A 48604-nucleotide genomic window follows, 5' to 3' on the forward strand; every position below is an offset into this window, starting at 1 on the left:
CTTTACCGGCGAATGGAAGTACACCTTCAATATATTATTCTCCTCCCTAATGTACTGCCTGACGGGGATAGACCAGCGGCGAAACATATTGTCCGCTTTCAGTATACATTCATCATTCAAATAAACGTCAGCGTAAGTATCCAGCCCCTCGAACACAAGCTCCATATTCTCTTTCCGCATCATGCCGGCAGCAAGGGTAAAGCAAGTTTCATAAACCCAGTCTTCCTTGTCAATCCATTGTAATCCCCGTTCGTTCAACCGGAAAAACGGGTCTTCAATAATCTTGTTCTGCAGTAAGTCCGTGTGGACTACTCCCGGAACTGTAGCCGGATACCAATTGGTCAGTCTCGCCTGCCGGAATTTCCAGCCTTCATGAAGGTTCTTTACCGCTGTTTTTAGTTTCATACGAGTGTGTTTCATAGTTTTCTTTGACTACTCTAAATTACGGATAGACAAAAATACGACATTCAAAGGATACTTTATAATATCTTCTTAACGAAACATGATACAATCCCGTACACACCTACCGGGTCAGCGTCGCTGCACATCTGCTGCAGTGTGACTGCAAACGTGTTGCAGCGCTACTGCATATATGCTGCAGTGACACTGCATATGTGTTGCAGCGCCACTGCAAAGCTGAATGCAGTAGCACTGCAAAAAGCATGCACTTGCTTTGCAGTGGCAATGCATTATCCCATCGCCTTATTATGAAAGGAGATGTCATCCAGCTTCATTATCTATAATTAATTTACAAAGACATAGTTTCCAAGTCTTTCAAAGCAAACGGAGTACAAGCAAAAAAGGTCTACAAATCATAGATTTGTAGACCTTTACCCGCTAGTTTTCCATCTTATTCAGAACTGTTGCGGAGAGAGGGGGATTCGAACCCCCGATACCCTTTAGGGGTATACACGCTTTCCAGGCGTGCCTCTTCAACCACTCGAGCACCTCTCCTTGTTCGGGGCGCAAAAGTAAGGGAAGTTTTTGGAATTACCAAATGTTCGGGCAAAATATTAAAAGTCCGTTCAAGCAACCAATGCCGGAACGGACTTTCAACACTCAATAAAACATACTTATCATTACCGTGATCTGACTTCCCGTCTCATAAATATGACATACGAAAGAGCAAAACAGATGACAGTAGCTGCAATCAGTCCGGTGAGCTGCGGCCACACCACCAAAAGACTCTGTCCCAATGGCAGCGGACTGGGAATGGCCCCCTGAACCTGCTCCATAGTAAGCGGTCCCAAACTTCTGACGGAAGGCATCAGCAGCGTTGTGGTCGCCTCATTGAACAGTTCGCTAGGTGCCAGACGCATCAGACCGAGAATAAATTTCTGGTAACTGACTATCTGATAAGGAGATGCCAGCTGCGAAGGGCTCAATGCCTTGGCAACCAGATTGACAATCATCGTATAGAACACGCTGAAAAACAACCATACCGCCACCGAAGCCAATGCCGAGGTGGCCGCCTGACGGAAGCAAAGCGAAAACAGAATGGCCAGATTCAGCCAGAATGCCACATAGAACACACTGATTATGAGAAAGAATACAATCCTCCAAAATTCTTCTGCTGTGGGAGGAATGCCTATCGCTATCAACCCGCAGCCCATTACGAGGAATCCCAGTACAAACAGCATGATACCTATCACAATCAATGCAGCCACGAACTTGGCATTGATAATGCAATCACGATGAACAGGCTGTGACAGCATACGGCTCAACGTCCCCTTGTTCTGTTCCGAATTTATAGCATCGAATCCCAGCGCAATCCCCAACAACGGCCCCAGAAAGTTGATAAACTGCACAAAAGAAGGCAATGTGCCATCCGAGGCTGTGAATAACTTCAAGAAAAGGAACGAACCGTCCGGGTCATTGGGCTTGATGGCGGCACCTATGTTGGTAAGCGAGGTATAGAGTGAGCCCATGCACGTAAGCAAAATGATTCCCATCAAGATAATGAACCGCCAACTTTTCACATGGTCGGATATTTCCTTGTTAACGACTACCCAAAAAGGATAATTGACTTTATTCATGCCTTTCTCCTCCTTCCTCCATATAATGGCTATAAATATCAGATAATTCTTGATGCTTGTCCTTCAAATCAGACATATCAATCAAGGTGACCAGCTTCCCACTGTTGAACAGTCCCACGCGGTCGCAAACTTTCTGCACCTGGTCCAGGTGGTGGGAAGAGAACAAGACGGTCAGTCCCTCCTTCCGGCTCAACTGCCTAATGAGCTCGATGAACTCCTGAACACCGGCAGGGTCTATTCCCGAAGTAGGTTCATCCAGGATTATAATTTCCGGATTTTTGATAAGCACGTCCGCCAGTCCCAATCGCTGGCGCATACCGCGCGAATATTTCCCGGTCTTCTTTTTCATCTGTCCGGCAAGCCCCACATGCTCCATCAGCTCCAGCGCCTTGACTTTCGCTTCGGCATCCGAAATGCCATTGAGACGCGCAGTATATATAAGGTTTTCCGGACCGGTCATGTCATCATAAAACCCCACATCTTCGGGCAGATAGCCTATCTTCCGCTTTACCTCGATAGGATGCCTGGTAGAGTCGATACCGCAAATCTCCACAGAGCCGGAAGTGGGTTCCGTCAGTCCCAGCATCATCAGGATGGTAGTTGACTTGCCGGCGCCGTTTGGCCCCAATAATCCGAAAATCTCCCCTTTACGGATAGTCAAGCAAATGCGGTCTACGGCAGTGAAGCGCCCATACTGCTTGGTCAAGTCTGTCAATGCAATCACTCGCTCGTCCATGCTCACCTCCTTCCATATTTACGGAACAGATAGCATACGGCACCTATGGCAACGATTATTATCAAAACGCCCACCCATCCCCATATCATCGGGGTTTTCACGGCAATGCGGAATTGGGCGTCTGTATTCACTTCAGGAGTTTTGGCCGTCATGGTAGCCACATAATCTCCGGGCAATGCCTTTTTGGATGCTTTCATGGTAGCTACGACATTGGCCGTTTCCCCCGCCTTCAGCATATCAATCTTCGAAGGCTCAAAAGACACTTCCCAGTCCACGGGCTTATTGGCAGAAAGCTGGATATCTTTCAACAATGAAGAGCCGGTATTCCGGACCACCAACTCGATACGCTTCACATCTCCCGCTGTGATTTCGGTACTCAACAATCCTCTGGGCGTGGACAATTCCATCTCGTAGGAACCCGTGACAACAACTTCCAGCTCCAAGTCGGCAGAAGTCGTACCGGTAGCCGCACGTACCGGAATCTTGTAATTGCCGGCTTCCACATTGGCGGGAGGGACAATCTCTATACTCACATTCTGGCTGCTGTTCGCTTCCACCTGGGCAGAAGTGGCCTGCTTATAGTTGGGCTTGAACACGACACTCCAGCCTCTGGGGGCATTGGCCATCAGCGCATACAGCTGCTGGTCGGCCGTCTGGTTTTTCAAAGTGGCATTGAAGGTAAAGGTGGACTTGGAATTGCCCTGCATATTGGGCTGGTCGGTAGTGAACTCGGTCTGGTAAGTTCCTTTCTGGGCCACGACCACCTCCAGCGGCAGTTTGGTTTCTCCGGCAAATACTGTGAAATGATAACTTCCTTTATTTACTTTTAGAGGAACTTCCACTTTCAAATTGAACGTTTTCTTTTCCTGGGGCAGTACAGAAAGCTGGCTGAGGGTCCAGCCGCCTGACTTGATTTCATGCTTCCAACTGCCCGGCAATCCGCTGACCGAGAGATTTGCATTTGTAACCCCGTCCGTGTTGTTAATCAAATCAATGCTGTAATCAATGGACGCTCCGGGCGTCACGGAAATTTTTGTGTAAGGAGTGTACAGAATTATGCTTCCAGATTCATCGGCATGTACACTTAAGGGAAAGGCTCCCAACAAAATAACTAACAATAAAATACAATTTGTTCTCATAGTCATAAAAAAGTTCTTATGGTTATTTAATTATGAATATTTTCCCAATTTGTGCGTTGCAAAAATAAAAGATAGCTATATTAGTAGCTGTTAAAAGAAACAAAAGAATATAATTGCGGACACAATATACCCTGCGATGACCTGCTTTTCTTATCTTTGCGATTCCTATTGATACAAACGAATACCATACCGACATGAGAATCCCTGAAATACGCTTACAGAACCAGCAACTGTCCACTCCACTCTTCGGCCACCCGAAAGAGCTGGTCTCCTGGATGGGCGCCATGCAGGCACAAGACTATACAATGGTGAAATGGGCCGTAGGTATGCGGCTGAAGTCACCGGGAATTCAAGCCGTGGAAAAAGCCCTGCATCAAGGGGAAATACTGAGAACCCACATAATGCGTCCCACATGGCACCTGGTAGCAGCAGAAGACATTCGTTGGATGCTGAAACTCTCTGCACAACGCATCAAATCCGCCAATGATTCTTATGCAAAAGGACATGGTCTGGAAATCACGGAACAGCAATATGACAGAAGCCATACCGTACTCGGGAATATCCTCAGCGGGAAGCGAAGCCTGACGAAACAAGAGATTGCGGAACATTTTGAACGTTCGGGACTGCTTGCAGACAACTACCACATGACCCGCTTTATGTCGCGTGCCGAAGTCGAAGGTATTGTGTGTAGCGGAGAATGCCGTGGACGACAACACACCTATGCCCTTCTGGACGAAAGAGTTCCACCTACCCCCGAACTGACGAAAGAAGAAGCGCTGGCCCGTCTGGCTACAGCCTATTTCCGCAGCCATGCCCCCGCTACCCTGCAAGACTTCTCCTGGTGGTCCGGTTTGCCTTTAACGGAAGCAAGGCAATCTATTTCTCTGATAGAACCGGAACTGATGTCCGAACAATGGAACAGCCAGACATGGTACATCCATGACTCCTGCCGGACATCTGGAAAGGCGACCGGCAACCTGCACCTTCTTCCCTCCTACGACGAATACCTGATAGGATACAAGGACCGGACGGACGTCCTACCCAAAGAGGACTATTCCAAAGCTTTCACCAACAACGGATTGTTCTTTCCGGTACTTCTCTATAAGGGGCATGTAGTAGGAAATTGGAACAAGGCGTCCAAGAAAAAAGAAATCTTCCCGGAGCATTCGCTTTTCCGGAAAGACATCTGCCTGAAAGAGGAGTTGCTGAACCAGGCTAAAGAAAAGTACGTCCGGTTCCTAACACATTAAAGGCGGTCATCGAAGATGTTCATTGAAGAATCTCTCTATTTTGCCGAATGGAATTACCTCTATATTGTCATACAAGTCTACATGGTTTGCACCGGGAATAATCAGCAGTTCCTTATTATCACCCTGCAACTTTTTAAAAGCATCTTCACTGAAATAACGTGAATGGACCTTCCACCGTGCAGCATCAACACTGCACTACGGATTTCATCACTATATGAAAGGATAGGCATATTGATGAACGAAAGCGGTGAAGTCTTGTTCCATCCGTGATTCGAGTTGAGTGACCGCTTATGATAGCCGCGCGGTGTTTTATAATAGGCATGGTAGTCCTTCACAAATTGTGGAGCATCGGCAGGCAACGGGTCTACTACACCTCCTCCAAGAGCAAATGTACCGTTTCTATAATCCTCCGTACGCTGAGCATTAAGCTGGCGCCGCAATTCATGCCGTGCATCGGCATTCATAGAATCGAAATAACCGTTAGCATTGACCCGGCTCATGTCGTACATGGTTGCCGTAACTGTAGCCTTGATGCGAGTATCGATAGCCGCTGCATTAAGCGCCATGCCTCCCCATCCACAAATACCGAGAATGCCGATACGCTCTGCATCTACATCGTCACGGGTGGAAAGATAATCGACCGCTGCACTGAAATCTTCCGTATTGATGTCCGGCGAAGCCACATAACGGGGCTGGCCGCTACTTTCTCCCGTATAGGATGGATCGAAAGCAATCGTCAGGAATCCACGTTCTGCCAATGTCTGCGCATACAAGCCCGAAGCTTGTTCCTTCACGGCACCAAATGGGCCACTGATGGCAATGGCAGGCAATTTACCCGTCACATTCTTGGGTACATACAAATCGGCGGCAAGTGTAATGCCGTAACGGTTGTGGAAAGTTATCTTTTTATGGTCTACTTTATCACTCTGTGGGAATGTCTTGTCCCACTCTTGAGTCAGATTCAAATTCTCTTCCATAAATTTATTATCATTATTAGGATTATTTTCTGTTGCAGACAAATGTCCTGCAGCACAAAGGTTAATAACCATCGCCGCACATATGTTTTTTACCATGTTCTTCATCTCTACTTCTTTAAGTTTCGGTTGGAAATTCATTTCTTAATCCATTGCTTGACAGTTTCCCGGCTCGCTCCATTCAGCAGCCTGCCTTTTCCCCAGTTTATGCCGGGGTAATTCGTCTGCAATTCCTTTTCTGCATTAGAAATACTGCTGCTTCCCGAAGTGGCGAATGGAATAACCGTTTTACCTACAAAATCACCGCTTTCTATAAATGTATTGATGATTCTTGGAGCCAAATTCCACCAAATAGGAAAACCTATATAAATGGTATCATACTCCGCGAGACTTCCCAATTTAGAATACAATGCAGGACGTGATTTGGAATCCGACATCTCCACACTGCTGCGCGAAGCTTTGTCGTGCCAGTCCAAATCAGCAGCCGTGTACTTTTTCGCAGGCTGTATTTCGTAGAGGGTCCCATCAACAGCTTCTGCCACCAACTTGGCAGCCCTTGCCGTTGTTCCCGTTGCCGAGAAATAAGCTACCAGTGTCTTACCACCTTTTTTCTGTGCGTTAACAGTAATAGACAACAGCATAACTGCCATCATAAACAACACCAATCTTTTCATACGATATATTATTTAGTTGAAACATATAAATCCAATTGTTATAGCGATACAAAAGTAGCGGGTATTATTTATTATATAGGTATCCAAATTACTGATTATATAACCCGAATTACTGATAGATGTCCGAGAAGAGAAATAAAAAATCCCGTAAAATCAAGGTTTTACGGGATTTGTCATACTTTGAATCCTTTTTGTCTTTGGAGCTCAGCGGAGAGACAGGCTCTCGAACTTATACTTTCAGAAAATATCATAGAATTACAATTTACTGATAATCAAATATTAATCAAGATACAGAGTAAAACTAAATCTTTCTAAATGTCTTTTGCTATCTCAATTATTGGGTGTATATTTGGGTGTAGAATTTCAAACGCACCCAATTATGAATATCAAACGTAACATCATTTTTGCATTGGAGAGCCGGAAAAAGAACGGTGTGCCAATCGTAGAGAACGTACCTATCCGTATGCGTGTCATCTTTGCCAGCCAACGCATCGAGTTTACAACGGGCTACCGGATTGACGTATCCAAATGGGATGCAGACAAGCAGCGGGTAAAGAATGGATGTACCAACAAGCTAAAGCAAAGTGCAGCCGAAATCAATACGGACTTGCTGAAATACTATGCTGAAATCCAGAATATTTTCAAGGAGTTCGAGGTACAGGAGGTCATGCCAACGACCCAACAGTTGAAAGAAGCTTTCAACATGAGAATGAAAACCAGCGAAGAACAGCCGGAAGAAGCCCCTGTCAGCTTTTGGGAGGTGTTCGATGAGTTTGTAAAAGAGTGCGGTAACCAGAATAACTGGACGGCATCCACCTATGAAAAATTTGCAGCAGTGAGGAACCACCTCAAAGAGTTCAAGGAGGATGCAACATTTAACTATTTCGACGAGTTTGGATTGAACGAATACGTCAATTTCCTGCGTGATACCAAGGATATGAGAAACAGCACCATCGGCAAGCAAATGGGATTCCTCAAATGGTTCCTGCGCTGGAGCTTCAAGAAAGGACATCATCAGAACATTGTATACGATACATTCAAACCGAAACTGAAAACCACCTCGAAAAAAGTGATCTTCTTGACTTGGGATGAACTGAACAAATTGAAAGATTATCATATACCGCATGACAAACAATATTTGGAACGTATCAGGGATGTCTTTCTGTTCTGTTGTTTCACGAGTTTACGATATTCGGATGTCCGTAACTTGAAAAGAAGCGATATTAAACCCGACCACATTGAAGTTACCACAGTCAAGACTGCGGACAGCCTGATAATCGAACTGAACGACCACAGCAAAGCCATTCTTGAAAAATACAAGGATGTTCATTTCGAGAATCACATGGCATTGCCCGTCATCAGCAATCAGAAGATGAACGATTATTTGAAGGAACTGGGCGAGCTGGCGGAAATCAACGAACCTGTACGGGAAACCTACTACAAAGGAAATGAGCGCATAGATGAAATCACGCCCAAATACGCATTGTTAAGCACCCATGCCGGAAGAAGAACATTCATCTGCAATGCGTTGGCTCTCGGAATCCCTGCACAGGTGGTTATGAAATGGACGGGACACAGTGACTACAAAGCCATGAAACCCTATATTGACATAGCGGATGACATTAGGGCAAATGCAATGAACAAGTTCAATCAACTATAAAAGTATCAATTAGTTTCATAGATTACCACCTTTGAATTATATTTGTATTCTGAAAATATCATAAGATGAACAACAACGGACATAACATAGAAAAGACGAACTTTGACGCATTTATAAATGCTGTCGGTTCGGAAATACAACAGGCACAAGTACGGCTGATTACCGCAGCCAATGCGCAAATGTTGTTCCATTACTGGAAAATGGGTAACTATATTCTCTATCATCAGCAACTGCACGGATGGGGAAGCAAAACCATCAAACAGTTGGCAAAGGCTATCCGGTTCAATTATCCCGAAAAGAAGGGCTATTCGGAACGCAACCTTACCTATATGTGTCAGTTTGCAAAAGCATATCCTTTGAGGGCATTGCAAAGTTTCATAGAAACGGATGCAAAGTTGATAGCTCCAAGTGTGGAGAAAATAGCAAACGAAGTACGCTACTTAAACGATGCGCAATTTACGCAAGAGCCTCTTGCGCAAATCCAATCCACTGATAACAATGAAATTATAATCACGCAAGAACCTCTTGCGCAAATTCATAATGTTGCCAGAACCGTATCTGATATTTACCGGATGGAAATTAAGGATATAGAAAGCGTATTCATGGCATCACCTGTTGCAAGAACCAATTGGGCAAGCCATGTGATAATGCTTAACAATTCAATTCCATTAGGTGTAAGCTATTGGTACATGAAGCAGTCTGTGGAAATGGGCTGGAGCAGCAATGCTCTTAAAATACAAATTGAAACCAACCTGTACAGCAGACAAATCAGCAATAATAAGGTAAACAATTTCACAGCCACGCTTCCTGCACCGCAAAGCGACCTCGCCAATTACCTGTTGAAAGACCCGTACATCTTTGATTTGGCTGGAACTAAAGAGAAAGCAGACGAAAGGGACATAGAAGAACAGTTGGTTAAGCACGTTACCCGTTACTTGCTGGAAATGGGCAATGGCTTTGCTTTCGTTGCACGACAGAAGCATTTCCAAGTCGGAAACAGCGATTTCTATGCAGACCTGATATTATATTCTATTCCACTGCACGCATATATCGTGGTAGAATTAAAGGCTACCCCATTCAAACCGGAGTATGCAGGGCAACTGAACTTCTACATCAATGTGGTGGATGATAAACTGAGGGGAGAGAATGACAACAAGACTATCGGGTTGTTGCTGTGCAAGGGAAAAGACGAAGTTGTAGCACAATACGCATTGACAGGCTATGACCAGCCGATAGGCATCAGCGATTACCAACTGAGCAAGGCTATACCTGAAAACTTAAAATCGGCTCTGCCAAGTATAGAAGAAGTGGAAGAAGAACTGGCTTCCTTTCTTGATAAAGACAAAAATCCATAAACCCAAGATATATGGCAGGAGAAATACTGATTATGATTCCCCAATACGGTGAACTCAACCGAATATACAGTGACTTTATTGTAAGCCATACTTTTTCTTTTGACAAGCAGAAATTCATCACGAACTTCTACAAGCAATACAATGACACAAAAGTTTTTGAAGCCGCTATCCTTGAATTGGTACTTGACAAGCAGAAAGAACAGTACACTCTGATTCTCGACAGTCTAAGAGCCGAGATAGAGAAAAACATGATGCTTTACGAAAAATATCCATTGCTTGATGATGAGATAATTTCTCGTGTGTGCTACCATTTCGCTGATAGATATAATATTGATATAGAGGAACAACTGGAGGTTACACAAAGACTAAACAAGCCTTTGAACGAGGCATATAACAGATATGATTCTATTGGTTACAGGGAACATACGGCAGAAGAAGAAAAGCAAGCCGAAAAGGAATATGAACGCTGCAAGGCTGAATATGAGAAAGAAAAAGAAGAACTGAACAGGCTTTATGAATTGCAAAAGCAAGCAAGAAAAGAGGCTTTCCAATATATAGAGAACTGCTGCGGAGATATTTATAAATTGAGTTTCCATTTTATGGAAATATTAGCAAAATATATTCCCGTAGCTAAAGATAAACCGGAAGAGCTAACCAAGCCAAGCGAACCCGATATGCAAGAAGAAGCGCCCAAAGAGGAACAATACGAATATTTCGACATGGAGTTGCTTTCGCTCGTTTACACGACCTGCGTAGGAGAACAATTCGAGAATATTTCCGAATATGATTTCTATGCTTGTATGAATCTGCACCCCGGCAAATGCAAGCTGAAAATAAAAACGAGAGAGAAAATACGTGTCTGCTACCTGATATTCCTGATGGGTGAACAACTGCCCAAACTTGACAGGGAGAATTGGAAAAAGAATATCCTCAAAATGCTGGATATTGAAGAGAACTATTACAAGTCAAAATACAAGGAACCTGTTTCCGATTTCCCAAGTGACAGCAACCAGAAGTTCGCCAAAGAAATGGACGCAATATTCCGATAATCCGTGATGTACCCTGACATATTACGAAACAACCACTTTTACCACTCAAACTAATTTTTGAGTGGTATTTTTATTGTCTGATATTCAAAGAAATAACAAGATATTCCATTTACATCAACCACATCCTTACCACTTACAAACCTTCCTAATTTTGCATCGTTCGAGAACGGAAATAACAGCCAGTGCGCAGGGCTGATTGTTAAACGACTAAATAGATTAGACGATGACAAATCTTCAAGAGTTATTATCAAAACCCGTCTGGCAGATGACAGGCGAAGAGTTCATATTCTTAAGCAAGCACGCTTCCGGTCAAACGGAAATGCAGCCACAGCCCGTTACGGACACAGAAAGGAAGTATGTGTACGGAATACTGGGCATTGCCAAACTGTTCGGGTGCAGCCTGCCCACTGCCAACCGCATCAAGAAAAGCGGAAAGATTGACAAGGCAATCACCCAGATAGGACGCAAGATTATCGTAGATGTGGAGCTTGCCCTTGAACTGGCCGGGAAGAAAACAGGAGGACGAAAATAACGGGAGGCATGGCTATGGACTATATTAAAGAGACTAAGGACATATCGGCAGAAGAAGCCATTATCCTTTGGCAAGCCTCACGTTTGAGCCTGTCGAAAAGTTATGAGAAAGCACCTGAAATCCTCAAAGTACATGGTTCTGTCATTGGGACATTGGGCAATTTCAGCGCATCCATCGGCAAAGCCAAAAGTAAAAAGACATTCAATGTATCGGCTATCGTAGCCGCCGCATTGAAGAACGGCACAGTGTTGCGGTATGTGGCGGAACTGCCGGAAGATAAGCGGAAAGTGCTTTATGTTGATACAGAGCAAAGCCCTTACCATTGCCTGAAAGTCATGACACGCATTTTGCGGATGGTCGGCTTGCCAGATGACAGGGACAATGAGAACCTTGAATTTCTCGCTTTGAGAAAATACACGCCTGAGCAACGTATCAGGATTGTAGAACAGGCTATCTACAACACTCCCGACATTGGTCTTGTAATCATAGACGGCATCCGTGATATGGTGTACGACATCAACAGTCCCGGTGAATCCACACGCATCATATCCAAACTGATGCAGTGGACGGACGACAGGCAGATACACATCCATACGATACTGCATCAGAACAAGGGGGATGAGAATGCGAGAGGGCATATCGGTACGGAGTTGAACAACAAGGCGGAAACCGTATTGCAGGTAGAAAAGGACAAGGGCAACGGTGACATCAGCCATGTTTCAGCCATTCACATACGAGCAATGGACTTTGAGCCTTTTGCGTTCCGCATCAACGACAAAGCCCTTCCCGAACTTATAGAAGGTTACAAACCCGAAACAAAGAAACCGGGAAGACCCGAAGAAGAGAAGTTCGACCCTTACAGGCATATCACCGAGCAGCAGCACCGCATCGCATTGGAAGCCGCATTCGGTCTGAAAGAGGAATATGGTTACAAGGAACTGGAAGATGCTTTAATCAAGACCTATATGTCCGTGGGTGTAAAACTGAACCATAAAAAGGCGGTATCGCTCATCACCATGCTCCGCAACAAGCGGATGATAGTGCAGGAGAACGGCAGGAAATACACCTTCATGCCCGACTTCCACTATTAGCCCATTTCCCTGCAATCACTTCACTTTATTCTCGGGGTGTATATATTAGGAATATAGTGAAGTGGTTGGGGAACGGGACTAAATCGCTTCACTTTATTACCGTATCCTATATATACGAGAATTTAGTGAAGTGGTTATAGACCGTACTTCCTAAAAAGGTACGGGCGAAAAGAAAAATGAATCAATTTACCAACTACTAAAACAATCATTTTATGGATATACAGACAGCCAAGCAAATCAGGATAGCAGATTTTCTGCACAGTTTGGGATATTCTCCCGTCAAGCAACAAGGTATCAACCTGTGGTATAAATCACCGTTAAGGGAAGAAGCAGAAGCTTCGTTCAAGGTAAATACCGAACGTAACCAATGGTATGACTTCGGTTTGGGCAAAGGTGGCGGTATCATTGAACTGGCTGCACACCTATATGCTACCGACCATGTACCTTACATCTTGAAACGGATAGCGGAACAGACACCATATGTGCGCCCGGTATCTTTCTCTTTTGGCAAGCAAAACTCTTCCGAGCCGAGCTTCCAACAGTTGGAGATTGTTCCGCTGTCATCTCCTGCCCTGCTTGCCTACTTGCAAGGTAGAGGAATAAATACAGAACTGGCGAAAAGAGAATGTAGTGAAGCCCGTTTCACCCACAACGGCAAGCGGTACTTTGCCATCGCCTTTCCCAATGTATCGGATGGATATGAAATCCGCAACCGCTATTTCAAGGGCTGTATCGCCCCAAAGGAAATCTCCCACATCAGACAATCAGGGAAAGCGAGGAATACCTGTTATGTATTCGAGGGGTTCATGGATTACCTCTCCTTTTTGACATTGAGACAGGAGAGCTGCCCGAATTATCCGGAGTTGGACGGGCAGGACTACATTGTATTGAATTCCGTATCGAATATAAACAAGATTCTCTATTCGTTGGGCAATTACGAACGCATTCACTGCTTTTTCGACAACGACCATGCAGGCATGGAAGCACTCCGGCAAATCCGCAAGGAATACGGCAGAAACAGATACATCCGTGACGCTTCGCAGACTTACAACGGATGCAAGGACTTGAACGAATACTTACAGAAACAGGCTGAGAGAAAAGGGCAAGTCCAATCCGTCAAAGGGGTGCGCAGCCAGTCACCGAAAAAGAAAAACGGCTTTCGGTTATAGCCCACTATAACTACACGCTCCGCTTTCGTAGTTGTGGGCTCTCCCGAGGGGATTAGGGCTTTGCCCTAATGACCCACTCAGGGCGTTTCTCCCCTGAGAACCCAGAGCAAAGAGTGACCCTCTCTTTGCAATCTCCGCTTATGGGTTGTACCCCTAAGAACCCCACTGCGGAAGCGAAGAAACAATCTATTGCGAACAATAAAACAGAACAGCTATGGCAACAAAATCAAGCATACATATCAAGCCTTGCAACATTGCATCAAGCGAGGCTCATAACCGTAGGACTGCCGAGTATATGCGTAACATCGGCAAGTCCAAAATCTATATCGTTTCTGAACTCTCTGTCGACAACGAACAGTGGATAAATCCCAGCTTCGGCACTCCCGACTTGCGGACGCACTATGATAACATCAAATGCATGGTCAAGGAAAAGACAGGTCGTGCCATGCAAGAGAAAGAGCGTGAACGCAAAGGCAAGAACGGCAAAATAATCAAAGTGGCAGGATGTTCGCCAATCCGTGAAGGTGTACTGCTCGTCAGGCCAGACACCACATTGGCAGATGTGCGTAAATTTGGCGAGGAGTGCAAACAACGCTGGGGTATTACTCCGCTGCAAATCTTCCTGCACAAAGATGAAGGACATTGGCTGAGCGGACAACCCGAAGCCGAAGACAGGGAGAGTTTCCAAATTGCTGGAAAGTGGTTCAAGCCGAATTATCACGCTCATATCGTTTTCGATTGGATGAACCACGAAACCGGAAAGAGCCAAAAACTCAATGACGAGGATATGGCAACCATGCAAACCCTGGCTTCCAATATACTTCTGATGGAACGTGGGCAGGCAAAAGCTGTTACAGGTAAAGAGCATCTGGAACGGAACGACTTCATTATTAAGAAGCAGAAAGCCGAACTGCAACGTATAGAGGAAACCCAAAGGCACAAGGAGCAGCAAGTAACTCTTGCTGAACAAGAACTCAAACAGGTAAAATCCGAGATACGCACGAACAAGCTCAAAAGCGTAGCCACCGATGCGGCCACCGCCATAGCAAGCGGAGTCGGTTCTCTTTTCGGAAGTGGAAAACTGAAAGAGTTGGAGCATAGCAATTCGGAACTGCATAAGGAAATAGCAAAACGTGATAAAAGCATTAATGGTTTGAAAATCCAAATGAAGCATATGCAGGAACAGTATGGCAAACAGATTCAAGATCTTCAAGGAATACATAACCAAGAACTTGAAGCAAAAGACAAGGAAATATCACGATTGAACACCATTCTTGAAAAAGCGTTCAACTGGTTTCCTTTACTCAAAGAGATGTTGAGAATGGAAAAACTCTGCTATGCCATCGGATTTACCAAAGATATGGTAAACAGTCTTTTGACAAAAAAAGAAGCAATCAGATGCAATGGGAAAATCTATTCCGAAGAGCACAGACGAAAGTTTGACATCAAGAACGATATTTTCAAGGTAGAGAAAAGTCCAACCGATAGCAGTAAACTTGTGCTAACCATAAACAAGAAGCCAATTGGAGATTGGTTCAAGGAACAAATGGAAAAATTGTGGCAAAGTTTACGTCACACGACAGAAGAACCAAGAAAAAATAGAGGATTAAAGCTATAATTTGATAATATCAAGCAAGTATCAGGATGTTTTTTCTTATTTTTGTCTGACAAAAATAATATATATAATATGAACTGGATATACAAAAACCACGAACTTAAAACATCGGGTTGTTATAATATGAACTTTCTGTTCAACAATGGTAAATTTTACATAATGGATAATCATTTAGCTGCTGCTTGGTGTTGGTTACAAAAAATAGACACATCCAAAAGATATGGACTATTTCATATTGACAGACACTATGATTTATTAAATAACCTGACCGATGATTTTATAGCAGAGAATAGGAGTGAATTAATTAATAAAGATTTCTTTTTTTACTTATCTTTAAAAGATAACATGAACAACCAAGCTATTAGATATGATAATTATATTGATGCTTTTAACAAACTACACCCCAATCTTCTACAGCAAATTTATTATGCAACACATAAAGATGGAACGGATCAAAATGGCACAAGTCTTGAGCATATAAATACATACGAGCCTAACTTGTGGGAATTAGATACTAATATTAATTATTGGCTCACTGAATGTCATAAAGATATAGACCAATGGATTGTTAATATTGACTTAGATTTCTTTTTTACAGGAGAAGATGGTGAGTGTTCTCAATTCATCACAAGAAAATACATAAAGAATATTTGTAAAGAGATAAAAAACTCACTGCCCAAAATAGATGTTGTAACAATTGCAATTAGTCCAGAGTTTTGTAATGGATGGGGGAATGCTTTCAATATATTGAGAGTAATCACTACTGAGCTAGATATTTATATGCCATATAAGTATAAAAGATATAAGAAACATTCTTTTTTATTTTAATGACAGCTATTTTAGTATACATCTTGAATACCCCTATTAAAGACATGATACTTATTAATGATTGCGATATAATTAGAGCAGATAAGCTAAATGAAATAGAAACAGTAGAATTTCCTAATTCCACTTGCATTTCAACGTGCCAATGGTGCAAACTAAGAAAAATAGTACATAAAGATTATAACTCATGCTATTGTGAAAATCCTATATGTAGATTAAAAAATACTCGTTCAACCATTTTCCCATTTATAAATATCCCTTTCCTCCAAGAACGAATATGGACAGAATGCGAAATTGGTTATTTTGATATTATAAAAAAGACAAAAGACTATAGACCGATTAAAATTGACCACATAATAATCAATTCCATCAAAGTACTAAGAATTTCTCAGCAACATCACTCATACGGTTATCGTTATGGTCGAGACGATCTTGAATTATCATATAGTTATGAAATTTCAGTAGAGATTTATAATCATGAGAATGAACAACATATCAATCACATATTCACATCAAATGATCTCATTCGGAAAGAGCCATGGGGCGAATATGATAAATCTAAAGCTCTAACAATGAAGTATCTATTTCAGAAGACTATTCCTTTGTTGATTGAATATGTAAAGTATCAAAAACCCATAAATCTGGTTAATTTCAACTACATTGAAAAAACATTGCCACAAAGAAACAATTATACCTCTAATGTTCATCGTTTTAACAAATCCGATGCACTGAATATTATATACAGCATGGAAATAAAAAATATAAATGGCAATAAAATTATCAGATTTGGAGCTAGAATGGGAGAATATATAAATTTCTATATAGCAAATCTAATAAATTCCATCCTAAATATTAATCTAAAATATGACATACAGACCAAAACAATATATTCAGAACTCCCATATATTTCCCAACAAAGAACATATGGTTCTTTAAAAGAATACATTTCTTGCCTGCTCTATTTAGGCATTATAAAAAACTATAATGATAATCTTGCAAAACAAGAGTATCTGATAGCAGTACCAATAGAAGGCCTTTCATTAACTTCCAAAATCAATTTTGTTGAAAAATTAATTCCAAGTAAAGAGTTAATTCAAATTTTCAGTTTCTTTTCAAATATGGATGCAACGCATTTTCAAGATGGCATAACTAGAGTTGGACGAGATGACAAAGAGTGGAAAGAATTATCTTTTACATTTCCTTTACTTTCGGATTTTAGACCAAATATGGCATTAATACAGAAAATAAATGAACTGCTACAAATAAAATTAACCTTTTACCAATCAAAAAATGATTCTAATTCGATAGGGTATTCTTATTTTGAAATATATGATGATGATTATATTGGAGGTTTGGCATGTAACAGAACAGATTTAGGATCTACTGAACTTAGAAAAACATCTTTTCACAAATTAGTTTGCGCTATTATGGATTACTATCTTCATAAACCCGAAGAATTCACTAAATTCACCAGTAACAATTAGATATTCAAAACTTTAACAGTTTAATATATAAACATTAATTTTTATCAAAAACACCCAACTTCACATTATCGGGTGTAAAGCTGGGTGCAATTCTTGTAAACTATTGATTTTCAATGTTTATTGCGGAGAGACAGGGATTCGAACCCCGGGTACCTCGCAGCACAACGGTTTTCAAGACCGCCGCAATCGACCACTCTGCCACCTCTCCTAAAAACTTCCTTTTCGAGAAGTGCTTTTTTCTTAAAGCGGTGCAAAGGTACAAATCATTTTTAATTCTGCAAACTTCCTTTCTCTTTTTTCATGAATTAATAGTACTTTTGCACCATGATATATCCGCAGAACTTTGAACAGAAAATAGGTTTCGACCAAATACGCCAATTGCTGAAAGAAAAATGCCTCAGTACACTTGGCGAAGAACGGGTGATAGACATGGCATTCTCCGACCACTTTGGAGAGGTGGAGGAGCGTTTGGACCAAGTCACTGAATTTGTACGCATACTCCAAGAAGAAGACAACTTCCCGGCACAATACTTTTTTGATGTACGCCCGTCACTGAAACGCATACGTGTGGAAGGCATGTATCTAGATGAACAAGAGCTCTTTGACCTGCGCCGTTCACTGGAAACCATACGTGATATTGTACGTTTCCTACAGAAAAGCGACGATGATGAGGAAGAGGGCGCTTCCCCCTACCCTTGTCTGAAAAGATTGGCAGGAGACATCACCGTTTTCCCACAGCTCATAGCAAAAATAAACGGCATCCTCTCTCCTTACGGAAAAATCAAGGACAATGCCTCTACAGAGTTGGCACGCATCCGCCGGGAACTGGCAAGTACTATGGGAAGTATCTCCCGCTCACTGAACAGTATTCTACGAAATGCCCAGTCCGAGGGCGTTGTGGACAAAGATGTAACGCCCACCATGCGTGACGGCCGTCTGGTCATTCCCGTTGCACCGGCACTGAAACGGAAAATACGCGGTATTGTACACGACGAGTCGGCCAGTGGTAAAACCGTATTCATCGAGCCTGCCGAAGTAGTGGAAGCCAACAATCGCATACGAGAACTTGAAGGTGACGAACGCAGAGAAATTATCCGCATCCTGACGGACTTCTCCAACCAGCTGCGCCCCTCCATCTCCGACGTACTGCTATCATACGAGTTCCTTGCCGAAATAGACTTCATACGTGCCAAAGCATTGTTTGCCGAGCAAATATCCGGACTCAAACCGGCTCTCGAAAACAAGCAACTACTGGACTGGACAATGGCGGTACACCCACTCTTGCAACTTTCTCTCGCCAAACATGGCAAAAAAGTCGTACCGCTTGACATCGAACTGAATGAAAAGCAACGTATCCTTATTATCTCCGGTCCGAACGCAGGCGGCAAGTCTGTCTGCCTAAAGACAGTAGGCTTATTACAATACATGCTGCAATCCGGACTACTCATCCCGATGCACGAACGCAGTCATACCGGAATATTCAGCAGCATATTCATTGACATCGGTGACGAGCAGTCCATTGAAGATGATTTGAGTACCTACTCCTCCCACCTTACGAACATGAAAATCATGATGAAAAACTGCAATGAACGGAGCCTCATCCTGATTGATGAATTCGGTGGTGGAACAGAACCCCAGATAGGAGGCGCCATCGCCGAAGCCGTATTGAAACGCTTCAACCAAAAACAGACGTTCGGTGTCATCACCACACACTATCAGAATCTGAAACATTTTGCCGAAGACCATGAAGGTGTAGTAAACGGCGCCATGCTCTATGACCGCCATCTGATGCAAGCACTGTTCCAGTTGCAGATAGGCAATCCGGGCAGTTCGTTCGCTGTAGAGATTGCCCGCAAAATAGGTCTGCCGGAAGATGTCATCGCCGATGCCTCGGAAATTGTGGGCAGTGAATACATCAATGCCGATAAGTACCTGCAAGACATTGTGCGCGACAAACGCTATTGGGAAGGCAAACGCCAGACAATACGCCAGCGTGAAAAGCACATGGAAGAGACTATCGAGCGTTATCAAACCGAAATCGAAGATTTGCAGAAATCCCGGAAGGAGATTCTGCGCAAAGCGAAGGAAGAAGTGGAGCAACTGATGCAGGAAGCCAATGCACGCATCGAGAACACCATACGCTCCATCAAAGAAGCCCAAGCAGAAAAAGAAAAAACACGCCAGGCCCGCCAGGAGTTGACGAACTTCCGTGAATCAATGGAAGCGCTTGCCAACAAGGAACTGGAAGAAAAAATCGCCCGCAAAATGGAAAAGCTGAAAGAGAAGCAGAACCGGAAAAAGGAAAAGAAAGCGGGCAAAGGAAAAGAGAACGGACTGTCTGCCCAGGCTTTGGCAGAACAGCAGGCGCGGAAAGAGGCAGAACGCCTTGCAGCCATCACCCCCGGCTGCAACGTCAGAATAAAGGGCCAAACCTCTGTGGGCGAAGTAATGGAAGTGAATGGCAAGAATGCGGTCATCGCGTTCGGCAGCATCAAGACTACCGTAAAGCTGGACAGGCTGGAACGTACCAACGCGCAGCCTAAACAAGCTGATGTGTCCACCAAAAGCACTTTCATCAGCGCCCAGACCCAGGACAGCATGTACGAGAAGAAACTGCATTTCAAACAAGACATTGATGTCCGCGGCATGCGTGGCGACGAAGCCTTGCAAGCCGTTACCTATTTCATTGATGACGCCATCCTTGTCGGCATGTCACGCGTGCGTATCCTTCACGGAACGGGAACAGGCATCCTGCGCATGCTTATCCGTCAATATCTGGAAACTGTTCCCGGAGTGCGCCACTTTGCCGACGAACATATACAGTTCGGCGGAGCAGGCATCACCGTTGTGGACTTGAGTTAATGGATAATTGACAGTTGATAATTGATAGTTAAAGCTAAATCATAAATCTGAAATATATGAAATCAATCAAAGAACTCTACCGTATCGGTACCGGTCCATCCAGCAGCCACACCATGGGACCGCGCAAGGCAGCTCAGATATTCCTGGAAAGGCATCCCGAAGCAGCCGCATTCCAAGTAACCCTATACGGAAGCCTCGCCGCTACCGGCAAGGGACACATGACCAATGTTGCCATCACCGAGACATTGCAACCCGCAGCACCGGTAGAAATAATCTGGGAACCCAAAATATTCCTGCCCTTCCATCCCAACGGCATGAAATTCGTCTCTTTGGACAGCGAAGGCAAGGAGACCGACCAATGGACTGTATTCAGTGTCGGCGGCGGTGCCCTGGCAGAAGAGAATGACGGAGCATCATCCGTAAACACCCCGGATGTATACGAAATGAACAGTATGACCGAAATACTACAATGGTGTGAACGTACCGGAAAAAGTTACTGGGAGTACGTCAAGGAATGCGAGGAAAGCGACATTTGGGATTACCTGCAGGAGGTATGGAAAACCATGCAGGCTGCCGTAAAACGGGGATTGGATAGTGAAGGAGTCTTGCCTGGCCCTCTGAATCTGCGCCGAAAGGCTTCTACCTATTATATACGTGCCAGTGGCTACAAGGCTTCCCTCCAGTCGCGCGGACTGGTATTTGCCTATGCCTTGGCAGTAAGTGAAGAAAATGCGTCAGGTGGGGTCATTGTCACTGCACCTACCTGCGGTTCGTGTGGCATTGTACCGGCAGTGCTCTATCATCTGCAAAAAAGCCGGGAGTTCAGCGACACACGCATACTCCGTGCCCTTGCCACAGCCGGACTGATAGGAAACATCGTGAAGACCAACGCTTCCATTTCGGGAGCGGAAGCCGGATGCCAGGCAGAGGTAGGCGTAGCATGTTCCATGGCATCAGCCGCAGCCAACCAATTGTTTGGAGGCAGTCCGGCACAAATAGAATATGCCGCTGAAATGGGATTGGAGCATCATTTGGGAATGACCTGCGACCCGGTTTGTGGGTTGGTACAAATCCCGTGCATCGAACGTAATGCCTACGCCGCCGCACGTGCCCTGGATGCCAACCTTTACTCCTCCTTCACCGATGGCATGCACCGCGTATCATTCGACAAGGTGGTGGAAGTCATGAAAGAAACCGGAAACGACCTGCCCTCCCTCTACAAAGAAACCAGCGAAGGAGGACTGGCGAAGGATTATAAGCCGATGTAGTTAGAGATTACGGATTAAGGATGAAGGATTAGGGGTGTGCAATCATATTGAACCTTAATCCTTAATCCTTAATCCCTAACCCCTCATCCCTAATCAAGTTTTACCGGCCAATGCGTATCATCCCTATTACCGCTCACATCTTTTGTCTGTAGCAAGCCGCCTTCTTCCGAATAGAACAATTGATACTCTGCATTTCCCTTTTCAACTTCAATGACAAACTGCATAGGCACTACCGGATACTCCAAAAGAACAATCTCCTCTATCTTCCAACCGGCATACTCACTGGCGCTGAAAGAGGTCTGTACTGTTCCCGGAAGATTATTCCAAAGCAATTCGGTTTCCGTCAGTTGCCATTCCGCCTGATTATTGAACCATACATCCTTTTCCTGCCCATCCACTTTACAATCTGCAACGAAATAGCCCCCTTTCTGTTCCCATTCCACATGGATTGCGGAAGGGTATTTGGACTTCAATGCTTGTGACATTGCTTCGGGCACTTTGACATCATCCTTGTCGTCATCATCACTGCATGCACCAAGTGCCAAGGCGGCGATGAACATCATCGCCAACATTTGAATCTTTATTCTCATCATTTCTCTATAAAGTTTAGGTTAATAGTTACTGGAGAATCAATCGTCCATGCTGACGAACTTTCCCTTTTTGTTGAACTTCAAAGAGTAGTCATTACCCAATTCAATTTCCACACCGGTACGTCCGCGTTCGATTTTAGTAATAATCTCTCTCGGGAAGTTAGCCTTCACATACTCCTTTACCGGAACCGGAATCAATGCTTCGGGAACAGCGGACTTCTTGCAATCCACTTCCAACCAATTTCCTTTCTTGTCGAAGTCTATTTCCGTACGGTCTGTCAACAGCACTTCATATTTTTTAGTCTGCAATATTTCACTTTCAATCTTGATGTGTGAAATGTGCGGTTTCGAGAAATACTGGTTGATAAAATTGCGTGCCGTCAGCGGAAGCTGCTTGGTATCCTGAGTGATGACATCACCGGCAAAGGCAAACTGAACAGCTACAAGAGCCAACACAAGAATAGACAATACTTTCTTCATAATCGTTATTTTTTAATGTTACTAATAAATTTCATATTATTCACACTGCAAATAACGGTAGAGAATTAGGAAAGATTTGGGAACAATCGCAGTTAACGGTAAATTTCACTTTCTTTAACCAGACGGAAGGTATGCATACCGTCTTGCCATTCATACGTGAGCTTCAATGAAGACGACAACGCAATGGAACGCGCTATGGCAAGCCCCAGTCCGGTGGAGTCCTTCTTGCCATCCATGCCATGATAGAAACGCCGGAACAACTTCTCTCCATCCAAAGGAACATCACCCGTATTCTTTATGACCAGCGAAGTTGGAGTGGTAAGTACCTGCAACTCTCCCCCTTCCCTATTGTGCAGCAACGAATTCTTCACCAGATTGGAAACCAGTATTTGCGCCAGCGAATGGTTGCAACGGATAATAAAAGGCTGCTCCTCCCGTTTTCGTATCAGTCTCACCTGCTTATGTTCATAGATATCCATCAGGTCGGGCAAGAGTTCATCCAATATCTCATCCACCGAGACATCCTCCATCTCGGTATACTGCCCGTTCTCTATACGGGAAAGCAACAGCAGGGACTTGTTCAGTTTTACGGCACGCCCCAGCGTGGCATATATCTCGTCCAGCTGCTCCATTTGCTGTTCCGTCATCCCTTCACTCTCAGCCAGCAGTTCCACTTTTCCCCTCACGATGGCAAGCGGTGTCTGCAACTCATGCGAGGCATTCTCGATGAACTGCTTCTGCTCCTCGTATGCCTTGTAGCTGCGGTTGCCCATATCCAATGCAGCATCGCTCAGCTGGCGGAACTCCCGTATCTTCGTCGGGTTGTCCAATGGAGGCACCTCCTTGCCGGGCTGAATGCAGTGCAGCCAGTCAAGCAACCTATGTAACGGACGGAACACTCCCTTCAGCACCAACTGGATGCCGATGGAAGTACAGATGAGAAACAACAGGAACAGCGCTCCCAGATACCAAAGCATAGCCTCCACCATGTCATCCCGCTCCAAAATGGAAATCATCAGTTTCAACTCATAATATTGCCCGTCGGGCATACGGAAAGCGGTACACATGACACGTACCGGTTCGTCTTCATCCTCCAGTTCGATATAAACCGTAGCATCATAGAACACTTGTCTGTAATGCCGCCCTTCCTCTTCGGATATAGGAGTGAACTTATAGAAAGACATCAACGAGCCTTCCGTTTCGAGTATCGAGGGGTCGTGAAGCGCACTCTCCATCAATATCTCACCGTAATTCTCCAACGTATCGTCCGTCTCATCCACCACCTCGTCAATGATTGCGTAATAGAACAGCACACCCCACACTGCCATCAACAGAAACAGCAGCAATGCAAGTTTGCGGTAGGTGTAGCTCAGCAGCTTCATAGTTCGGAGAGTTTGTAGCCGAATCCATAGACAGCCTTTAATTCTATGGTAGCCTCAGCTTGTTTCAATTTCTTACGCAGATTCTTCACTTGCGAGTAGATAAAATCCAACGAATCCGCCTGGTCTATATTGTCTCCCCACACCGACTCGGCAAGGCTCATTTTATTGATGACCCGGCCGGGGTTGACTACAAAATAATAGAGCAGGTCGAACTCCTTGCGGTTCAGCTGCAAGGGTTTTCCGTTTATCTCTACCTGCCGTTTGTCGGGGTAGAGCAAAAGATTTCCAAGGGTGACGGTCACATCTCCCTTCGCCTGCCGCCGACGTATCAATGACTTGACACGTGCATTGAGTTCTGCCAGATGGAAAGGCTTTGTAAGGTAATCGTCGGCTCCCAGTTCCAGCCCGTCCACCTTGTCGTCCAGCGAGTCTTTGGCCGAGATAATAAGCACACTGTCACTGCGGTGCAGCCGTTTCAGCTCACGCAGCAAGTCCAGACCGCTCCCGCCAGGCAACATGATATCCAGCAAAATGCAGTCGTAATCGTAGTCATTGATTTTATCCAATGCCGAAAAATAGTCGGCAGCGGTCTCTACAACAAACTTTTCTTTCAAGAGCGAAGTGCGGATGGTTTCCCGCAAATCTTGCTCATCTTCTACAATCAGGATTTTCATACCGGCAAAGATGGTCTATAAAACTGGAAACAATCTGGAAAACTATCCACTAATCAATGCTGTCTGTCTGATAGTCCTCCATCAGTTCTTCTTTTGCCATGGAGATTTTCCCGTCAGCCGTAATGGTCAGTCTGATGGGAACATAAAGGTCGGATTGCGGATAGCAGACGCTCGCCGCGTATATGATTCCTTGCGGAGTGGTCTTGTCATAGACCAGCCCCTCAAGAATGGAGTACTTCATGAACTTGGCATCCACCAACGAAGCAAAATTATCTTTGGTGAACACTTTATCCACCACCTGCTTCCCGCCGCACGTGATGCGCAAGGTGATACGGTTATCCACAAATTTCTCCCCCTGCTCGTTTTTCACTATCGGCAGAGATTCATCCGGCCGGCGCACTACAGAAGACTGATACTCTTTTCCCTTATACGTAAAGGATGTTTTTACATCAGACACCTGCATGCGCTGTGGGCCGGCAATTTCTGTACTATCCTGCATCAATACCTGCGTACCGTCTTTCTTATTCTTGTCTTGCGACGAACAAGCAGTGAAGAAAATGACCGATGCACACACTAAAATATAGACTATATTCTTCATCGTTCTGTTTTTTAGTAGTTGACCGGACAAAAATAGTACAAATTGAATGCAATAGAAAATTTATTTTCTTTTAGATTCCATTTTTGCTTTTCTATCCTGCACTTTCTTGCTGTATGCAGCATATTGTTCTTCCGTCATAATCTTCTGGAGTTGTGAATCATAAGCAATACGGGCAGTCTTCATCTCTTCACGCTTCTTTTCCATCTCCGCTTTTTTCTGCGCGCGTTGCTCATCCGTCAATTGATGGCGCTTGCCATCTCTCTTATGATGCTTGTGTGCTTTGGCACGATGCATCGGCATATCTCCCATTTTCTCAACCAATGCCAGATTTGCCTCCAGCAGTTGTTGTTTCTGCGTATCGTTCAAGGAGTACTCTTTCACCATCCGTTCCGTCATGCGCTCGGCACGGACTTTCGGTTCGGGCATTTTATCACTGTGGCGGGCATGTTGTGCCATTGCCATGCCACCCATCAGGAAGGCGGCCATCCATATCAGAACTATTCTTTTCATCATTTTTCTCTTTTTTTAATTAATACCTTATGTTAGTTATACCTATTGTGTTGCAACGTATCTATGACAAAAACAAAAGCGGGAAGTTTAACCGCAACTTCCCGCTTTAACATAATAAATGAGGTTGAAAAGAATATTAAGGTTCGTCCAGATACTGTACGATAAGACTCACCTGCTTCGGCATGAATGTCCGTGTCCTTACATTGTACCCGGTATGCGCCAAGGCTTCATACAGTTCGTGATTCCGTTTTATCCACCGCGTCAGGGTGCGGATGGCGCAACGTGCAGTAGCATTGGGGCAATAGAGGCATGCCAAATCTTTCTTTTTATAAGTCGTGATACGAAAGCCATTTTCTGTTTCCATAGCAGTTTGTCTGATTTTTAAATGATTGATGTAAAGATACGATATTCAAAAGGCGAAGTCAAGTATTTCAAGGAGAATATGAACCTTTTTCTGAGAAAGTTCATATTCTCCTTATTTACAGAATGTTTATCCTAACGGATTTTCTCCCTGGTCGCCATCGGAACCGCCGCCATCCGGATTTGGTTTGGAGCTACCCCCGCCAGAAACGGTGCCGTTGCCCGACCAATCCATCTTCTCTACGCTGGCGCGGGTCAGCATATCCTTAAAGTAGAAGCCCGGGGTGAAGATAATCTTGCGGCGATAAATCGTGCTTGCCTTTACATCTTCCAGCTTGTCCTGGCTCTTGGCGTTGATGCCGGGACGGAAACAGCCGAACTCACCCAGCTGTACCGAAAATCCCTTGTTGATATCCATATTCAAGGTGTCGATCAATCCGTCCAGCACCAACTTCACCACACCGCGAGGCGCCATGCCTATCTTGGAAACCTCGTCGCATAAATCCTTAAAACCTACCACACCCAAAGTTTTCATCTGCGCCACGTACTTTTCCGTTTTTGTCTCGTCAAAACCGAATACTCTCTTTTTTACTTCATAATTCAAAGCCATAGTTTTTTAATTTTAAATTGATTAATAAAAGTCGGTCTTGTTCGCTCGTCAGTCTGCAAAACCAGTTTCTTTGTGACCACGATGCAAAGATACAACGGGCAGAAAACGGGGTGGTGCTTTAACGGAGGTTTAAGGAGGTTTTCGTAGGATAAAAAAGGATATTGGAGAAAAAGAAAGGAACTGATAGACAATGACTAAGAAATTTTATTCCTTAATCATACATTGTTTTTATCCTTTACGGCATCTTTAATTGACAGCGTAAAAAAGTTCAAGTTCTTTTCTCTCTGAATTTGCGCTTGCAAACTCCAAACTCTTTTTTCCCAAAAATGGATAGTGGTAGTTTCGTGAGCCGACAGGACATAGGGCAATGCACCTTCCACATGAAATACATTGACCTTCATCTGTCTTTATGGGGTTCTCCGACGCAATGGCACGTGTCGGGCACTCTTCCTGAATAGGACGGCACGCCTACGACCAACAATTCATCGCGTCCCAATCTCAAACCGGGGGATTAAAACATTACTCGTAATGTCATGTTGGATATTATCGGCGTGCAGCTGCTTGACGATACCCTGCACGATGGCTTTGGTAGTAAATGTAGCACTGAAAAAAAACAGAATGGACTTTATGTATCTCCATAAATCTTAATTTATCCGATTAAATTTCTAATAACCGTAAATTTATTGGTATCCGTTCAAGGTCAGGCAGAAGAAGTCACTGTCATCATACGGATAATCGTATTCGATGGGGAGTTCTTCTTTCTCTATTTTCTTGGATCCGGCTTTCTCATAAAACAGATGTGCTCTGTCCGTATTCTTGGGGGTGTCGAGAATGATTTACCTCCAGCTTTTTCAATATGCGGGATAACAGCCCTTTATCCATATTGAGCTCACGGGATATGTCCTTTGCATTTCGATTCGGATGCAAATACACATCTTGAATTTTACCTCTTTCTGGCATACACCACACTCGGCCCCATCCCATGCCTCATCAGCATCCCCTCTTCTATAAACCTGTTCAAATCGACAACAGCCTGCTTATAACTACGTCCTGCCAGCCGTGCATACTGGGAGCGATTGATGCAGGGATACTGCTGCAAATACTCATCCAGCAACTGCCAGCGCTGCTCCACGCCCAACGCCTCATCGGCAGACGAAGCAGGCGCCGATGTCGATTGCGGACAACGCTCCAACTGCATCTTACCTTTCAAATCCTTATAGAACTCCCTGCCCAGACGGAAATTCAACCCGCGCAAAGCGATGGAGGCAGCACGAAGCTCTTTCTTGTCCGTCGCCTGGCGGGTACAACTCAAAGAGGGGGTGAAGTAACCCAGTTCGCCCAGCTCCACCGTCCAGCCATTGGCAAGGCAGTCGCGCAACTCATCCATAAAGCCTGCCATCGCTCCTTCCAGCAGGCTGCGGCTGAGACCGGTGAAAAGATGTACACGCTCGATAAATTCCTTGCGGTCGATGGTGCCCTTGGGGACAAAGCGGGCATAAAGGGATTGTTGCTCGCCGGTCTGGCGGACGTCGGGTTTCTCGAAAAGGTCGTAATACGCACTCATATATATTCTGTTTTTAAATGGTCCTGCAATTCCGTCATTTCTTCTTCCACGGCATTAAGGAGAAGAAATGCTATTCTTTAATCATTCCACCATGGAGAAAATATCATTCCACCACGGAAGAAAAATCGTTCCACCATGGTAGAACGATTTTTTCCACACGATGGAACGATTTAATAGTAGCATACAAATATACTAATCGAAAGGAGGAAAAACAAGAAAATTCCCATAAAAAACATATCTTTACGCTGGAAATGAAACATATAAAAAATACACACCAAACTCACTTTAGAGTCATGAAGAAAATATATCCCAAAAAATGGTTGGAACTGCATCCTTACAAGCAGACAAACAGCGTTGACCAGTACTACGTCGGCATTGCAAACGAAATCCACAAAAGACTTTATTCTTCAACGATAGCCGACGCCTTCGAAGAAGAAGAAAACATACGCTATACAAGCCTCTGCCTCGCCGCATGGTTTGAGGACGTCATCTCCCAGACCGGAATCTGGCAGGCATTCACTGCCGAGTGCCGGAAGCGATACGGAACCTATCTGCCCTTCTACCCCATCAAAGGCGATTATTTTCCGGATGAAATCAATCTGGAGGACATACGCTTTCTGCTTTGGCACCATATACAATATCTGTGCCGGGGAATAAGCGCCATCAACCCCGAGAATCCCGGAATAGAGCAGACTGCACAAGAGATATACGGACTGCTTGCAGAGGAATACGAAACCGCTCCCGAAAATGAAAGGATGCAGGAATTTCTATACCACTCTGCCATGGGAGAAGAAGACTTCTTCCACTACCGGGAGATACTGGATTGGTTTCACTACCAATGCTACTTCAACATCGAAAATGTCGCCCAATGCCGGGACGAAGCTGAACGGTTGCTGGATGATGAAAAGATTACTCCCGAAATGGCAGAGACCCTCATATATGCCACACGCACCTCACTGACGTTCAAAGGCCGCCGCAACCTGCTGTCGCTGACCTCACCGGAATGGCTGGCTCTCATCGGAAAAGCCCATCCCGAACATCAGCTTTGGGGCAAGGTGAAGGTACGGAAAAACAGTTGCTATCTGCTGGAGAAAGAAGATGACAGGTATCTGTACGTCAAAGATTTGTGCAGTGAGGACGAAGGCGAATTCAAGATAACCAAGAAGTCCTTGAACCTTTCGGCCATCCGTAGCCGAGAGGTAGGGAAAAGCACCCTTATCTGCGAACTGATTTATTTTGGCAACACATGGTGGCAGTGCGGCATGCTTCTCGAAAACAAGTACGACCAGAAAATGGCAGAATATGTGGACGACTTGACGAAACAGAAAGAAAAGACGAATGAAAAGGCTACATTCCATGATTTCATAAAAGCATCCGGCGGGAAATCTTTTGTATTCTGCCAATCGCAAGAGGAAATCTCTGATTTTCTGCTGAACAAGATGGGATACGGCTTGAAAGAAGACCTGGACATACCACGCATACATACAGAAACCGGAGCCATGCTGATGGCCAACCCGCACACCGGCCTACATATCCAATTCAAGCTGTGCGAATGCATCAAATCTCCGGACAACCCCAATTATAATAAGGAGGAAGCAGAGAAAAACGCCATTATGTTCATCGTCAACCCAGACATTATCCCTTACCAACTGAGTTGCATCCTGCAAGACGAAGGCATGCTTCCGGATGCTTATCTGAACAGTTTGCAAGGAAAAGAATACGGACAAGAGTTCATACGCAAGAATGCACACTTCCTGACTGATTATTTCCATTATCGGTGTCGGGAGAAAGACTTTGATTAGTTGAAAATGGGGGGTGAATACCACTTTTGACACATTTCCAACTACCAATTATCATAGTGCTTTCCAGAACTTCTGGAAATCCTTATACCGTCCGTAGCACACTAACTGGTCGCCGGCTTGTATCTGGTCATTTTCCGGCAGTTCGTTCAGTACATTGTGTTCCACATACGAGACGCCCAGGCAATTCTTCAAAGTCTCGGCACGTTTCAAGGCGAGCATCTTCAGGCCAAACTCCTTATCGAGATTCAATTCATTGGCATAATAGCCAATGAACTTGTCCGGAACGGTGAACTTGACTACATAATAATCCGGTGCCACGCGGAAGGTCTCCATATCGGCACCGAATTCCAGCAACTGTACCAGTCCGCGTGCGGCATCCTCCTCGGGAGTAAGAATGCGTTCCAGCTCAAAAGCCTCGAGCACGGAACGGTGGACAGCGTCAATGGCGCGGGCATAGATATGCTGCACCTTCTTCTGCTTCAGCAAAGCCACTACACGGATGGATGCACCGAAATTCTCGCCGATGGCAACAATCACCACGTCCACACTGTTCAGCGGCAACACGGACAACGCCTGCTCGTCCGTAGCGTCGATGACAAAGGCTGTAGCAATCTTTTCCTTCAGACTATCTACCCTGCCGGCGCTCACGTCCGCACCTATCACTTCGTGCCCCAGTGCAGAAAGCTCCTCTGCCAGCACGTGACCATAATTCCCTAAACCGATAATAATATACTTCATCTTATTTAATTGATTATAATCTGACCACTCGGATACTGATACTTCGTATGCTTCTTCTGCTTGATGATGCCAAGCATCAGCGTAATCAGTCCCACACGCCCCACAAACATCAGCAGTGCCACCAGCAGCTTGCTGTCGTCTCCCAACCGCGGGGTAAGGTTCAAACTGGACCCCACCGTGCTCAATGCCGACACACACTCGAAGGTAATGGCCAAAAGCGACGTACCCGGCTCCAGAATGCTGATGATGAAAATAAACAGCAACAAGACGCCGAACGACATCACCACCGTGGCATTGGAACGACGGATGGAATCGTGTGACAGCTCACGACCAAACACCTCTACCCGTTCCGTGCCGCGCAACACAGCCACCAGATTCAGCACCACTACCGCAAAGGCATTTACCTTGATACCGCCTGCCGTAGACTGTGAACCGCCTCCCACCCACATCAGAAACAGATATATAAGCAATGTCTGTACCTCCAAGCCTGCCAAGTCCACACTGGTAAAGCCTGCCGTACGGGGACACGTGGCATTGAAAAACGCCTGCGTCCACTTGTCGGCCACCGACATGCCGGCGAAGGCGGCATTCCACTCAAAGACAGCAATGCCCACCGTGCCCAGTACCAGCAGCAGGAAGGTGACTATCAGTACAATCTTTGTATTCAGGTTGTACAGATGGTAAAAACGCTTGCCGTCCCAATGCCACGTACGCAGAAAGTGCCACAGACGACGCAGATGGTAAAGAATAATATCCTTGAAATTCACCAGTATGGGGAAACCGATACCCCCCAAAATAATCAGCAGAGATATATAGATGAAGAACGGGTTGTGCCCCGTCATCACCAACGGATTACCCAGATTTCCGGGCAACGTGGAGAATCCCGCATTGCAGAAAGCGGAAATGGCATGAAAAGCGGAAAAGGCCAGCTCTTCCTGAAGGTCCATCCCCATCGTCCCGTGGATGTCTCCCCAGATAGCAAGCATCCCTATTCCTTCAATCACCAGCGTAAAGGCCAGAATATAGACCAGGGTGGAGAGCAGGGAATTCAAGGAATTGGAACTCACCATGTCGCGCACCACCAACTGATTGTACAACGAGGTATTACCCATGAAGAACATGGCAAAGAAGCTCGTCAGTGTCATCACTCCCAGACCGCCTATCTGAATCAGCAGAATGATTACCACAAAACCGGTCGGGGTAAAAGTGGATGCCACATCGACAGACGTCAGCCCCGTGACACACACCGCACTGGTGGATATGAACAGCGAGTCGACCCACGATATGCCGTTCACCGTGCAGCGCGGCAACATCAACAGCCCCGTGCCTATCATTATGATTATCAGGAAACTTGCAGCCAGAATAAGCGAAGGGTTCGTACGCCGCCCCAGCAACCGTACCAACCCGTTGGAAAGGCTGAAAAAGGAAAACACCAGCAGCAGGACAAGATGATAGGCCTTGCCATGCAGAAATTCCCAGAACTGCAAGATGGCGCCCTCCTCCTCCGGACGATGGAAAATGACCGGGATAAGGGTCAGATAGAGCAGAATGGTCAGTATCCAGGTGAGCTTACTGAAGGTGCGCCGGGTATCCTTGTATTCCAGCAAGATGCGAAGGGTGACATCTACCAGAAAAACAATCCACACCCCATGGTACAAGCGTTGGAGCTGATGCGCCTCGACCTCTGAAATCGTAAAGCCATGCTCATAGACCACGCCGACAATCAGCAGGATGGAGGCCAAATAAGTGATGGAAGTCATTACTCCCACTGTCATCCGTACGTAAGGGTGAATCCATTTATTTTGATACAAAAGGAATTTATGATAAATCTTCATAAATGCATCGATTAATGAAACGCGGCAAACTTAGACAAATATACCTTGATATACAAAAAACAAAAGGAAAAAGAAATTGGTTCAAAAATAATAGCTACATTTGGGCATTGAATTATTAATAATTTTAACCACTATGAGCAACAAAAAGAAAAGATTCATTCTCCCGGAAGAGGAAATCCCACAGTACTGGTATAACATACAAGCCGATATGGTGAACAAGCCCATGCCACCGCTTCACCCCGGCACCAAGCAACCGCTGAAAGCAGAAGACTTGTATCCTATCTTTGCCGAGGAACTCTGCCGCCAGGAACTGAATCAGACTGACACGTGGATTGAAATCCCCGAAGAGGTCCGCGAAATGTACAAATACTACCGCAGCACTCCGCTGGTGCGCGCTTATGGATTGGAGAAAGCGCTCGGCACACCGGCACATATCTACTTCAAGAACGAGAGCGTCAGCCCGATGGGCTCGCACAAGCTGAACTCCGCCATCCCACAGGCATACTATTGCAAGCAGGAGGGAGTGACTAACGTGACCACCGAAACCGGTGCCGGACAATGGGGAGCTTCCCTGGCATATGCCGCCCGCCTCTTCGGACTGGAAGCCGCTGTCTATCAGGTAAAAATCAGTTACGAGCAAAAGCCCTACCGCCGCAGCATCATGCAGACATTCGGTGCGCAGGTTACCCCGTCTCCCTCCATGTCTACCCGCGCCGGAAAAGATATACTGACCGCCCATCCCAACTATCAGGGCTCACTGGGAACAGCCATTTCCGAAGCCATAGAGCTGGCACAGACCACTCCCAACTGCAAATATACCCTCGGCTCCGTATTGAGCCACGTGGCCCTGCATCAGACCGTCATCGGACTGGAAGCCGAAAAGCAGATGGAAATGGCGGGTGAATACCCCGACACCGTCATCGCCTGCTTCGGAGGAGGTTCCAACTTTGGTGGTATCGCCTTCCCCTTCATGCGCCACAACATCCTCGAAGGAAAGAAAACACGCTTTGTCGCCGCCGAACCTGCTTCATGTCCGAAGCTGACACGCGGCAAATTCCAATACGACTTCGGAGACGAGGCCGGATACACTCCGTTGCTGCCCATGTTTACACTGGGACACAACTTTGCCCCTGCCAATATCCATGCCGGCGGCCTACGCTATCACGGTGCAGGTGTCATCGTATCACAACTGCTGAAAGACGGTTATATGGAAGCGGTGGACATCAAGCAGCTCGAATCATTCGACGCCGGTTGTCTGTTTGCGCAAGCAGAGGGCATCATCCCCGCCCCCGAGTCCTGCCATGCCATTGCCGCCACCATCCGCGAAGCAAACAAATGCAAGGAAACGGGTGAAGAGAAGGTGATTCTGTTCAACCTTTCCGGTCACGGACTTATCGACATGGCATCCTACGACAAGTATTTGTCCGGCGATTTAGTGAATTACGAGCTGACGGATGCCGACATCCAGAAGAATCTGGACGAGATAGGCAATCTGGCTTAATAGATATTCGCCATACTGACAAGCGGTTCATAGAGTTTCTCTATGTCCTGCGAGTCCATCTCAATCTGTACCTGGTCCCCCGGAATCAAACGAGTTCCTGCGGGGACCAGATTTTTTCCATCCCGATGTACATTGATAATGACGCAACGCTCCGGCAGGGACAGTTCGTCCACCAGTTTCCCGTCCAGATAAGAATCCGTCATAATCTCCACTGAAAGCGTATAGCGTTTCTCTTCTTTAAAATCGGGAGCATGAATCATATCTTCATAGAGGGAGACGTTGGAAGGCTTCATTTGCAGAAGTTCCGTAAAATAGTAGGTCAACCCACCAACAACCACCGAAGGGTAAAAGACCTCAAAATGCCCCGTAATCTCCGTAATCAGCACAATGGCCGTGAGCGGTGTACGGACCACGGCCACCAGAAAAGCCGACATGGAAACAAGCATGATATAACTGACATTCTCTTGCCCGATGACACCGTACCTCACTCCTACCAGACCGACAATCTGTCCCAACAACCCTCCCGTAACCAGCGTCGGAATGAAACTGCCGCCCGGCAATCCGGAAGAGACAGAGAAAACGGAAAAGACGAAATGCAGCAACATGACAGCCGTCACCCACATAATCTGCGTACTGCCGTTCTGTGCCTGGGCCAGCAGAAACTGCTCCCCGCCTCCAGTCAGATTGACCTGCATCAGCGAAATGATGTAGGCCACCAGCACCAGATAGAACATCTTGACATACGCCGGAGAATTGACTTTGGCATACACATGCCTGAAAGCATTCATGGTGGAGGAGTAGAACTTCCCGCATACGGAGACAATCACCGCCAATATCAAGAAATACTTCATCTGGACAAAGAAGGCGAAAACCGGTTCCGTTACTTCTATCAGATGGTAAGGATTCACAGGAAAGACCATGCTTGCCACGGCTCCTGCCACAACACCCGCCAGCAAGGTAGTGATGGCCGTCTTAGGGGCATCGAAGCGTTCAATGGATTCTATTACAATGAGCGAGGAAGCCAGTGGCGCTGCAAAAGCCGCAGCGAGCCCCGCTCCCGCCCCGGCTGCCAGCAACTGTTTCTGTTCGCCTTTCAGGATATGAGTCCAGCGGGATACCAGGCTACCCACATAAGAGCCTATCTGCACGGAAGGCCCTTCGCGCCCCAAAGACAACCCCGCCGAGAAGGACAGAATGCCCCCTACAAACTTGGATACCATCTCGATGAAAGGATGCCGGTAAGTGATGCGCCCGTTAATCACGCCGCGTGTCTGCGGAATACCTCCCCCGCCGATAAGCGGCATTTTCCCCACGAGCCACATGACGAAGACGAGAATGCCCCAAGAAAACAGAAAGAGTGGAATGTGCCAGTACCAGGCCGGATGCGAAGCGAAGAAACCACTGCGGAGGTGGAACAGATAATAGAGAAGATAGTGATAGGGCACAGCGACCAGTCCCGTCAGCAAACCGACGAACATGCTGACGAAATACAACCGGGCATCCACCAGCTTCAACTTCCAGATGTGCCAGCCGCGTACTGTTTTCCAGTTCTTGACCCTCGTCCAAAGACGTTCTGCCTTATCCCATAGTTCCATAACAAAACAACTCCCGTTAACTTGCGCTTTACAACAACAAGCAACGGGAGTTGTTTTATACAGAAACATTATTTACCAAAATCTGTTCTTTGCAGGATTATACTCAAATCCCACGAGCTTCAATTTTCGTACAATGTCCTCTTTCTCTACGTTCATATCCTCGCAGAGCGCGTCCAGCGAAGGATAGAAATCACGCAGTTTCATGTTGATGAAGCTGTACAGCATCACCGGGTCCTCAGGTAATCTCATAGTTACAATCTTTAAATTTAAACTAATACCGGGGACAAAATTACAATAAAAAAACAAAATAGAGATAATTTTAGTGTAGAATATACAACCTACCCACCGCAAACGATTGAGGGCCATGTTTACGGAGCTTCCGTCTGCTCTATCTTCAGGGAGACCTTCTCGATAATCTTTCCAAGCTCCTCTTCCAGCGGAATCACATTGAAGTCGCCCCAGAAATCGGCGTCATACTTGAAGTCGGTTTCAGAGAAGACGGTATGCACCGGCAACCGTTCCGCACGCGGGAAGCGCGTCACGTTCTCCCCGTCAATCCGGCAGGTCACCATCTCGAACCAGGTATACAGAGTGGGATTACTGAAGAGCATGCGTTTTCTCTTCATCTTGAAGTAAAGGTCGCCACGGATGTGGTGGACATAATAGGTACCGTTCCAGGGTTTGTATGAGACGGTATAGACAAGTTTCTCCGTTGTCAGCCTGATTTTCGGAGCCTGGCGTATCACGAAAAGCCGTGTGGCGGCCTTCACATACCGGGGATGAATTTCGAAGCGGGCACGCAGCAAGGCGCTGTTCTCCGAGTCTATATAGAGTTCTCCGCAGAACAAAGGCTCCTTTACCCCACGTTTCTGCTCAAAATAGACGACGTTGGCAGTACGGTCGTCCACCGATACGATGTCGCCCGAAGTATAGGTATAAAGTTCCTCGCCGGATTCCAGCAAGAGGAAGTCTGGAAGATTCTTCATGATGTCCAACTGCAGACATGCCTCCACCCCGGAGCTGATTTTGGCAAGCACACTGTCCGTCTGCTCCCGGTTATCTATCTTGCTCATCTTGAGCAGTTTCACCTGGTCTTTCTGTCCGGGTTCCATCGTCGGTGATTTGTAGACCTTGAAAACGGCCTCCGTCAGGCTCTGGAACTTGTTCTTCAGTTGTACACCTTCCCGGTAGAAGGTGGTCAGATAGACCGGAGAAGTGGAGCAGTTCCTATCCCGGTGCTCTATCATCTCGCGAAGCAGCTTTTTAGGCTCCACCAAGCGGATAAGCACTTCTTGCAAGGAAATGACTTTCGGCTCAAGGCTCAGGACATTGCTGCGTCCTTCCAAAGCAGAGGCTTCCACCGTTTGCCCCACATAACCCAGATGGGAGAAGGAGAGCATGCAGCGCCTCAACGAGTCGGGCAGGTTGAGCCGGAATTCACCGTTCTGGTTGGTAATGTTACCCAGTGAGGTTCCTTGTGCGATGACCGACGCACTGACGACGGGCTCTCCCGTCTCCTTGTCCAGCAGGATTCCGGCAATGGTGGAATATGCCGGTCGGGGCGGCAGGGGTACCGTTTCTTCCATACTCTTCCTTTCTGCCGCCCGTGTTATCAATATATGGTTGCCTAATACCTTCAATTCGAGGTTCCGGCTGCCGGTTATCCTATGAATGGCCTGCCTCACGGAACACTCCTGCTTCCTGACCCTCACCACTGAGTCGTTATGGATGACCTTACTATCATAGATAAACAGATAGCCGGACTGCTCCGAGACTTTCCCCAACAGCGCATAAACCGTTCCCTTCATTCCAGGCAGCCGGACGATGCGGTCCAGCACATCGCCTCCGTCCGCTCTTGCACTGCCTGCCAGGAAGAAAATGAAGAGTGGCAAATGGAGAATGAAGCATTTCATTGAATTCATTGTTCCGACAATATCAGTCTATTGCCCTGACGTGTACACTTCAAGTCGAACGTCCAGCATATCAGCTCGGCCACAGACTCCGGGGAGTTATTCGAAAATTCGACCGTCAGCCGCCGTTTGCCCAGGGTTGGCGACGCGGCTTCTATCTGCCAGCCGGCAGACTCCTTATTGATGGCACGCAGCACATCCTCCAGGCACTCGTCCTTGAAACGGATGTTGCTGGTGTAGCGGTCAAAGAGCTCCGGATTCTCCGTCTCGCTGACGAGCAGACTGCCCCCCTGCAAGATAACCGTTTCTCCCGCCTCTACAAAGACCGTCTGTTCCTCTTGTTTCAGCAGCACCTTCACCTTCCCGCGCTTCACGGACAAGCTGAAGGGGAGCCCTTCATTGCTCCTGACATTGAAAGCCGTGCCCAGTACCTCCACACGCACCCTCGCCGTCTCAATCGTAAAAGCCTGCTCGGGTTTCTTTGCCACATCGAAGAAGGCTTCACCCTGCAGGTTCACTTCCCGCTTGTCTTCCGCAAAATGTTCGGGATACTTCAGCGTGCTTTCCTGCGCCAGATATACCACCGAACCGTCTTCAAGGGTCTTGACCAGTGTGGGCTTCTCCCGGTTCTCCTCCGTCAGCAAGCTACGACTGTCCCCACCTTGTTCCGGTACGGCCCACCATGCGGCAAAACATACGATTCCGGCAATCACGGCTGCCGCAACGCTCCCCCACTTGAGGTAAAGCCTGCGGTGCATTGCCGGAGCATGTTCCGCATCTGCCGGCAGCAGGCAGTCCGTTTCGAAGCGGGCATAAAGCCGTACCCATGCCTCGTCGGTCCTTGTCTTCTTTTTATCTACTTCCATCATTGTGTCCGGATATAATTATCAATTTCATTTCGTAAGGTTCGGAGTACCTTGGTCATTTCCGCTTCCACCGTCTTGACGGACAACGAAAGCGACAAGGCAATCTCTGCATATTTCTTCCCCTCCATGCGGTGCATCCTGAAAATCTGCTGCCGGCGCCGGGGCTGCTTGTCGAGCGTATGCCGGATGAGGGTCTGAAGTTCCTCGTATTCCAAATGCGCGTGGGGGTCGGACGAATAGCCCGGCCCGGACTCCGTACGGACAGATGCCCGATAGCGCTCCTTGACCTCCTGATGCTCACAAAACTGCACGGCTTCATTCCTCACAGAACGGTAGAGATAGCTTTTCACGGACTGGAATACTTGTAACCGCTCCCGGTTCTTCCACAGCACGTAGAACAGCTCCTCCACAATTTCCTCGGCAGACGCCGTATCACCCGTGATGCCCGCAGCATACCAGCAAAGAGGGGAATAATACCGGCGGAAGATTCCTTCGAACGCCTTTATATCGCCCTCCTTTATTCTGGCCAGTATCATCAGTTCGTCCAGCATACACGGTGTTTTTTCTCGGTTGCTCCAAATATAAGGAAAACTATCAGATAATCAATTGGATTGTTTCCGCAATTTGCTGACTGCATTCTCCAGGGATTCCGTAGGTTCTATGATATTGTAGTTCCTCCAGAAGTCTTCGTTCCAGTACTCATCCACCAGGTCGTAGAATACCTGCTTCCGTTTGAAGGTGTTCTTGTTGGAGATGCCGGAGAGAGGGCTTTCCGTCCTGTCGGTCACCACCATTTCAGAGAAAGCGGTGTAGCTGGAGGAGAACAGCCTTTTTTTCCAGTCGCATTTAAAGCGGATGACATTCCGTATATAGTTCAGGTAAGTCTTGGCCCCCTGCTGCTTGTAGGTCACCAGATAGGTGACTTCCTGCGGGCGGAACCGTAAGCCGACGGGCTTCTTATGCAGAATGGCCTCCACTGCCTTCACCCGATTTGCCATGTCCAGGCCAAACTCGGCACGTGTAAAGGAAAGCCGTTCGTAGTCTATATACAGTTTCCCGATGAACAAGGCATACATCAGGCTGACCCGCGGACGGAAGCTGACCACATACTGCATGCGGTTATCCAAATTGACGGGGTCCTCCATACGGAATTCATAATAGTCCAGATTGTCCGTGCTCAACAGCGCATCGCCATTCTTCACAATGTCCAGATAAAGGGACAAATTGGGACCTCCCACCACTTTCACAGCCAGCGTGTCACTCTGCTTTTGGCTCAGCAGGCGGCGGCCTTTCAGCAGCTGCACCTTGTCGCGGTCTACATCGCGGGAGTTATAATCCGTCTTATAGACATCCATCACTGCCTCGGACACGCTGATATAGCGGCGGCGCTTCTGCACGGTTTCCCGATAGAAGGCGGTCAGCATGTTGTCATTGCCAGAATAATTTACTGGAATTTTCTTGATGGCCTCTTCCACTATGACGCGGGGATTATTGCCATAGACCACAATCTCGCTCAAAAGATTGGGGGCCGGTATCATCCAGATGGTCAGCTCGCCCGTTTTTTCAAGTTCTTCCAGAGAGAGGTGTGTAGTGAGATAGCCGATATGGGAGACTTCCAGTCCACGGAAAGCTTCCGCTTCCGCTACTTTCAAGGAGAATGTGCCGTCGGCATTGGTCACCGTTCCGATATTGTTGCCGACAACAGAGACGTTCACGTTTTCGAGTTTCTTCCTGCTGTCCTTGTTCTTGACCGTACCGGTGATGACGAGCTCGTTCACTGCCGCGTCCTGCGCCATCAACGGGGTGATACCCGAAGATAAGAATGCAAACAAACACCCAAGTGTAAATCCTACAAAGTTTTTCATAAGGCATGTTTTTAAGGGGTTTCTATTAATAAGAGCGGTGAGGAAGATAAAACCCTATAGAATGGAGAGAAAAATACAAAAAAAGTAGCACGTTGATAATCAGAGAGAAATTTTGCCAAGACATTGCCATAGGTTTGGCAAAACTTTGCCATGCCTATGGCAAAAGTTTGCCAACGCGGTGGCAAAGTCTTGCCAATAGTAAGGCAAAACCTTGTCAAGCTGTCGGCAATAGCTTAGTTGAATTGTTGGGGCTTCCGCTGGCTCAGAATAACGTAGATGATGACCGGCGCACCGATAATGGGCGTGACGGCATTCAAGGGAATAATACCCGCTTCGCCGGGCAAGACGCAAATCAGATTGCAAAGCAGTGCCACTGCACCGCCACTCAGGATGGTGACCGGCAATAGGGAATTGTGATTGGCTGTCCCCAATATCATGCGGGCCACATGCGGCACGGCCAGGCCAATAAAGGCGACCGGACCACAGAAAGCGGTGGTGACAGCCGTCAAGAGCCCGGTGATAACCAAAAGCCAGTTGCGCACACGGCGGATATTGACACCTAGATTTTCGGCATAGCGCTCTCCCAGCAACAAGGCGTTCAGGGACTTTATCAACAATAATGAGCCGAACAGTCCCACAATGGTGACCAGCGCAAAGGCCGGCATCTGCTGTAGGGAAACTCCACCGAAGTTGCCCAGCCCCCATATCATATAGGACTGCACCCCCTCTGCCGTAGCAAAGAAGTTCAGCAGGGCAATGGCCGAAGAAGCGATGTAGCCTATCATGATACCCGTTATCAGCAGCATGATATTGCTCTTTATCAGCGTGGAAAAGAAAAGGATAAGTGCCATAATCAGCATGGCTCCGATAAATGCGCCAAGCAGTACGGAGAAGAAGCCGGACAAACTGAACGCCCCTGCCGTGATGCTGCCGCCAAACAGCAACATGACGAAGGCCACTCCCAGACTTGCCCCGGCGTTGATGCCCAGAATGGATGGTCCTGCCAGCGGATTCTTGAAAGCCGTCTGCAACATCAGTCCGCAGACAGCCAATGCGCCACCGCAAAGCAGCGCCGTCAGCGCTTGGGGCAAACGGGATTCCCAAAGGATGAAGCTCCAGCTTGCCTTCTCCCCCTCTCCACCGAGCAGGATACGGAAAACATCGGCAGGCGGAATCGAAACCGACCCTACCAGCAGATTGCCCGCAAAAAGCAATAAGATTACTACTCCCAACCCGATACCATATTTCCAGCCTTTACTCATAGTTACATTATTTAGCACACAAAGACACGGAGGCACAGAGTTTTCTATTACTTTCACAAAAGTTCCGTATCTCTGTGTTCATCACTCCTTCAGTCTGCAAAAATAGCGCAAGCCTCCCAAATCTCCTATTTCGGGATGCAGAATCTGTATCAGGTCGGATAACAAATAATCGGGACGGAACGGAGTCTCCTCGTAGAAAGGAACTTTCGCCGTATTACAACCATAGACATTCCGGGTCTTGAAAGCCTTGAAACCGGTGTAGCCGATATAATCCGCCTCCAAATCAGCATAGCTCATGTCGCGGTCACGGTTGTACTTCACCAGCCAGACGTCGGCATCGCCCGCCTTGTCGAAAACGGTCTCGAAAGCCAGAGGAACAGAGCCGCTGTGGGTATCGTCGGCAAAGGCGTAACGCCCGCAAGCATCCTGAAAAAGCCTTCCTATGGTGCTACGCCCTCCCGGTACGTACCATGCCGAGCCACTTTTCAACTCACTGACAACGGAGAACGAGGTGGATGAAAGTTGCGCACGCATCTTGAGGCGTTGGTAACAACTGTCCACTTCAGCAAAAAGGCTGTCGGCTTGTGGCGCAACCCCGAAGAGCAGTCCGTAGAAACGCATCCACTCGGCACGTCCCAAAGCGGAGGTTTCCATGTAGTCGGCACATTCGATGATGGGAATATCCAGTTTCTCGATACGGCCATAACCGCCACTGTTCTCGAACGGAGACAGAAGGATGGCATCGGGATGCAGGTCGATGATGCGCTCCATATCGGGATTCATACCGTCGCCACAATCGGCGATGGCACCCCGGCGGCAGGCTTCGTGCACGGCGGGTAGTTTGATGTACTTCAAGTCACAGACACCGCCGATGCTACCAAACACACCCAGATTATCCATCAGTCCGCAGTGGACGGAAGAGTAGATGACTGATTTGGAGAGTGGGGTACGTACCACAGTACCTGCCGGAAGATGTGCCGGGAGTTCGCGGTCTTTCGGGACCAGTATATAGGTATGTAGCGTGTGCAACGTATCCCAAGGATTGCGCAAGGTGGCAAGGGTATAGCCGGGATAGGACATTAAGGTAAGATTCTCTGCATAACGTAAGGGAATGGTGTCACCGTTGGCCAAAGCAGAGGCAGTCTTGCTCCTTCCCCCACAGGAGGAAAGAAACAAGACTGCGAACAGACAGATAAGTAAACTATTTCTTTTCATTGATATTAATTGAAGAAGATAGCAGAATTAGGATTCATACCTCCTGCATCGAACTGCTCTATAAAGGTACCGTCTTTCTTGAAACGATAAATGGTGCCGTTCGTGGTATATTCAGAAGTACCAATATAGAAATCACCGTTATTATCATTTACTTCCAACATATAAATCGTAGAAGTTTTCAACTTTTCCGGTATATCCTTCAAGAAAGAAGCTTCATCCATCTTTCCAGTCTTTATATTATAAGTAAAAAAAGAAGCGGTAGGATTGGTGTAATTTGAATAAGTCAAATAGAGAATATCATCAGTAGCACACATACGGGTGGCACTGCCTAATTCCGTCACCTTATTGTTGGCAGCAGGGTCTATCATCTGTAATGAATAGCCAATATCAACATAATTACCCCATGAAATCAAAAAAACCTTATCATCCTCTTCAACCAAAGCATTGGGGTTCAAACCTACCGTCAACGTCTCTTTCAACTTGAAAGTACGCAAATCTATCACCTTTACGTCATTGTGATAAGTGCTCCAATCAGCAGTACAGCTATTCGCCACATAAAGCATATCCTCGCAGATTGCCACACCTTCCAGATTGTCGCCAAGTCCGGTCAATTTATCCACTACCTCCAACGTTTTCGCATTGATTTTAGCTACAGCTCCTCCGTAGAAGGAAGCATAGATATATCCATCCTCAGCATCGATATAACGAATGCCTGCACTGAGGTCGTTGTCGTCTACAAACGAAACACGTTTCAACTCCACACCCGCAGCATTCAGCTTAGTCAGATAATTGGAACCACTTACAGCTATATATATTTCATCTTCATACTCAATCATACTCTGACCAAGGTCACCCAACTTGGCGTTGTTTTGAGTCTGGTAAATATCACTGATGAAATCCGCATCCTTATTGGGTGCATAAAAGGCAAGTCTTGCGTTATTAGCTCCCCAACCACCCTCATTCAGAATATAAACACGCGTCTGCGGCAGTGTCACCTTCGACCCGCCGTCATCCAGAGAATCGTCATCGTCGTCACTACAAGATGCCAAAGAGGCACCCAAAGCAAGCATGCAGAGCATACCGAATAATAAACTTCTTACTTTCATAATCACAGTTGTTATTGTTTATAATTAGTTTTTGTTGTTCATAAATAGATTATTCAAAACTTGAAAGTACCCGTCAACCGCCACGAACGACCCGGCATAGGATAATATTTTATCACGTCATACTGTTCATCGGTCAGATTTATAATCTCGGCCTGCAACAGAAGCCGGCAACCGCCCAAAGCAAACTCATGAGAGAGGCTCATCGTATGCTCCAGATAGCCCTCAATCTCATTCTCCGGAATGTTCTGCGACAAATAGTAACGCTTTCCCACTCCTACCGCCGAGTAGCCCACATTCACCCACGGCGTTTCTACAATGGCGGACGCGTTTCCGCTATGAAGAGGAGTATAAGGCAATTGGTCCTTATAGTTCTTCGCGTCGGAATCGGTCAGGTCAATGGCCTTTTGCCATGTATATCCGCCCGACATAATCAGTCTTATTTTCTCCGTCAATGGAACGGTTGCCGCCAAAGTGGCATCCACACCTGCGGCATGCACCTTGCCGTAGTTCGCCATCTTCCACGCATAGGTGGTGGGAAAAGCCACAATCTTATCCGTCACATCATTATAGTAACCGTCGAGCGTAACGGAGATATAGTCGAACACAGACAATCCGGATTTGCTCCATGTGATACCGACATTATATTCGTCTGCCTTCTCGGGTCGCAGATTACGGTTGCCCAGCCGGTAGTAATAGAGGTCGTTGAAAGTGGGCAGACGGAACGTACTCTTATACATCAACCGGAAATACAGCGACTCGTCCTGCCAAGGCTGCATACTGACTGATAAAGAGGGGGCAAAGCGATGGAAGTCATCGGGGACCGTACCTTTCTCGGCATGCTCCGAAGTGGCAGTATGCACCAGCGAAGCCGTGGCCGTGAGCCATCCTTGCCGGTAGCGTGCATTGAAGGCACTGATGGAAGTATATCTTGTAGGGAAAGGACATTCCGGCAAACTGTTGCGCAACTTGTTTATCACCCCATCCTGCGCCAACGAAAGGGTCAAAGCTTCCAAAGGACGGTAGAGAACGGTCGCGGAAATATAATATTCGTCTTGCCGGTGATTTTCCCGATAATATCCGTCGGCATATTCCTTGCCCTCATCCTTATATTGGTTCCAGCCATGATTATACTTTGCCTGTGCCTGCAAACTCCACCGGGGCGAAAAATGCTTCCTATAACGTGCCTGCACAAAAGTATTCTCATCCCAAAGCGTTTCATCGGAAAGGGGATTATAGAGCGTAACCGCCCCTGGAAGTCCCCGGCGGGAATAGAAGTAATAACCCTTCACATCCAGTTCGCTGTCATCCTTGAAAGTATGATAAAAGGTAGCTTCGCCCTGCCAGGAATAGATGCCGGAGTTGTTACGTTTCTCTTCCGTCACGTATTTCCCATTGACCAGCGTGAAAGGGTAATTACCGTCTGCCCTCATATAACCGGCATCTACCGCCACGCGTGTACGGCAGCCCAGTTTCTGCCACCAGCGCAGCGAGGGGCTGACCATGCCGAACGACCCTCCGCGCACCCGTGCCTGAAAAGCGGCATTGCGCCCGTCATCAAAATGAGGTTTTTCCGTCTCTATGCCCAGCACACCGGCCGACGCATACAAGCGGGCGGACTGCAACAAGTCCTCCGACTGCCCGATGGCGAGCGAAAGCATGGAAACATTGTCCAGCGAAAAACGCCCGATATCTATCTGCCCTACCTGACAATTACTCACCGCCACCCCGTCATAACTGACAGCTGTATGGGCTGCTCCCATATTGCGTATGGAAACCGTTTTCAGTCCTCCAATGCCTCCATAGTCCTTTACATTGGCTCCGGCAAAACGGCGTACAGCATCTGCCATATTCTGTATTCCCAGCTGGCTGATATCCTGCCGTGACATCGTCTGTATGGGTACGGCAGAAGTCACTTTATTGGGCGACCTGCGTGCTGTCACTGTCACTTTCTCTATCTGATGCACTTTCCCCGTAATCGTATCTCCCCCCACCTCCTGGGCAGAGAGCCGGAGTATACTTGCACCCAATGAAACAGCACAGACCAGTAATACCTTAGTCCTTCCTGACATAGAATAAATGAAGATTATCTTAAACCATTTGCGCACTGCCCACTTTCCTCGAATGGACAATTTTTCGACTTTGTTTTGCAGGTCTTCTGACTCGTTCCCGGTACATCGCCTTCCCGTTCTTTCCGAAGAACAGTGGCACAAGTATGATACACCGAGCATGGAACTCACAGCAGCGGGACTGTTCGGGACTTTCACCCGATTCCCTTTTCATCCGCTTCTCCGGATAGAGAACGCGGAACAAAACGTGGACAAAGATAGGATAAATAAAAGAAGTTTCAGTAAACAATAAAACGAATATTACCGTTTTAACAGTCATTTTTTTAACTTTGTAACATAATAACCCCAAAATCGAGTTGCCATGAAATATAAGTTATTGGTTCTTGATGTAGATGGAACGCTACTCAATGATGAAAGAGAAATTAGTAAAAGGACATTAGCTGCTCTGCTAAAGGTCCAGCAAATGGGAGTGCGCATAGTTTTGGCATCCGGTAGGCCGACTTATGGATTGATGCCACTGGCCAAAACCCTCGAACTCGGCAATTATGGAGGGTTTGTTCTCTCCTATAACGGTTGCCAGATAATAAAAGCACAGAACGGAGAAATATTGTTTGAACGACGCATCAATCCGGAAATGCTGCCTTATCTGGAAAAGAAAGCCCGCAAGAACGGCTTTGCCATCTTCACCTACCACGATGATACCCTCATTACGGATAGTCCGGACAATGAATATATAAAGAATGAAGCCCTGCTAAACAATTTGAAGATAATCAAGGAAGATGAATTCTCTACTGCCATAGACTTCGCACCTTGCAAGTGCATGCTGGTGAGTGACAAGGAAAAAGCTCTGATAGGGCTGGAACAACATTGGGAAAAACGCCTGGCAGGTACTCTGGATGCTTTCCGTTCCGAGCCTTACTTTTTAGAGGTGGTGCCCTGCGGAGTCAATAAAGCGAATACGTTAGGCGCCCTATTAGAGCATTTGGGAGTAACACGGGAAGAAGTCATTGCCGTTGGAGATGGCGTATGCGATGTGACCATGCTCCAATTGGCCGGCATGGGGGTAGCTATGGGACATTCACAAGATTCTGTAAAGGTCTGTGCAGACTATGTGACCGCATCGAATGAAGAAGATGGAGTGGCCCTGGCCGTAGAAAAACTAATATTGGCAGAAGTGCGTGCAGCAGAGGTGCCTCTTGATTTACTGAACGAACGGGCACGACACGCATTGATGGGAAACTTGGGCATTCAATACACATACGCTTCGGATGAGCGCGTAGAAGCAACCATGCCGGTCGACTACCGTACCCGCCAACCCTTCGGCATTCTGCATGGCGGTGCCACCCTTGCCTTGGCAGAAACCGTTGCCGGGCTCGGCTCCATGATTATCTGCGAACCTGATGAGATTGTCGTGGGAATGCAAGTCAGCGGAAATCATATTTCTTCTGCACACGAAGGAGATACCGTAAGGGCAGTGGCAACCATCGTTCATAAAGGGCGTTCATCCCATGTGTGGAATGTGGACGTATTTACTTCCACCAATAAACTGGTTTCCTCTATACGGGTAGTGAATAGTGTTATAAAGAAAAGATAAAATAACTGTTATAAACTACGTAATGTAAATGCATGAAAATCAAAAGGGAACGAGGGGGTTAACCAATTCCTCGGTTTTATCCTTACTTTTGTAAACTATATTAGAGAGTTATCCCGAACAACAAAAAGAAAACGATGCAGATACGCAACAATACATTGATAACGGAATGTTCAGCTTATGATTTCAAGGAAATGTTGGAACGTAAGAAAGTGAAGTCATGGCTTAAATCCGTGTCGGCTTTTGCCAATACGGAAGCATCTTCTTTCTTCACTACATTCTATAATCTGAATTGGGGAAAGAACGAAAGAATACCCGTAGAAGAAGTGGCCGAAAGGGTAAACAGTCCCCTCAAAAAGTATCCTGCAAACGAAGAAAGTTCGGTCGAAAAGTTCGGTGTAAATGCGAAAATGTTCGGTGTAAACGACAAAAGTTCGGAGACAAGGTTCGGAGAGAGCACAGATGCCCCTAAAAACATAGGAAAGACAGCACAGAAGATTATCGATTTCGTCATTTCCGATCCTCCTATGTCAGCCGAAACTATGGCTTACAAGATTGGTATAAGTTCTCGTGCCGTAGAAAAACAAATTGCAAAATTGCGGTCTATGGGTATCTTATCTCGTGAAGGTGCGGACTTTGGTGGCTATTGGCGCATTGTCATTAATCCTCAAACTGAAAAATAAGTATATAAGATTGACTTGAAATTCAAAAACGGCAGTATCCATAATTTTGTGTAAATAGAAACGGGATTCAGTTATAAGTTCT

At 46.5% G+C, this 48604-nt stretch carries 42 protein-coding genes, 2 tRNA genes, 2 pseudogenes and 1 riboswitch (1 of these 47 running past the window's edge); of the genes and pseudogenes, 16 read left to right on the plus strand and 30 right to left on the minus strand.

Annotation, left to right across the window (positions count from 1 at the left end):
* The 5 genes from DXD78_RS16940 to DXD78_RS16960 form a co-directional block, all read right to left on the minus strand.
* Nucleotides 1–420, minus strand: the 5' portion of a protein-coding gene (locus DXD78_RS16940) for a glycoside hydrolase family 2 protein (RefSeq protein WP_009038168.1). The gene continues 2118 nt to the left of window position 1, outside the view; 420 of the gene's 2538 nt are visible here — the first part of the coding sequence; its start codon is at nt 418–420; the stop codon falls past the left edge of the window.
* A 446-nt stretch (nt 421–866) separates the two neighbouring features.
* Nucleotides 867–954: transfer RNA gene (locus DXD78_RS16945), tRNA-Ser, on the minus strand.
* A 125-nt stretch (nt 955–1079) separates the two neighbouring features.
* Nucleotides 1080–2036: an ABC transporter permease gene (locus DXD78_RS16950; protein WP_008664980.1), complete on the minus strand. Its 957-nt coding sequence runs from the start codon at nt 2034–2036 to the stop codon at nt 1080–1082.
* On the minus strand, nt 2029–2772 hold the full coding sequence (locus DXD78_RS16955) for an ABC transporter ATP-binding protein (protein ID WP_008664982.1): 744 nt from the start codon (nt 2770–2772) through the stop codon (nt 2029–2031). Before DXD78_RS16955 ends, DXD78_RS16950 begins: the two co-directional genes overlap by 8 nt.
* A 2-nt stretch (nt 2773–2774) precedes the next feature.
* Entirely contained in the window at nt 2775–3917 is a 1143-nt protein-coding gene (locus tag DXD78_RS16960; protein ID WP_008664984.1) for an NEW3 domain-containing protein, read from the minus strand.
* A gap of 188 nt (nt 3918–4105) precedes the next feature.
* On the opposite strand from DXD78_RS16960, the gene DXD78_RS16970 reads away from it, so the two are divergent.
* Complete coding sequence (locus DXD78_RS16970) at nt 4106–5161, plus strand: winged helix DNA-binding domain-containing protein (protein ID WP_005832513.1); 1056 nt, start codon at nt 4106–4108, stop codon at nt 5159–5161.
* Nucleotides 5162–5167: 6 nt separating this feature from the next.
* Here the strand turns inward: DXD78_RS16970 and DXD78_RS16975 are convergent.
* A pseudogene (locus DXD78_RS16975) lies at nt 5168–6243 on the minus strand (alpha/beta hydrolase).
* 29 nt (nt 6244–6272) lie between these two features.
* The gene (locus DXD78_RS16980; RefSeq protein WP_009038164.1) at nt 6273–6809 is read right to left on the minus strand and encodes a flavodoxin; all 537 of its coding nucleotides are present in this window, start codon (nt 6807–6809) and stop codon (nt 6273–6275) included.
* 379 nt (nt 6810–7188) lie between these two features.
* Between DXD78_RS16980 and DXD78_RS16985 the strand changes: the two genes are divergently transcribed.
* From DXD78_RS16985 to DXD78_RS17025, 9 genes are all read left to right on the plus strand, one after another.
* Nucleotides 7189–8469 carry a site-specific integrase gene (locus DXD78_RS16985; protein ID WP_117652896.1) on the plus strand — a complete coding sequence of 427 codons (1281 nt, stop codon included), beginning with the start codon at nt 7189–7191 and terminating at the stop codon, nt 8467–8469.
* A 65-nt stretch (nt 8470–8534) separates the two neighbouring features.
* Entirely contained in the window at nt 8535–9824 is a 1290-nt protein-coding gene (locus tag DXD78_RS16990; protein ID WP_117652897.1) for a YhcG family protein, read from the plus strand.
* Nucleotides 9825–9835: 11 nt separating this feature from the next.
* Nucleotides 9836–10873: a hypothetical protein gene (locus tag DXD78_RS16995; protein ID WP_117652898.1), complete on the plus strand. Its 1038-nt coding sequence runs from the start codon at nt 9836–9838 to the stop codon at nt 10871–10873.
* A gap of 223 nt (nt 10874–11096) precedes the next feature.
* Nucleotides 11097–11405, plus strand: coding sequence for a DUF3853 family protein (locus tag DXD78_RS17000; RefSeq protein WP_009121544.1), 309 nt, complete (start codon nt 11097–11099; stop codon nt 11403–11405).
* A gap of 14 nt (nt 11406–11419) precedes the next feature.
* Complete coding sequence (locus tag DXD78_RS17005; RefSeq protein ID WP_117652904.1) at nt 11420–12496, plus strand: AAA family ATPase; 1077 nt, start codon at nt 11420–11422, stop codon at nt 12494–12496.
* 212 nt (nt 12497–12708) lie between these two features.
* Nucleotides 12709–13665, plus strand: coding sequence for a toprim domain-containing protein (locus tag DXD78_RS17010; protein ID WP_117652899.1), 957 nt, complete (start codon nt 12709–12711; stop codon nt 13663–13665).
* A 214-nt stretch (nt 13666–13879) separates the two neighbouring features.
* Entirely contained in the window at nt 13880–15283 is a 1404-nt protein-coding gene (locus DXD78_RS17015) for a mobilization protein (protein ID WP_117652900.1), read from the plus strand.
* A gap of 156 nt (nt 15284–15439) precedes the next feature.
* Complete coding sequence (locus tag DXD78_RS17020) at nt 15440–16108, plus strand: hypothetical protein (RefSeq protein ID WP_133302556.1); 669 nt, start codon at nt 15440–15442, stop codon at nt 16106–16108.
* 44 nt (nt 16109–16152) lie between these two features.
* On the plus strand, nt 16153–17589 hold the full coding sequence (locus DXD78_RS17025) for a hypothetical protein (RefSeq protein WP_133302557.1): 1437 nt from the start codon (nt 16153–16155) through the stop codon (nt 17587–17589).
* Nucleotides 17590–17712: 123 nt separating this feature from the next.
* Here DXD78_RS17025 and DXD78_RS17030 read toward each other — a convergent pair.
* Nucleotides 17713–17797, minus strand: a tRNA-Ser gene (locus DXD78_RS17030).
* A 116-nt stretch (nt 17798–17913) separates the two neighbouring features.
* On the opposite strand from DXD78_RS17030, the gene DXD78_RS17035 reads away from it, so the two are divergent.
* Together DXD78_RS17035 and DXD78_RS17040 are read left to right on the plus strand one after the other, a co-directional pair.
* The gene (locus tag DXD78_RS17035) at nt 17914–20451 is read left to right on the plus strand and encodes an endonuclease MutS2 (RefSeq protein WP_009038163.1); all 2538 of its coding nucleotides are present in this window, start codon (nt 17914–17916) and stop codon (nt 20449–20451) included.
* 56 nt (nt 20452–20507) lie between these two features.
* The gene (locus DXD78_RS17040; RefSeq protein WP_005831694.1) at nt 20508–21719 is read left to right on the plus strand and encodes an L-serine ammonia-lyase; all 1212 of its coding nucleotides are present in this window, start codon (nt 20508–20510) and stop codon (nt 21717–21719) included.
* An 89-nt stretch (nt 21720–21808) separates the two neighbouring features.
* On the opposite strand, the gene DXD78_RS17045 is transcribed toward DXD78_RS17040, so the two are convergent.
* The 10 genes from DXD78_RS17045 to DXD78_RS17100 all read right to left on the minus strand — a co-directional run bounded on the left by DXD78_RS17045 (nt 21809) and on the right by DXD78_RS17100 (nt 28487).
* Nucleotides 21809–22312: a PepSY-like domain-containing protein gene (locus DXD78_RS17045; protein WP_009038162.1), complete on the minus strand. Its 504-nt coding sequence runs from the start codon at nt 22310–22312 to the stop codon at nt 21809–21811.
* Nucleotides 22313–22348: 36 nt separating this feature from the next.
* Nucleotides 22349–22789, minus strand: coding sequence for a PepSY-like domain-containing protein (locus DXD78_RS17050; RefSeq protein ID WP_005831697.1), 441 nt, complete (start codon nt 22787–22789; stop codon nt 22349–22351).
* Between the two features lie 92 nt (nt 22790–22881).
* Nucleotides 22882–24171 carry a HAMP domain-containing sensor histidine kinase gene (locus tag DXD78_RS17055; RefSeq protein ID WP_009038161.1) on the minus strand — a complete coding sequence of 430 codons (1290 nt, stop codon included), beginning with the start codon at nt 24169–24171 and terminating at the stop codon, nt 22882–22884.
* Nucleotides 24168–24845, minus strand: coding sequence for a response regulator transcription factor (locus DXD78_RS17060; protein ID WP_005832639.1), 678 nt, complete (start codon nt 24843–24845; stop codon nt 24168–24170). The genes DXD78_RS17055 and DXD78_RS17060 overlap by 4 nt, the downstream gene beginning before the upstream one ends.
* A 49-nt stretch (nt 24846–24894) precedes the next feature.
* Nucleotides 24895–25443: a DUF4738 domain-containing protein gene (locus DXD78_RS17065; RefSeq protein ID WP_005831701.1), complete on the minus strand. Its 549-nt coding sequence runs from the start codon at nt 25441–25443 to the stop codon at nt 24895–24897.
* Nucleotides 25444–25503: 60 nt separating this feature from the next.
* Nucleotides 25504–25953, minus strand: coding sequence for a DUF4890 domain-containing protein (locus DXD78_RS17070; protein WP_016272777.1), 450 nt, complete (start codon nt 25951–25953; stop codon nt 25504–25506).
* Nucleotides 25954–26089: 136 nt separating this feature from the next.
* Entirely contained in the window at nt 26090–26317 is a 228-nt protein-coding gene (locus DXD78_RS17075) for a DUF4248 domain-containing protein (protein ID WP_005831704.1), read from the minus strand.
* Between the two features lie 126 nt (nt 26318–26443).
* Nucleotides 26444–26923, minus strand: coding sequence for an HU family DNA-binding protein (locus tag DXD78_RS17080; RefSeq protein ID WP_009038158.1), 480 nt, complete (start codon nt 26921–26923; stop codon nt 26444–26446).
* 246 nt (nt 26924–27169) lie between these two features.
* A complete protein-coding gene (locus DXD78_RS21510) occupies nt 27170–27379 on the minus strand; it encodes a 4Fe-4S binding protein (RefSeq protein WP_080597342.1) in 210 nt (69 codons plus the stop codon).
* Between the two features lie 487 nt (nt 27380–27866).
* The gene (locus DXD78_RS17100) at nt 27867–28487 is read right to left on the minus strand and encodes a DsbA family protein (RefSeq protein ID WP_009038156.1); all 621 of its coding nucleotides are present in this window, start codon (nt 28485–28487) and stop codon (nt 27867–27869) included.
* 293 nt (nt 28488–28780) lie between these two features.
* Here DXD78_RS17100 and DXD78_RS17105 point away from each other — a divergent pair, with 293 nt between their 5' ends.
* On the plus strand, nt 28781–30289 hold the full coding sequence (locus tag DXD78_RS17105) for a DUF3843 family protein (RefSeq protein ID WP_009038155.1): 1509 nt from the start codon (nt 28781–28783) through the stop codon (nt 30287–30289).
* A 51-nt stretch (nt 30290–30340) separates the two neighbouring features.
* Here the strand turns inward: DXD78_RS17105 and DXD78_RS17110 are convergent, their stop codons facing one another.
* Nucleotides 30341–31027 (minus strand): TrkA family potassium uptake protein, encoded by a 687-nt coding sequence (locus DXD78_RS17110; RefSeq protein ID WP_008665006.1) that lies wholly within the window; start codon nt 31025–31027, stop codon nt 30341–30343.
* Between the two features lie 5 nt (nt 31028–31032).
* Nucleotides 31033–32862 carry a TrkH family potassium uptake protein gene (locus DXD78_RS17115; RefSeq protein ID WP_009038154.1) on the minus strand — a complete coding sequence of 610 codons (1830 nt, stop codon included), beginning with the start codon at nt 32860–32862 and terminating at the stop codon, nt 31033–31035.
* A 133-nt stretch (nt 32863–32995) separates the two neighbouring features.
* On the opposite strand from DXD78_RS17115, the gene DXD78_RS17120 reads away from it, so the two are divergent.
* Complete coding sequence (locus DXD78_RS17120) at nt 32996–34363, plus strand: TrpB-like pyridoxal phosphate-dependent enzyme (protein ID WP_005831725.1); 1368 nt, start codon at nt 32996–32998, stop codon at nt 34361–34363.
* On the opposite strand, the gene DXD78_RS17125 is transcribed toward DXD78_RS17120, so the two are convergent.
* From DXD78_RS17125 to DXD78_RS17170, 10 genes are all read right to left on the minus strand, one after another.
* Entirely contained in the window at nt 34360–35958 is a 1599-nt protein-coding gene (locus DXD78_RS17125; protein ID WP_008665015.1) for a ClC family H(+)/Cl(-) exchange transporter, read from the minus strand. The two genes, DXD78_RS17120 and DXD78_RS17125, sit on opposite strands and share 4 nt — an antisense overlap.
* Nucleotides 35959–36030: 72 nt before the next feature.
* A complete protein-coding gene (locus DXD78_RS17130; protein WP_005832662.1) occupies nt 36031–36207 on the minus strand; it encodes a DUF4250 domain-containing protein in 177 nt (58 codons plus the stop codon).
* Between the two features lie 119 nt (nt 36208–36326).
* Nucleotides 36327–37880: a carboxypeptidase-like regulatory domain-containing protein gene (locus DXD78_RS17135; RefSeq protein ID WP_005831730.1), complete on the minus strand. Its 1554-nt coding sequence runs from the start codon at nt 37878–37880 to the stop codon at nt 36327–36329.
* Complete coding sequence (locus DXD78_RS17140; protein WP_009038153.1) at nt 37877–38737, minus strand: FecR family protein; 861 nt, start codon at nt 38735–38737, stop codon at nt 37877–37879. The genes DXD78_RS17135 and DXD78_RS17140 overlap by 4 nt, the downstream gene beginning before the upstream one ends.
* Nucleotides 38734–39285 (minus strand): RNA polymerase sigma-70 factor, encoded by a 552-nt coding sequence (locus DXD78_RS17145; RefSeq protein WP_009038152.1) that lies wholly within the window; start codon nt 39283–39285, stop codon nt 38734–38736. Before DXD78_RS17145 ends, DXD78_RS17140 begins: the two co-directional genes overlap by 4 nt.
* Nucleotides 39286–39336: 51 nt before the next feature.
* Nucleotides 39337–40599, minus strand: a complete 1263-nt coding sequence (locus DXD78_RS17150; RefSeq protein ID WP_009038151.1) for a carboxypeptidase-like regulatory domain-containing protein — start codon at nt 40597–40599, stop codon at nt 39337–39339.
* A gap of 233 nt (nt 40600–40832) precedes the next feature.
* Entirely contained in the window at nt 40833–41861 is a 1029-nt protein-coding gene (locus DXD78_RS17155; protein WP_009038149.1) for an iron ABC transporter permease, read from the minus strand.
* Nucleotides 41862–41942: 81 nt separating this feature from the next.
* Nucleotides 41943–43076 (minus strand): ABC transporter substrate-binding protein, encoded by a 1134-nt coding sequence (locus tag DXD78_RS17160; RefSeq protein ID WP_034529583.1) that lies wholly within the window; start codon nt 43074–43076, stop codon nt 41943–41945.
* Between the two features lie 5 nt (nt 43077–43081).
* A complete protein-coding gene (locus tag DXD78_RS17165; protein ID WP_005831744.1) occupies nt 43082–44182 on the minus strand; it encodes a YncE family protein in 1101 nt (366 codons plus the stop codon).
* 53 nt (nt 44183–44235) lie between these two features.
* On the minus strand, nt 44236–46251 hold the full coding sequence (locus DXD78_RS17170; RefSeq protein WP_009038146.1) for a TonB-dependent siderophore receptor: 2016 nt from the start codon (nt 46249–46251) through the stop codon (nt 44236–44238).
* Between the two features lie 58 nt (nt 46252–46309).
* Nucleotides 46310–46509, minus strand: a riboswitch (cobalamin riboswitch).
* Nucleotides 46510–46609: 100 nt separating this feature from the next.
* On the opposite strand from DXD78_RS17170, the gene DXD78_RS17175 reads away from it, so the two are divergent.
* Together DXD78_RS17175 and DXD78_RS17180 are read left to right on the plus strand one after the other, a co-directional pair.
* Entirely contained in the window at nt 46610–47842 is a 1233-nt protein-coding gene (locus DXD78_RS17175) for a Cof-type HAD-IIB family hydrolase (RefSeq protein WP_005831746.1), read from the plus strand.
* Nucleotides 47843–48087: 245 nt separating this feature from the next.
* A pseudogene (locus tag DXD78_RS17180) lies at nt 48088–48522 on the plus strand (HTH domain-containing protein); the annotation flags it as partial.
* Between the last annotated feature and the right edge of the window lie 82 nt (nt 48523–48604).

Origin of the sequence: Bacteroides sp. D20, assembly GCF_003436255.1 — a bacterium.
GTDB lineage: Bacteria > Bacteroidota > Bacteroidia > Bacteroidales > Bacteroidaceae > Bacteroides > Bacteroides uniformis.

What these genes read in the sequence shown, in the direction of transcription:
- DXD78_RS17130 (WP_005832662.1), bottom strand. Translation starts at nt 36,207, where the DNA reads ATGAGATTACCTGAGGACCCGGTGATGCTGTACAGCTTCATCAACATG.
- DXD78_RS17000 (WP_009121544.1), top strand. Translation starts at nt 11,097, where the DNA reads ATGACAAATCTTCAAGAGTTATTATCAAAACCCGTCTGGCAGATGACA.
- DXD78_RS16980 (WP_009038164.1), bottom strand. Translation starts at nt 6,809, where the DNA reads ATGAAAAGATTGGTGTTGTTTATGATGGCAGTTATGCTGTTGTCTATT.
- DXD78_RS17145 (WP_009038152.1), bottom strand. Translation starts at nt 39,285, where the DNA reads ATGCTGGACGAACTGATGATACTGGCCAGAATAAAGGAGGGCGATATA.
- DXD78_RS17110 (WP_008665006.1), bottom strand. Translation starts at nt 31,027, where the DNA reads ATGAAGTATATTATTATCGGTTTAGGGAATTATGGTCACGTGCTGGCA.
- DXD78_RS17060 (WP_005832639.1), bottom strand. Translation starts at nt 24,845, where the DNA reads ATGAAAATCCTGATTGTAGAAGATGAGCAAGATTTGCGGGAAACCATC.
- DXD78_RS17105 (WP_009038155.1), top strand. Translation starts at nt 28,781, where the DNA reads ATGAAGAAAATATATCCCAAAAAATGGTTGGAACTGCATCCTTACAAG.
- DXD78_RS17170 (WP_009038146.1), bottom strand. Translation starts at nt 46,251, where the DNA reads ATGTCAGGAAGGACTAAGGTATTACTGGTCTGTGCTGTTTCATTGGGT.
- DXD78_RS17125 (WP_008665015.1), bottom strand. Translation starts at nt 35,958, where the DNA reads ATGGAACTATGGGATAAGGCAGAACGTCTTTGGACGAGGGTCAAGAAC.
- DXD78_RS17120 (WP_005831725.1), top strand. Translation starts at nt 32,996, where the DNA reads ATGAGCAACAAAAAGAAAAGATTCATTCTCCCGGAAGAGGAAATCCCA.
- DXD78_RS17065 (WP_005831701.1), bottom strand. Translation starts at nt 25,443, where the DNA reads ATGAAGAATATAGTCTATATTTTAGTGTGTGCATCGGTCATTTTCTTC.
- DXD78_RS17080 (WP_009038158.1), bottom strand. Translation starts at nt 26,923, where the DNA reads ATGGCTTTGAATTATGAAGTAAAAAAGAGAGTATTCGGTTTTGACGAG.
- DXD78_RS16950 (WP_008664980.1), bottom strand. Translation starts at nt 2,036, where the DNA reads ATGAATAAAGTCAATTATCCTTTTTGGGTAGTCGTTAACAAGGAAATA.
- DXD78_RS17140 (WP_009038153.1), bottom strand. Translation starts at nt 38,737, where the DNA reads ATGATGGAAGTAGATAAAAAGAAGACAAGGACCGACGAGGCATGGGTA.
- DXD78_RS17055 (WP_009038161.1), bottom strand. Translation starts at nt 24,171, where the DNA reads ATGAAGCTGCTGAGCTACACCTACCGCAAACTTGCATTGCTGCTGTTT.
- DXD78_RS17160 (WP_034529583.1), bottom strand. Translation starts at nt 43,076, where the DNA reads ATGAAAAGAAATAGTTTACTTATCTGTCTGTTCGCAGTCTTGTTTCTT.
- DXD78_RS17005 (WP_117652904.1), top strand. Translation starts at nt 11,420, where the DNA reads ATGGACTATATTAAAGAGACTAAGGACATATCGGCAGAAGAAGCCATT.
- DXD78_RS17035 (WP_009038163.1), top strand. Translation starts at nt 17,914, where the DNA reads ATGATATATCCGCAGAACTTTGAACAGAAAATAGGTTTCGACCAAATA.
- DXD78_RS17075 (WP_005831704.1), bottom strand. Translation starts at nt 26,317, where the DNA reads ATGGAAACAGAAAATGGCTTTCGTATCACGACTTATAAAAAGAAAGAT.
- DXD78_RS17175 (WP_005831746.1), top strand. Translation starts at nt 46,610, where the DNA reads ATGAAATATAAGTTATTGGTTCTTGATGTAGATGGAACGCTACTCAAT.
- DXD78_RS17155 (WP_009038149.1), bottom strand. Translation starts at nt 41,861, where the DNA reads ATGAGTAAAGGCTGGAAATATGGTATCGGGTTGGGAGTAGTAATCTTA.
- DXD78_RS17010 (WP_117652899.1), top strand. Translation starts at nt 12,709, where the DNA reads ATGGATATACAGACAGCCAAGCAAATCAGGATAGCAGATTTTCTGCAC.
- DXD78_RS16955 (WP_008664982.1), bottom strand. Translation starts at nt 2,772, where the DNA reads ATGGACGAGCGAGTGATTGCATTGACAGACTTGACCAAGCAGTATGGG.
- DXD78_RS17045 (WP_009038162.1), bottom strand. Translation starts at nt 22,312, where the DNA reads ATGATGAGAATAAAGATTCAAATGTTGGCGATGATGTTCATCGCCGCC.
- DXD78_RS16990 (WP_117652897.1), top strand. Translation starts at nt 8,535, where the DNA reads ATGAACAACAACGGACATAACATAGAAAAGACGAACTTTGACGCATTT.
- DXD78_RS16970 (WP_005832513.1), top strand. Translation starts at nt 4,106, where the DNA reads ATGAGAATCCCTGAAATACGCTTACAGAACCAGCAACTGTCCACTCCA.
- DXD78_RS16985 (WP_117652896.1), top strand. Translation starts at nt 7,189, where the DNA reads ATGAATATCAAACGTAACATCATTTTTGCATTGGAGAGCCGGAAAAAG.
- DXD78_RS17040 (WP_005831694.1), top strand. Translation starts at nt 20,508, where the DNA reads ATGAAATCAATCAAAGAACTCTACCGTATCGGTACCGGTCCATCCAGC.
- DXD78_RS17015 (WP_117652900.1), top strand. Translation starts at nt 13,880, where the DNA reads ATGGCAACAAAATCAAGCATACATATCAAGCCTTGCAACATTGCATCA.
- DXD78_RS17100 (WP_009038156.1), bottom strand. Translation starts at nt 28,487, where the DNA reads ATGAGTGCGTATTACGACCTTTTCGAGAAACCCGACGTCCGCCAGACC.
- DXD78_RS17020 (WP_133302556.1), top strand. Translation starts at nt 15,440, where the DNA reads ATGGATAATCATTTAGCTGCTGCTTGGTGTTGGTTACAAAAAATAGAC.
- DXD78_RS16995 (WP_117652898.1), top strand. Translation starts at nt 9,836, where the DNA reads ATGGCAGGAGAAATACTGATTATGATTCCCCAATACGGTGAACTCAAC.
- DXD78_RS17135 (WP_005831730.1), bottom strand. Translation starts at nt 37,880, where the DNA reads ATGAATTCAATGAAATGCTTCATTCTCCATTTGCCACTCTTCATTTTC.
- DXD78_RS17165 (WP_005831744.1), bottom strand. Translation starts at nt 44,182, where the DNA reads ATGAAAGTAAGAAGTTTATTATTCGGTATGCTCTGCATGCTTGCTTTG.
- DXD78_RS16960 (WP_008664984.1), bottom strand. Translation starts at nt 3,917, where the DNA reads ATGACTATGAGAACAAATTGTATTTTATTGTTAGTTATTTTGTTGGGA.
- DXD78_RS17050 (WP_005831697.1), bottom strand. Translation starts at nt 22,789, where the DNA reads ATGAAGAAAGTATTGTCTATTCTTGTGTTGGCTCTTGTAGCTGTTCAG.
- DXD78_RS17070 (WP_016272777.1), bottom strand. Translation starts at nt 25,953, where the DNA reads ATGAAAAGAATAGTTCTGATATGGATGGCCGCCTTCCTGATGGGTGGC.
- DXD78_RS17150 (WP_009038151.1), bottom strand. Translation starts at nt 40,599, where the DNA reads ATGAAAAACTTTGTAGGATTTACACTTGGGTGTTTGTTTGCATTCTTA.
- DXD78_RS17115 (WP_009038154.1), bottom strand. Translation starts at nt 32,862, where the DNA reads ATGAAGATTTATCATAAATTCCTTTTGTATCAAAATAAATGGATTCAC.
- DXD78_RS17025 (WP_133302557.1), top strand. Translation starts at nt 16,153, where the DNA reads ATGATACTTATTAATGATTGCGATATAATTAGAGCAGATAAGCTAAAT.